This is a genomic window from Streptococcus raffinosi (assembly GCF_030284685.1).
Taxonomy (GTDB): Bacteria; Bacillota; Bacilli; order Lactobacillales; family Streptococcaceae; genus Streptococcus; species Streptococcus raffinosi.
Window position 1 is genome coordinate 1 of sequence record NZ_JASUZV010000007.1, and the last position, 57,671, is coordinate 57,671.

55 protein-coding genes (1 of these 55 running past the window's edge) are annotated in these 57,671 nt (G+C 40.3%); 16 read left to right on the forward strand and 39 right to left on the reverse strand.

What is annotated here, in order from left to right; genetic code table 11:
- Positions 1–328 precede the first annotated feature (328 nt).
- The 3 genes from hpf to QRD39_RS05625 form a co-directional block, all read right to left on the reverse strand.
- Positions 329–877: a ribosome hibernation-promoting factor, HPF/YfiA family gene (hpf, locus tag QRD39_RS05615; RefSeq protein WP_164376397.1), complete on the reverse strand. Its 549-nt coding sequence runs from the start codon at positions 875–877 to the stop codon at positions 329–331.
- 78 nt (positions 878–955) lie between these two features.
- A complete protein-coding gene (locus QRD39_RS05620; protein WP_307997197.1) occupies positions 956–1,618 on the reverse strand; it encodes a ComF family protein in 663 nt (220 codons plus the stop codon).
- A complete protein-coding gene (locus QRD39_RS05625; RefSeq protein ID WP_285955939.1) occupies positions 1,596–2,918 on the reverse strand; it encodes an ATP-dependent helicase ComFA in 1,323 nt (440 codons plus the stop codon). The genes QRD39_RS05620 and QRD39_RS05625 overlap by 23 nt, the downstream gene beginning before the upstream one ends.
- A 54-nt stretch (positions 2,919–2,972) precedes the next feature.
- On the opposite strand from QRD39_RS05625, the gene QRD39_RS05630 reads away from it, so the two are divergent.
- Both QRD39_RS05630 and cysK read left to right on the forward strand, forming a co-directional pair.
- On the forward strand, positions 2,973–3,599 hold the full coding sequence (locus QRD39_RS05630; protein ID WP_285955940.1) for a YigZ family protein: 627 nt from the start codon (positions 2,973–2,975) through the stop codon (positions 3,597–3,599).
- A 101-nt stretch (positions 3,600–3,700) separates the two neighbouring features.
- Positions 3,701–4,627 carry a cysteine synthase A gene (gene cysK / locus QRD39_RS05635; RefSeq protein WP_060933503.1) on the forward strand — a complete coding sequence of 309 codons (927 nt, stop codon included), beginning with the start codon at positions 3,701–3,703 and terminating at the stop codon, positions 4,625–4,627.
- Between the two features lie 162 nt (positions 4,628–4,789).
- Here cysK and QRD39_RS05640 read toward each other — a convergent pair whose 3' ends face one another.
- The 15 genes from QRD39_RS05640 to QRD39_RS05710 form a co-directional block, all read right to left on the reverse strand.
- Positions 4,790–5,449 (reverse strand): CBS and ACT domain-containing protein, encoded by a 660-nt coding sequence (locus tag QRD39_RS05640; RefSeq protein WP_021145074.1) that lies wholly within the window; start codon positions 5,447–5,449, stop codon positions 4,790–4,792.
- 133 nt (positions 5,450–5,582) lie between these two features.
- Complete coding sequence (locus tag QRD39_RS05645; protein WP_002889135.1) at positions 5,583–6,293, reverse strand: ABC transporter ATP-binding protein; 711 nt, start codon at positions 6,291–6,293, stop codon at positions 5,583–5,585.
- A complete protein-coding gene (locus QRD39_RS05650; RefSeq protein WP_002889136.1) occupies positions 6,293–7,057 on the reverse strand; it encodes an ABC transporter ATP-binding protein in 765 nt (254 codons plus the stop codon). The genes QRD39_RS05645 and QRD39_RS05650 overlap by 1 nt, the downstream gene beginning before the upstream one ends.
- Positions 7,058–7,059: 2 nt before the next feature.
- Entirely contained in the window at positions 7,060–8,010 is a 951-nt protein-coding gene (locus tag QRD39_RS05655) for a branched-chain amino acid ABC transporter permease (RefSeq protein ID WP_002889137.1), read from the reverse strand.
- A gap of 3 nt (positions 8,011–8,013) precedes the next feature.
- Positions 8,014–8,898 carry a branched-chain amino acid ABC transporter permease gene (locus QRD39_RS05660; RefSeq protein ID WP_002889139.1) on the reverse strand — a complete coding sequence of 295 codons (885 nt, stop codon included), beginning with the start codon at positions 8,896–8,898 and terminating at the stop codon, positions 8,014–8,016.
- A 43-nt stretch (positions 8,899–8,941) separates the two neighbouring features.
- Positions 8,942–10,117, reverse strand: a complete 1,176-nt coding sequence (locus tag QRD39_RS05665; protein ID WP_285955941.1) for an ABC transporter substrate-binding protein — start codon at positions 10,115–10,117, stop codon at positions 8,942–8,944.
- Positions 10,118–10,271: 154 nt separating this feature from the next.
- Complete coding sequence (locus tag QRD39_RS05670) at positions 10,272–10,553, reverse strand: DUF2129 domain-containing protein (RefSeq protein ID WP_008535941.1); 282 nt, start codon at positions 10,551–10,553, stop codon at positions 10,272–10,274.
- The gene (locus tag QRD39_RS05675; protein WP_285955942.1) at positions 10,546–10,995 is read right to left on the reverse strand and encodes a YlbF/YmcA family competence regulator; all 450 of its coding nucleotides are present in this window, start codon (positions 10,993–10,995) and stop codon (positions 10,546–10,548) included. Before QRD39_RS05675 ends, QRD39_RS05670 begins: the two co-directional genes overlap by 8 nt.
- 85 nt (positions 10,996–11,080) lie before the next feature.
- The gene (gene clpP, locus QRD39_RS05680; RefSeq protein ID WP_002889143.1) at positions 11,081–11,671 is read right to left on the reverse strand and encodes an ATP-dependent Clp protease proteolytic subunit ClpP; all 591 of its coding nucleotides are present in this window, start codon (positions 11,669–11,671) and stop codon (positions 11,081–11,083) included.
- Positions 11,672–11,867: 196 nt separating this feature from the next.
- The gene (upp, locus tag QRD39_RS05685; RefSeq protein WP_008535939.1) at positions 11,868–12,497 is read right to left on the reverse strand and encodes a uracil phosphoribosyltransferase; all 630 of its coding nucleotides are present in this window, start codon (positions 12,495–12,497) and stop codon (positions 11,868–11,870) included.
- A gap of 97 nt (positions 12,498–12,594) precedes the next feature.
- Entirely contained in the window at positions 12,595–15,474 is a 2,880-nt protein-coding gene (locus QRD39_RS05690; RefSeq protein ID WP_285955943.1) for a glycoside hydrolase family 68 protein, read from the reverse strand.
- 366 nt (positions 15,475–15,840) lie between these two features.
- A complete protein-coding gene (locus tag QRD39_RS05695) occupies positions 15,841–17,004 on the reverse strand; it encodes a MalY/PatB family protein (protein WP_285955944.1) in 1,164 nt (387 codons plus the stop codon).
- Between the two features lie 10 nt (positions 17,005–17,014).
- Entirely contained in the window at positions 17,015–18,109 is a 1,095-nt protein-coding gene (locus QRD39_RS05700) for a cystathionine gamma-synthase (RefSeq protein WP_285955945.1), read from the reverse strand.
- A 192-nt stretch (positions 18,110–18,301) separates the two neighbouring features.
- Positions 18,302–21,076: a cation-translocating P-type ATPase gene (locus tag QRD39_RS05705; RefSeq protein ID WP_285955946.1), complete on the reverse strand. Its 2,775-nt coding sequence runs from the start codon at positions 21,074–21,076 to the stop codon at positions 18,302–18,304.
- Between the two features lie 116 nt (positions 21,077–21,192).
- The gene (locus QRD39_RS05710) at positions 21,193–22,824 is read right to left on the reverse strand and encodes a putative polysaccharide biosynthesis protein (protein ID WP_285955947.1); all 1,632 of its coding nucleotides are present in this window, start codon (positions 22,822–22,824) and stop codon (positions 21,193–21,195) included.
- Between the two features lie 94 nt (positions 22,825–22,918).
- Between QRD39_RS05710 and QRD39_RS05715 the strand changes: the two genes are divergently transcribed.
- Positions 22,919–24,364: a UDP-N-acetylmuramoyl-L-alanyl-D-glutamate--L-lysine ligase gene (locus QRD39_RS05715; RefSeq protein WP_285955948.1), complete on the forward strand. Its 1,446-nt coding sequence runs from the start codon at positions 22,919–22,921 to the stop codon at positions 24,362–24,364.
- A 61-nt stretch (positions 24,365–24,425) separates the two neighbouring features.
- Here QRD39_RS05715 and QRD39_RS05720 read toward each other — a convergent pair whose 3' ends face one another.
- The 12 genes from QRD39_RS05720 to QRD39_RS05775 form a co-directional block, all read right to left on the reverse strand.
- Positions 24,426–25,658: a lipid II:glycine glycyltransferase FemX gene (locus QRD39_RS05720; protein ID WP_285955949.1), complete on the reverse strand. Its 1,233-nt coding sequence runs from the start codon at positions 25,656–25,658 to the stop codon at positions 24,426–24,428.
- Between the two features lie 290 nt (positions 25,659–25,948).
- Positions 25,949–26,512 (reverse strand): LOG family protein, encoded by a 564-nt coding sequence (locus QRD39_RS05725; protein WP_002889158.1) that lies wholly within the window; start codon positions 26,510–26,512, stop codon positions 25,949–25,951.
- Positions 26,513–26,576: 64 nt separating this feature from the next.
- Positions 26,577–26,930 carry a 30S ribosome-binding factor RbfA gene (gene rbfA, locus QRD39_RS05730; RefSeq protein WP_021145060.1) on the reverse strand — a complete coding sequence of 118 codons (354 nt, stop codon included), beginning with the start codon at positions 26,928–26,930 and terminating at the stop codon, positions 26,577–26,579.
- Positions 26,931–27,028: 98 nt separating this feature from the next.
- A complete protein-coding gene (gene infB, locus QRD39_RS05735; protein WP_285955950.1) occupies positions 27,029–29,866 on the reverse strand; it encodes a translation initiation factor IF-2 in 2,838 nt (945 codons plus the stop codon).
- Positions 29,867–29,884: 18 nt separating this feature from the next.
- Positions 29,885–30,187 (reverse strand): YlxQ-related RNA-binding protein, encoded by a 303-nt coding sequence (locus QRD39_RS05740; RefSeq protein WP_002889162.1) that lies wholly within the window; start codon positions 30,185–30,187, stop codon positions 29,885–29,887.
- Positions 30,180–30,476, reverse strand: coding sequence for an RNase P modulator RnpM (rnpM, locus tag QRD39_RS05745; RefSeq protein ID WP_008535929.1), 297 nt, complete (start codon positions 30,474–30,476; stop codon positions 30,180–30,182). Before rnpM ends, QRD39_RS05740 begins: the two co-directional genes overlap by 8 nt.
- Positions 30,477–30,496: 20 nt before the next feature.
- Positions 30,497–31,687, reverse strand: a complete 1,191-nt coding sequence (gene nusA, locus QRD39_RS05750; protein ID WP_002889164.1) for a transcription termination factor NusA — start codon at positions 31,685–31,687, stop codon at positions 30,497–30,499.
- 65 nt (positions 31,688–31,752) lie between these two features.
- Positions 31,753–32,226, reverse strand: a complete 474-nt coding sequence (gene rimP, locus QRD39_RS05755) for a ribosome maturation factor RimP (RefSeq protein ID WP_037613382.1) — start codon at positions 32,224–32,226, stop codon at positions 31,753–31,755.
- 150 nt (positions 32,227–32,376) lie between these two features.
- On the reverse strand, positions 32,377–33,630 hold the full coding sequence (gene lytR / locus QRD39_RS05760; RefSeq protein WP_285955951.1) for a glycopolymer--peptidoglycan transferase LytR: 1,254 nt from the start codon (positions 33,628–33,630) through the stop codon (positions 32,377–32,379).
- Positions 33,631–33,638: 8 nt separating this feature from the next.
- Entirely contained in the window at positions 33,639–34,160 is a 522-nt protein-coding gene (locus QRD39_RS05765) for a GNAT family N-acetyltransferase (protein WP_285955952.1), read from the reverse strand.
- The gene (tsaE, locus tag QRD39_RS05770; RefSeq protein WP_008535919.1) at positions 34,153–34,596 is read right to left on the reverse strand and encodes a tRNA (adenosine(37)-N6)-threonylcarbamoyltransferase complex ATPase subunit type 1 TsaE; all 444 of its coding nucleotides are present in this window, start codon (positions 34,594–34,596) and stop codon (positions 34,153–34,155) included. Before tsaE ends, QRD39_RS05765 begins: the two co-directional genes overlap by 8 nt.
- A gap of 281 nt (positions 34,597–34,877) precedes the next feature.
- A complete protein-coding gene (locus QRD39_RS05775; RefSeq protein WP_285955953.1) occupies positions 34,878–36,299 on the reverse strand; it encodes an NCS2 family permease in 1,422 nt (473 codons plus the stop codon).
- A 205-nt stretch (positions 36,300–36,504) separates the two neighbouring features.
- Between QRD39_RS05775 and QRD39_RS05780 the strand changes: the two genes are divergently transcribed.
- Complete coding sequence (locus QRD39_RS05780) at positions 36,505–37,317, forward strand: Cof-type HAD-IIB family hydrolase (RefSeq protein ID WP_285955954.1); 813 nt, start codon at positions 36,505–36,507, stop codon at positions 37,315–37,317.
- A 46-nt stretch (positions 37,318–37,363) separates the two neighbouring features.
- Here the strand turns inward: QRD39_RS05780 and QRD39_RS05785 are convergent, their stop codons facing one another.
- Complete coding sequence (locus QRD39_RS05785) at positions 37,364–38,095, reverse strand: cyclase family protein (protein WP_285955955.1); 732 nt, start codon at positions 38,093–38,095, stop codon at positions 37,364–37,366.
- Positions 38,096–38,473: 378 nt separating this feature from the next.
- Between QRD39_RS05785 and QRD39_RS05790 the strand changes: the two genes are divergently transcribed.
- The 9 genes from QRD39_RS05790 (at position 38,474) to serS (ending at position 46,639) form a co-directional block, all read left to right on the forward strand.
- Positions 38,474–39,481, forward strand: a complete 1,008-nt coding sequence (locus tag QRD39_RS05790; RefSeq protein ID WP_285955956.1) for a PTS sugar transporter subunit IIB — start codon at positions 38,474–38,476, stop codon at positions 39,479–39,481.
- 17 nt (positions 39,482–39,498) lie between these two features.
- The gene (locus QRD39_RS05795) at positions 39,499–40,299 is read left to right on the forward strand and encodes a PTS mannose/fructose/sorbose transporter subunit IIC (RefSeq protein ID WP_002889174.1); all 801 of its coding nucleotides are present in this window, start codon (positions 39,499–39,501) and stop codon (positions 40,297–40,299) included.
- Between the two features lie 15 nt (positions 40,300–40,314).
- Entirely contained in the window at positions 40,315–41,229 is a 915-nt protein-coding gene (locus QRD39_RS05800; protein ID WP_002889176.1) for a PTS system mannose/fructose/sorbose family transporter subunit IID, read from the forward strand.
- 12 nt (positions 41,230–41,241) lie between these two features.
- A complete protein-coding gene (locus QRD39_RS05805) occupies positions 41,242–41,628 on the forward strand; it encodes a DUF956 family protein (RefSeq protein WP_008535906.1) in 387 nt (128 codons plus the stop codon).
- A 264-nt stretch (positions 41,629–41,892) separates the two neighbouring features.
- Positions 41,893–42,885, forward strand: coding sequence for a PTS sugar transporter subunit IIB (locus QRD39_RS05810; RefSeq protein ID WP_002889177.1), 993 nt, complete (start codon positions 41,893–41,895; stop codon positions 42,883–42,885).
- 67 nt (positions 42,886–42,952) lie between these two features.
- Positions 42,953–43,771, forward strand: a complete 819-nt coding sequence (locus tag QRD39_RS05815) for a PTS mannose/fructose/sorbose transporter subunit IIC (RefSeq protein WP_002889178.1) — start codon at positions 42,953–42,955, stop codon at positions 43,769–43,771.
- Positions 43,772–43,785: 14 nt separating this feature from the next.
- A complete protein-coding gene (locus QRD39_RS05820) occupies positions 43,786–44,697 on the forward strand; it encodes a PTS system mannose/fructose/sorbose family transporter subunit IID (RefSeq protein WP_002889179.1) in 912 nt (303 codons plus the stop codon).
- An 81-nt stretch (positions 44,698–44,778) separates the two neighbouring features.
- Positions 44,779–45,153, forward strand: coding sequence for a DUF956 family protein (locus QRD39_RS05825; RefSeq protein WP_002889180.1), 375 nt, complete (start codon positions 44,779–44,781; stop codon positions 45,151–45,153).
- A 208-nt stretch (positions 45,154–45,361) separates the two neighbouring features.
- Entirely contained in the window at positions 45,362–46,639 is a 1,278-nt protein-coding gene (serS, locus tag QRD39_RS05830; protein WP_002889181.1) for a serine--tRNA ligase, read from the forward strand.
- 227 nt (positions 46,640–46,866) lie between these two features.
- Here serS and QRD39_RS05835 read toward each other — a convergent pair whose 3' ends face one another.
- From QRD39_RS05835 to QRD39_RS05870, 8 genes are all read right to left on the reverse strand, one after another.
- The gene (locus QRD39_RS05835; RefSeq protein ID WP_285955957.1) at positions 46,867–47,508 is read right to left on the reverse strand and encodes an HI_0552 family protein; all 642 of its coding nucleotides are present in this window, start codon (positions 47,506–47,508) and stop codon (positions 46,867–46,869) included.
- Positions 47,509–47,572: 64 nt separating this feature from the next.
- Positions 47,573–48,883 (reverse strand): ribosome biogenesis GTPase Der, encoded by a 1,311-nt coding sequence (gene der / locus QRD39_RS05840; protein ID WP_285955958.1) that lies wholly within the window; start codon positions 48,881–48,883, stop codon positions 47,573–47,575.
- Between the two features lie 106 nt (positions 48,884–48,989).
- The gene (gene dnaI / locus QRD39_RS05845) at positions 48,990–49,892 is read right to left on the reverse strand and encodes a primosomal protein DnaI (RefSeq protein ID WP_285955959.1); all 903 of its coding nucleotides are present in this window, start codon (positions 49,890–49,892) and stop codon (positions 48,990–48,992) included.
- Between the two features lie 3 nt (positions 49,893–49,895).
- A complete protein-coding gene (locus QRD39_RS05850) occupies positions 49,896–51,071 on the reverse strand; it encodes a replication initiation and membrane attachment family protein (protein ID WP_285955960.1) in 1,176 nt (391 codons plus the stop codon).
- Complete coding sequence (gene nrdR / locus QRD39_RS05855) at positions 51,068–51,547, reverse strand: transcriptional regulator NrdR (RefSeq protein ID WP_002889188.1); 480 nt, start codon at positions 51,545–51,547, stop codon at positions 51,068–51,070. Before nrdR ends, QRD39_RS05850 begins: the two co-directional genes overlap by 4 nt.
- Positions 51,548–51,668: 121 nt before the next feature.
- Positions 51,669–53,198: a HAMP domain-containing sensor histidine kinase gene (locus QRD39_RS05860; RefSeq protein ID WP_285955961.1), complete on the reverse strand. Its 1,530-nt coding sequence runs from the start codon at positions 53,196–53,198 to the stop codon at positions 51,669–51,671.
- Positions 53,195–53,884 (reverse strand): response regulator transcription factor, encoded by a 690-nt coding sequence (locus tag QRD39_RS05865; protein WP_002883757.1) that lies wholly within the window; start codon positions 53,882–53,884, stop codon positions 53,195–53,197. The genes QRD39_RS05860 and QRD39_RS05865 overlap by 4 nt, the downstream gene beginning before the upstream one ends.
- A gap of 155 nt (positions 53,885–54,039) precedes the next feature.
- A complete protein-coding gene (locus QRD39_RS05870; RefSeq protein WP_285955962.1) occupies positions 54,040–54,576 on the reverse strand; it encodes a DUF177 domain-containing protein in 537 nt (178 codons plus the stop codon).
- Positions 54,577–54,900: 324 nt separating this feature from the next.
- Between QRD39_RS05870 and rsmG the strand changes: the two genes are divergently transcribed.
- The 3 genes from rsmG to QRD39_RS05885 all read left to right on the forward strand — a co-directional run.
- A complete protein-coding gene (gene rsmG, locus QRD39_RS05875) occupies positions 54,901–55,614 on the forward strand; it encodes a 16S rRNA (guanine(527)-N(7))-methyltransferase RsmG (RefSeq protein ID WP_285955963.1) in 714 nt (237 codons plus the stop codon).
- A gap of 69 nt (positions 55,615–55,683) precedes the next feature.
- Positions 55,684–57,048: a TrkH family potassium uptake protein gene (locus QRD39_RS05880; protein ID WP_285955964.1), complete on the forward strand. Its 1,365-nt coding sequence runs from the start codon at positions 55,684–55,686 to the stop codon at positions 57,046–57,048.
- Positions 57,049–57,087: 39 nt separating this feature from the next.
- Positions 57,088–57,671: the 5' portion of a potassium channel family protein gene (locus QRD39_RS05885; RefSeq protein ID WP_002889193.1), read on the forward strand. Its footprint extends 88 nt past the window's final position; 584 of the gene's 672 nt are visible here — the first part of the coding sequence; its start codon is at positions 57,088–57,090; its stop codon lies beyond the right edge, outside the window.

Sequence of the window (57,671 nt, forward strand, 5' to 3'; positions counted from 1 at the left end):
TTTCTTGTAAATTGACAGGTTATAATTTCTTCTATCATAACCCTGCACTTGGTTTCTTATTCAGTTCTCAAAGGTCTTTGTCTCTCTTAAGACAACTCCTATATTCTAGCAAATCTAGAATATCTTGTCAACACTTTTTGAAAAGTTTTTTCCAAACTTCCTCGTGTCTCTGCTTCATCCTCCGATGTAGCCTATTCATATTATCATCTCTTGCTTACCTTGTCAATAACTTTTTTATTATATAAGTTAACTTATGTTTTACTTTTTCGATTAGTGATTTTTTGCCAAAATAAATAAGCAGGACATACATATATCCCGCCTAATTATTCTATTTAGCTTCGATCAAGCCGTAATTACCATCTTCACGTTTGTAAAGTACATTTGTTGTATGATCTTCGCTATCAGCATAGATAAAGAAGTCATGGCTTAACAATTCCATCTGAAGAATAGCTTCCTCAACATCCATTGGTTTCAACTCAATGTTTTTTGTTCTCACAACTTCAATAGATGGTGCTTCTTCAACTTCTTCCTTGTTAAAGTCAACTGAGAATACCTCACCTGTGGATACTTTTTCACGATGTTTACGTGCAATTTTTGTTTTGTTTTTACGGATTTGTCTTTCAATCTTATCAACTACCAAGTCAATTGAACCATACATATCCTGTGAAATATCTTCTGCACGTAAAATAACAGATCCTGTTGGTATGGTAACTTCCACTTTAGCAGTTTTTCCACGATAAATCTTAAGATTTACACGTGCATTCAATTCTTGGTCTTGGTTGAAATATTTTTCAATTTTGCTAAGTTTATTTTCAACATAGTCACGAAGAGCTTCCGTTACTTCGATGTTTTCACCACGGATACTATATTTAATCATAAAAGACCTCTTTCTCGCTTGTTAGCGTTTTCTTTATTTTTATTATATCCTTTTCATGAAAATTTGCAAGGATTTTTATTATCTGGCTAGGGAAAAGGTCACAATTTCCTCAACATGTGTTTTTTGCAATAATTGAACCATTTTATAAATCGTCGATCCTGTTGTATAGATATCATCTACTATAACAATTTTTCTTGATAACTCTACGTTTTGTTTTATAAAAAATGGGTTTTCTTGATTTAAACGTTCTTTCCTTGTTTTAGAAGATTGCTTTTCAATATCCTTTTTCCCAAAAATGTTTTGATAGGGGAGTCCCTCTAGCAATCCTTCAACCTGGTTGAAGCCCCTTTCGGCAAATCGTTCTTCCGAGATTGGCACTGGGACTAATGTGTATCCTTTCTTTAATAAGGGGTTCAGTGCATCCGCAATATCTTCTTGAAAAATTTTCCTTAGGTAATAGTCGCCCATAAATTTATAATGACTAAAGTACTCTTTCATAAACCCTTCATAGCGAAAGATTGCAATGTGATTTGGAGTGTAACCTTTTTTCTTCCAAATTTGACAATCAACACATCCATTTCCGTGCATTTCTTTATAACAATTTGGACACCTTACTTTTGAGAGTTTCTTAAAATGACTCTTACATTCTGTGCAGCAATATTCCTTACTTTCCGTAAACGTGAGCAAATAGCGTAATCTGGGAATCACTTCGATACTTTCATTGCACATTAAACATCTCATCATCAAATCCTCCTTTTCTATTCATTGCTTTTATTTCTTGTCGACATTGCAATATCGATTTAGATAGTCCTTCATGAAAGAAATAGAGTTTTCCTGTAGGTCTCTCGGGCGAACGCCCCACCCTACCACCAATCTGAATAAGACTCGAACTTGTAAATAAGTGGTGATTTGCCATGCACACAAAAACATCTACCTTAGGAAAGGTCACCCCACGCTCAAGAATAGTAGTCGTCACAAGAATAGTCAGATCTTGTTTCCTAAATTTCTTTACCATTTCTGAACGCTCTTCACTTTTTGAGGAAACAAATGCTATTTTTTCTTCTGGGAAATAGTTTTGAAGAATTTTGGTAAATCTCTCACCCATTGCTATATTGGGAAAAAAGATTAATAAAGGAAACTTTGATTTTCTTTGCTTCTTGAGTTGTCTAAGGAGGGGTCTTGGAAGTTTTTGTCTAGATAAAGATTGTTGTAATTTTCCTTGCCAAAAGAAATGAGGAATCACTAAAGGGTTACCATGAAAGCGTCTGGCAAGGTGGTGTTTTTCTAGTACACCGACTCGTACTTGCTCTTCCAGAGATACTGTAGAAGTTGCTGTTAGGTAAATAAGCTGTCCGTTTTTTTTCTTTGCCTGCTTAACAGCATGATTTAACATAGGATTTCCTACAAAGGGGAAGGCATCTACTTCGTCAACGATAATTAAGTCAAAACTCTGATAAAATTTTATCAATTGATGAGTGGTGGCTATGACAAGCGGACTCCCGTCGTATGGCTCGCTTTCAGCATGAAGTAAGGAAATACTACACGTAAAATCTCTTTGAAGACGTATATGCAATTCTCGGCAAACATCAACCCGAGGACTGGCAATAGCAACTCGGCCTTTAGTTTCAAGAACATAGGCAACGATTTTATAAATCATTTCCGTCTTACCAGCACCAGTTACAGCATGTACAAGACTGTTTTTCTGTTGTTGATAAGTTTTCAACAGTTTCTCTGAGACCTCAGCTTGATAAGAAGTTAATTTCCCCGACCACTTTAGAACAGGAAAGTTGATGTCAGCTTCTTTTGAAGCAAAGTAATAAAGTTGCTTCCCTTCTTGGTTTCTACCAAAGACTATACAAGCTCTGCAGTAATGTTTGCCATTTGGTAATTGCCATTCTTCCTCTATTGGACTAAAACATCTTTTGCACCTGAGTTGATTATCTATCTTTACCATGCTTTCTAATGTTAAAGCCTCAGAATAATAGTCTGTTGGCAATTGATCTTCTGTAAATAGTCGTCCATAATATTCTTTAGGTACCATACCTTTCTATTCGAAAATATGTTTGAATTCACGTTTTTATGATAAAATTTTTTTATGGATTACAAAACTATTGTCAACGATGGGATCGTTGAAGAAGAAATCAAAAAATCTCGTTTTATTTGTCACTTAAAACGCATTAGCAGTGAAGAAGAAGGAAGAGAATATATTGCTCAGATTAAAAAAGAGCATCACAAGGCCAATCACTCTTGCTCAGCAATGATTGTCGGAGAAGATGGGCAAATTAAGCGTTCTAGTGATGATGGTGAACCTTCTGGGACGGCTGGTGTTCCCATGCTTACTGTCCTAGAAAAACAAGGACTAACTAATGTCGTAGCAGTGGTAACCCGTTATTTTGGTGGAATCAAGCTTGGAGCTGGTGGCCTTATCCGTGCTTACTCTGGTAGCGTTGCTCATGCCATTGAAGAAATTGGTCGAGTTGAAGTCAAGGAATTAACTGGGCTAACCATAGAGTTAACCTACTCTCAATACCAAGTCTTCTCCAATTTTCTTGAAAAAGAAGGGCTCCAAGAATTTGATACAACTTTCTTATCTGATGTTTCTACAACTTTGTTTGTTGAAGAGTCTGAAATTGAAAGGCTTGGACAAGAGCTTACTAACTTCTATCAAGGAAAAGTAAGTTATCAAAAGTCTGGCAAAAAAATCGTTGAAATTTCCCTTTGATAGTTAAACGTTATCACAGTGATAAAGAAGATGTATTTTACAAGTTAGGCCTACCGTCGTATACTTAAAACCATCAACCAAAGATTAAGAGGATTTTAAATATGACAATTTACAACTCAATTACCGAACTTGTTGGAAAAACACCAGTTATTAAACTTAACTCTATTGTTCCAGAAGGTTCAGCAGATGTTTATGTTAAACTTGAAGCATTTAACCCTGGTTCTTCAGTTAAAGACCGTATTGCTCTTCGTATGATTGAAGATGCTGAAAAAGCCGGTACAATTAAACCTGGAGATACTATCGTTGAACCAACTTCAGGTAACACTGGTATTGGTCTAGCTTGGGTTGGCGCTGCCAAAGGCTACAAGATCGTTATCGTAATGCCTGACACAATGAGTGTTGAACGTCGTAAAATCATCCAAGCTTATGGTGCTGAACTTGTTTTGACACCTGGTAGCGAAGGAATGAAGGGTGCTATCGCTAAAGCTAAGGAAGTTGCGGCTGAACGCAATGGTTGGGTGCCACTTCAATTTGCTAACCCTTCAAATCCAGCTGTTCATGCTGATACAACTGGCCAAGAGATTCTTGAAGATTTTGGTGCAGATGGTTTGGATGCCTTTGTCGCAGGTATCGGTACTGGTGGTACTATTTCAGGTGTTTCTAAAACTCTGAAAGCTGCTAACCCAAATATCAAAGTTTATGGTATTGAAGCTGATGAATCTGCTGTATTGAATGGTGACAAACCAGGGCCACACAAAATTCAAGGTATTTCAACTGGATTTATTCCTGACACATTGGATACAAAATCATATGACAGTGTTGTGCGTATTCCTTCTGATGAAGCTATCGCAACATCACGTACATTGGGTAGCGAGGAAGGTTTCCTAGCTGGTATCTCATCAGGTGCTGCTATTGCTGCTGCTCTTAAAGTTGCCGCTGAACTCGGCGAAGGTAAAAAAGTATTGACACTATTGCCTGATAATGGTGAACGTTACCTTTCTACAACACTTTATGATTTCCAAGACTAACAAAAAAGAAGCTAGAACATTAAATGTTCAGCTTCTTTTTTTACTGTCAAAAACTTATAGCCGGCAACTAGTCGTTCAAATAGAAGAACCTGTTGCTAAGCTACTAACCTATGGGAGTGAGATTCAGAGATAAATTCGTTAAGCTCTGACTCCCTTTTCTTATTAGTCTAACTCTTTTGATTCTGTTTCAGCAATTTCGGTAACTGTAAACCCTGCTTCTACAAAAACTTTTTTAAGGTGTTCTGGTTCCACATCCCCTTCAACTTGAAGTTCAACACGAAGAACAGTATCATTTTTAGGTGCAACAATTGTACGTTCAATGTTGAGATTTTCACTAGAAATGAGGTTGGCAATTTTTTCCAGGACACGTGGCGTATCTAAGACTTCAAGCCCAATACGGATTCCGGCTTGACCATAGCCAGAGATTTCCAAAAAGGCACGAAAAACATCCTTGTCTGTAATAATTCCAGAAATTTGGTCATTGTCCACAACGGGAAGAACACCAACTTTATTTTGAAGCATGATATAGATAGCATCCTCAAGACTAGCATATTTGGAAACAGTAAGGACATTCTTGATCATAATGTCTCCTACCTTTGTCTTATTAAGAAGATAGTTCATCTCATAGATTGATAAGCTAGTTGCTTTAGATGGTGAGGCATCAGCCATTGTCCCTTCTGTGATAAGACCAACCAGCTTGTCGTTCTCAATTACTGGTAAGCGGCGCAAACCTTTTTCACGCATAATGTCTGCAGCTGCTGCAACAGTTGTTTGTGGTGAAACGTAGACCACACGCTTCGCCATAAAATCTTTTACTGCCATTTTCATTTTCCTCCGAATAATTTCTTACTTGTATTATACCACACTAATTGTAAACGATTGCACTATTTTACTGAAAAATTAGCAAATTACAATCACGATAAGACTATAGAAAAACGCCCTTGGGCGCTTTTTCTTATCCTCCAAGATAGGCTTTACGAACTTCGTCTGACGCAAGAAGCTCTTTACCAGTACCTGAAAGAACGACTTTACCAGTTTCAAGAACATAACCACGATCCGCAATTGACAAAGCCTTATTGGCATTTTGTTCAATCAAAAGAACGGTAGTCCCTTGTGCCTTGATATCTTCGATAATGTCGAAAATTTCTTGAATAAAGATTGGGGCAAGTCCCATTGAAGGTTCATCCAAAAGCAAGAGTTTTGGACGGCTCATAAGGGCACGGCCCATCGCAAGCATTTGTTGCTCACCACCAGAAAGTGTGGCTGCATCTTGATTTTTACGTTCTTCTAGACGTGGAAAACGTTGGAAGACTTTCTTCAAGAGAGCTGCATTTTCCTCTTTATTTGTATGAAGGAAGGCTCCCATTTCAAGATTTTCCAAGACAGTTAATCCTGGGAAAACATGGCGCCCTTCTGGAACCTGAGCCAATCCTTCTGCGACAATCTTACGAGCTGGTGTTTTGTGAATATCTTTTCCAAGGTACGAAATGGTTCCAGCAGTTGGACGAACAAGACCAGAAATGGTACGAAGAATAGATGTCTTACCGGCACCATTAGCACCGATAAGTGTTACAACTTCACCTTCATTAACCTCAAAGCTAACATTTTTAACAGCTTCAATTGATCCGTATTTAATTGAGAGATTTTCAACTTTTAACATAGCCATTATGCTTCACCTCCCAAGTAAGCTTCAATAACACGTTTGTTATTCTTAATTTCATCAGGTGTTCCTTCTGCAATCAAGCGTCCATATTCCAAAACATAGATACGCTCAGTAACATCCATGACCAGACTCATATCGTGCTCAATCAAGATAATTGTGATACCAAAGTCTTTTTGAATTTGACGAATATGAGCCGTCAACTCAGCTGTTTCTTGTGGGTTCATACCTGCAGCTGGTTCATCAAGGAAAAGAATTTTAGGTTCCGTTGCTAATGCACGTACAATTTCCAAGTGACGTTGTTGTCCATATGCCAGGTTTTTCGCAAGTGTTTCTGCTTCATCATCCAAATTGAAGATAGCCAATAATTTCATGGCTTTTTCTTTCAACTCTTCTTCACCTGAATAGTACTTAGGCAAACGCAAGAGTGATGCAAAGAAGTTTGAAGGTTGTTTATTTGACAAACCAACAAGAACATTTTCAAGTACAGTCATATCTTTGAAAAGGCGGATATTTTGGAAGGTACGTGACAAACCAAGAGAAGCAATCTTATAAGGTGCCTTACCATTTAGAACTGTACCATCGAGGGTAACGGTTCCTTCACTTGGTTCATAAACACCTGTCAACAAGTTGAACAAGGTTGTCTTACCAGCACCGTTTGGTCCGATAAGTCCGACCAATTCACCCTCGTTGAGTTCCATTGAAACATCACCAACGGCAGTCAGACCACCAAAATTTTTAGTCAATTTTTTAACTTCAAGAAGTGCCATTTTTATTTGCCCTCCTTAGATTTATTGAAGAATTTTGAGAGATAGAGTTCTTTCGTTCCAAGAAGTCCACTTGGGCGGAAAAGCATGACAAGAATCAAAGCCAATGCGTAAATAATCATACGGAGGTTTGAAACGTTTTGAAGGAACATATTGATAATACCAAGAACAATAGCGGCAATGACAGTACCTGTAATTGATCCGAGACCACCAAGGACGGCAATGATAAGGTAATCAATTGATTTCATAATGGTGAAATCTTTTGGCACGACAGTACCGATGTAGCTAACATAAAGTGAACCGGCAATCGCTGAAATCATGGCACCGATAACAAAGATAAGTACCTTCATTTTTGTGACGTTAACACCCATTGACTCTGCAGCAATTTCATCTTCACGAAGTGTAATAGCTTGACGACCAGTCGCTGAACGCAAGAAGTTTAGCACTAAAATTGTGATGATGACTACAAAGAAATAAATGACAGGCCAGCTTGTATAAGGAAGAATTCCTGTCAAACCAGCGGCACCATTGGTCAATTCACCACCATTAACAATAATAATACGGATAATTTCCGCCATACCAAGAGTGGCAATGGCAAGGTAATCCCCCTTCAAACGAAGAGTAGGTAGACCAAAGATAAGGGCAACGACAGCTGCAATGATAACACCAACAACCATAGAGAGGTAGAAACCATCATAAGTTGGCATCATGCCAGTAATAATAGCAGATGAGTAAGCACCAATTGCCATGAAACCGGCTTGTCCAAGTGTAAATTGTCCTGAGAAACCTAGGACCAAGTTAGTACCAAGTCCCATAAGAATTGAAATACCAATTCCCATTAAGATTTGGATGTAGTAAAGGTTCATGATACCTGAAAGTTCAAGGCCTTTCAAGATAAGGAAGAGCCCAATGATAAGACCAAACCAAATAAGGTTTACTTTTAGATTTTTCTTCATGTCTTACACCTTCTCTTTCACATTTTTACCGAGGATACCCGCTGGACGAACCAAGAGGATAACAATCAAGACACCATAAACAATGGCATCACGGTAACTTGACAAACCAATTGCAGTTGATAGAGTCTCCAAAATACCGATAACAAATCCACCAAGGGCTGCGCCTGGGATAATACCGATACCACCAAGAACAGCAGCAACAAAGGCTTTAATACCTGGTGTCATACCCATAAGAGGTTCAATTGAGTTGTAGTAAAGTCCAATAAGGACACCGGCAGCACCCGCAAGTGAAGAGCCAAGAGCAAATGTAAAGCTGATAGTATTGTTAACATTAATACCCATCAATTCAGCTGCATCGCTATCTACAGATACCGCACGCATGGCTTTACCCATTTTAGTTTTCTTAACAATCAATTGCAGAGCAACCATGAGAACAAGGGCAACCACCAAAATCAGCAATTGCACATTTGTCACAGAGATTGATCCAAGATGATAGGTATGCATTTTAATTGATTGTGGGAATGAACGTGTGTCTGCTCCGACGAAGTAAACCATGATGTATTCAAGGAAGAACGACACACCAATGGCCGTAATCAAGGCAGAAATACGTGTTGAATTACGGAGTGGGCGATAAGCCAAGAACTCGATAACAACCCCTAAAATGGCACATACAATCATGGAGAACACAAGGGCAATCCAGAAATTCATCTTCAAGCTGTTAATCGCATAGTAACCAACGAAGGCACCTATCATGTAGATGTCTCCATGGGCAAAGTTAATCAATTTGATAATCCCATAAACCATAGTATAACCAAGGGCAAGTAGGGCATAGATACTACCCAAGATGATACCATTGACTAGTTGTTGGGGAAGTTGTTCAAAAAACATATATAACCAAACTTTCTAGTTCATTTTCAGTAAAGATAAGAGCTTATTTTCCAATTTCAACGGCTTCTGCTGAAACTTCTTCACCATTATCTCTTTTAACCATAAGAGCTGCTTTAATCGGGTTATGCTCCTTGTCAATTGTCATTTTACCGGTAACCCCAACAAAGTTTTTCATTTTTGCAAGATTATTGGTAATATCAACTGATGTTTTCGCACCCTTAGAGGCTTCTGCAACCATATAAACAGAGTCGTAGGCTAACGCAGCAAACATATTTGGTTCAGTCTTGTAAGTTTTCTTATATGCTTCGATGAAGCCTGATGCTTTATCAGAAAGAGAAACTTTTGTTGAATATCCTGATACGTAGTAAACGTTTGAGGCATTCTTTTTACCTGCAAGCTCTGTAAATTTCGCATCACTAAATCCGTCAGGTCCAAGGATTGGTTTATCAATTCCAAGGTCACGTGCTTGTTTAGTGATAATACCAGTCTCAGTATAATAACCAGGCATTACAATAGCATCATAATCAAGATCTTTGAATTTAGTCAAAGCTGATTGATAGTCCTTATCCCCTGAAGCGAAAGTTGCTTCAGTAACGATTTGGCCTTTGTACTCACGCTTGAATTCATCCGCAATCCCCTTAGCGTAATCAGAAGCATTATCGTAGTATAGAACGACCTTCTTAGCATGCAAGTTATTAAAAGAATAGGCTGCCAAAACTTTACCTTGGTAACTATCTTTAAAGGTTGTACGGAAAACGAATTTCTTCGTTCCTTTAGCATCTACCGTAAGGTCATCCTGTGTACCAGATGGAGTCATCAAAGGAACCCCTGTTTTTTGAGATACAAGGCTGGCAGCAGCAACTGCACCAGATGTTGCTGGACCAACGATAGCATTTACATTATTCTGGATAGCCAAGTTAGTTGAAGATGTTGAAGCTTCAGCATTTTCAGATTTATTATCTTTAGTGACGAGTTCTAGCTTTTTACCATCAACACCGCCAGCTTTATTGATTTCTTCAACAGCCAACTTAATACCATTTTGCTCGGCTTTACCATAGGCCGCAACAGGACCTGTCAACTCCATGTTGACACCGATCTTAATCGTATCCCCAATCTTGGTACCAGTGGCTTTAGCAGTCACGTCGGGTGACTTACCACAAGCAACCAAGAAAATGGATGCAAAAAAGGCTAACACAATAAGTGTGATCTTTTTAGGCATAAGATTTCTCCTTAATATTTTCTTAAAAAAGTCCACCTTATAGCTTACAGAATTATCAGACAATTGTCAATAACCACACACTTATAATCTCTTTCTAGCAATCGTTTCCATTGCTTTAGGGATAGCTCTTACCAAGAGAAAAAAACTTTTCTCCTTAAAGAGAAAAGTTCTTAAATGGTTCAGGAACAGAGGTGTCATAGCGCTCCAGACTACCTACAAAGTCCATATCAATGTCTGAATAGTAAGAAGGAAGAACTTTTTTTACCGCCTTCATTCCTTCTAGTTCTGCCAATACATCCTCAACCTTATCCTCATCTACATAAAGGTGTACATAACGCATCTTATAAGAATGGTAGACAACATCCCCAAACTTGGCAATCTTACGTAAGTCTCTATTATAGTATAAATAGACAATAATGCCCTGACGTTTAATCATTACTCATTTTCTCCTTTATGTTAGTGGCACCTTTTTTATGATGGGGCTTGTGGGGGGCAAGAGGTAGCCCTGTATCAATGAAAATTTGGTCTGATACAGCTTGCGCAATGTCCTGACCAAGTGAGGCCATAATCGCCTGCAAATCAAGCTCAGCCTGTCGATAAGCTATAACTACTTCATTTAAATCAATTTGGCGCTTCATCCTCAGGACTTGTCGCTTTAAGTCACGAACGTCTGATCTATAGGCTTCATATTTTTTGGCTTCTTCATAGCTTTCCCTTAATTCCTGAAATTCCAGAAGTTGTTGCTGGAGTGTTCTATCTCCTTCGAATTTCTGACGTTTTAAGCGATAAACTTCTACCTCTGGCAATCCTAAAAAGTGCAAAACAAGACTATCTATGGCTTGATCAATAGCAAGCAGCTCCTCATTGATTATTAACATGTTTCTTATTATAACACAAAAAGTCAGATGAATCGGCCCTTATTAGACCGATTAACATCCGACTCTTATCTAAGATAAGCTAAGCTTATTTTAATTGGTTGTTAGCCATAATTTCGTCGATAAAACCATATTCGAGCGTTTCTTGAGCACTCATCCAATTATCACGTTCGGCATCAATATGAACCTTTTCAATGGATTGACCGGAATTATCAGCCAATATTTGCTCCAAGTTATTACGCGTCTTGAGCAAGTGTTCTGCTGCGATAGCCATATCTGTTTGTTGCGTACCGCCACCAGTACCACCCATTGGTTGGTGAATCATGTATTCTGCATTTGGCAACATAAAACGTTTCCCTTTAGTACCACTTGAAGCGATAATAGTACCCATTGATGCTGCCATCCCCATAACGATGGTTTGAACATCGGACTTGATAAAATTCATGGTGTCAACAATGGCAAGACCTGCTGAAACTGATCCACCAGGCGTATTAACATAAAGATAAATATCTTTCGTATTGTCTTGAGCATCCAAGAACAAGAGTTGGGCGATAATTGAGTTTGCCATATTATCTTCAACAGGACCTGTTAACATGATGATACGATCCTTGAGCAAACGTGAGTAAATGTCATAAGAACGCTCACCACGTGATGTTTGTTCAATAACTACAGGAATCATACGAATCCTCCTTTTAATAATGTCTTGATGTTATTATATGATTTTAGTCAAATTAGGTCAAATAAAAAACATTTTTATTGGCACTCTTTTTCATAGAGTGCTAATTCAAAAGAGATTTCCACTACTTCAAATTTTCTAAACGATTATTTTCTGCATAATATAAGCAAAACAAAAAGGGAAAACTCCCTTTTTGAACCTATTTGGTACCAAATAAACGATCGCCTGCATCTCCGAGGCCTGGAACAATATAGCCATGTTCATTAAGTTTCTCATCTAGTGATGCTGTGTAGATATCAATATCTGGATGAGCCTCTTGCAATTTTTTAACACCTTCTGGTGCTGCAACCAAACAAACAAACTTAATATTAGCAGCGCCACGCTTTTTAAGTGAATCTACCGCTAAGATAGCTGAACCACCAGTCGCAAGCATTGGATCAACTACAAAAATCTGACGTTGATCAATATCTTCTGGTAATTTAACGAGGTACTCAACCGGCTCCAGAGTTTCTTCATCACGGTACATACCAATATGACCAACTTTAGCAGCAGGCACAAGGCTTAGGAGACCATCTACCATACCGATACCTGCACGAAGGATTGGGACAATAGCCAATTTCTTACCAGATAGTTGTTTTTGGGTTGTTTTTGTGATTGGCGTTTGAATTTCAACTTCTTCAAGAGGAAGGTCACGTGATACTTCGTAACCCATAAGCATAGCGATTTCGTTAACTAACTCACGAAAATCCTTAGTAGAGGTATCCTCACGACGTAGGATTGAGAGTTTATGTTGAATCAATGGATGTGAAATAACTTGAAATTTACCCATAATAGTTTCTTCCTTTGCTATATATTCACTCCATTATATCAAAAACACAACAAAAACGCTTGCTTTACTAGCAAACGTTTTGAAAAGGGGTTAATGCTTATTTTTTAGGCAACTGAATTTTACCCGTAACCAATCCATAACCAAAAAGAGATAGACTCGCAATCGCTGCAAAGATCGTTGCTAAAATTGTCAGTATATTGGCATTTGGTCCTTCAGAGACACTCGGTGTCTTATGTGTAATGGCAAGTTTAGCAGCAACTTTAGTCTTATTATCTTTATCTGTATCTGTCTTTTCAGACTTAACGACTTCATCTGACTTAGTTGCTACCTCAACCTCACTTGATTCGTGGGACTTAGTTACTTTAGGAGACTCCGCTTCAGTACTAATCCCTTCTTTAGCAACAGTCGTTGGAACAGCTGGTTCACTTGATGAAATAGCTTCTGGTAATGGTGTCACAATATCTGTAGCTTGTGCGACGGTATGTCTGCTACTTATAGTATCCCCTGTTGAGGGTTTTTCCGGAACCTCTTCATAATCTTCTTCATAAAATTCCCCATCATTAGCAGAACGATCTGCAAAATATGGGAATGGTCTACGAATTGGAGAATCTGGATTCGTTGGACTTGTTGGCTTGTCTACATTATCAACTGACGATTGATTACCATCGGTCGGTTTAGTCTTATCATCAGCAGAATGGTTACCATCTGTTGGACTTATTGACCCTTCTGACTTGCCAGTATTATTACTTTCGCTATCTTTAACGGTAACAGTCAAGACATCATGAGCCTCAGAGACACCTGTTGAAACTGCAACTGCAGGGTAAGTATGGGGTTTAAGACCATAATTTGACACCACATGATAATCTACTTTAAAGTCTTCGTTCGGTAATTTAGCAGTGTTTTGATCACCCACGTGTACCAAACTTTCACTTGACTGGTCCCAAATCCAATCTCCTTGGTTAGTCATCTTAGGGAGAACTACTGTAGTATCATCTGCATTCATCTTGATGAGGAAGCTTGGGGCCCATGTTGATTTATTCTCAGCACCAGCAACACCACCACGATTAGTCATATAAGAAGTAACCAAAAGGGTATCCGGTGAGCCTTCAACAGGAACAGCATAATAAGAATAGGTGGACGTACGCCAGTCAGCTGGTACAGAAGCTGTCAAGACCACACCTGAACCATTAAGTGGACGGTATTTGCCTCGAAGGCTATCTGAAACGAAGCCTAACATAACAACGTCATCACCAACAGCTCCACGAACCGCTACAGTACCTTCAGCATCCGTAGATTTACTGATACGTGAGGCAGCGAAAAGGTAATATTTGTTACCCATCTTAACAACACTTGGACGCTCTACTTCATCAGTAACCATATGACTGGTAACAAGAGGAGTGTAGAGTTCGGCGACAGATGGATTTTTCTCATTATCATCGAGTTTTATGATGCCGATAGAACCGTTGGCCCATGATGCAAGGTCATAGAGGTGTTTATTATTGATGATATTAAGGAATGACTTAAGATTGAAGGCGTCATCTCCTCCATAGTTTGACCAGGTATAGACTTGTTTTTCGCCTTGGTAATTTTCATCACCCGTATTTGATTCGAAAATAAGGTAACGGCTTCCTTTGTCTTCAATGATATGTGGATCACGAAGACAATAGTTATCCGCACGGTCAGGAATACCGTCATGGTTGTGGTCGTCATTAAAAGTATCCATGAATTTTGGATAACTTTGGTAATGGTAATTGTCTCCATCAAAAAGAATATGATCATTTTCCACTGATTTGAGAACAACGTCATCATTTTCAACAGCCAAGTTAAGTGTTGCACTAGCCAATTGTTGCCAGTTCAACTTACCAGCACTGGTATCATTCATAGTATAGAAGAGCTGGATGCTACCATCAGAGTTAACAGTCGCTGAACCCGACCATTGTTGGTCATCCTCAAGAGCATGATAACCAAAGATTGGACCTGCATTTTTCCAATGAGTGAAATCATTATCTCCATATTTACTATATAGCAAATAGATATGATTCGAGTTTTTCTTTGGTGCACCAGCCATTGCAATGACCAATTGATAACCGTTCCAATTGCTTACAACTCCCGATTCAGCATCTTGGACTGGCCAAGAATCCCAAACATCGATTTCTTCTTTTTCCATGGTTTGGGCGTCGACAGTATTGAAGGCAGGCATATTGATAATTGTATCCGCCTTAAAGTAAGGAACTGCCAACTTGCTATCTTGCTTTAAGAAACTAGCAACGATATCTTTCAAGTTACGGTAAGTCAAGCTAGTGCCCGTACCCTTGATTGTTTTGTCGCTAAAATCAACTTTGTTGAGAGCTTTAAGTTCTTCTTCAGTTAAGGCAACAATTTGGTCTGAAGTCAAGGTATCTTCGACAATAGACTTGATACGACCGTTGAGTTTATGAAGATTTGCATTGGCAGCACTATTTTCAGAAAGTTTGAGTGCAAGTTCTGTGTGGGTAGCAGCTGATTCTGAGTTTGCTTTAGGTGTTGGCTCCTCTACTGAAGACTCTGAGGTAGAAACTGTAGCTTCTGTTGTAACAGGTGATGTTGTTGCCGGTGAAGATGATACTGCGGTGCTAGACGCCTTATCTTCAGTTATCGGTGAACTTGTCTTACTTGACTGTGACGTAGTCACTGTTGTTTCTACTTCTGAGTGTGTAGATGAAGAGTTGACCACTTCTGAAGTTGCTGTACTTGTTTCTGTTTCACTTGCTAATGCTATGAATACTGTGCTTTTTTCTGTTGTTGTCGTAGCTACAGATGATGCTGTTTCAGTAACTTGATCAGCCTTTACATGGCTTACTCCCAGAAATGCCAAAGTTCCAACAAGTGCTGATGTTGCCCCTACAGTTGCCACCTTACGAATACTGTAACGCATCTTCTTGCACTCGGATTGCTTTGGAGCTATTGCTTTCGAATGTGATTTAGCTGTATTGTCCATTTAAACTCTCCTCTTGGTCATCCATGCTCTCCATTCTATCATTTTTTAATTCAAATTCCAATCTTTTTTTAATAACACTATCGCATTTTTTGTAAAATGCTATCATGTATCAAAGTATTAACGCCTAAAACAAGCAATTCTATAAGCTTCTATAGTCGATGAGATTTAAAATAGCAAAATCTAATGTTATTTATATTTTTTCTAATCTTATTTACATATTGTTGCCTGGAAAAGAGAAAATTAAGAACATCACTGTCTTTAATGAGTTGGAACTTGCGTCACTCTTATATTTTTAGTTTCACAATAAAAATCTTACTCTATGTATAGACAAGAAAAAGTGATGCAGAAGCCTAGCATCACCTTCTCTTATTTGCCAAAGACAGAAACCAGACGTTTTACACCTTCAGCAACAACTGTTGTTGGGGTCGCGACGTTGAAACGGAAATGTTTTTCCCCTTCAGAACCAAAAGTAATTCCATCATTTAGGACCACCTTGGCTTCTTCTTTAAGTAAGCGTCCAAGTTCATTATGATCTTGTTCATAAGCTGAGAAATCAAGCCAAACTAGGTAAGTACCCTCAGGTTTCATCACTTTAATATTGGTCTTTTCACTAAGTTCTTTAGTCAAAAGATTAATATTTGTTTCAATAACAGTCTTCAATTCTTCTAACCAAGCTTGACCGTAGGTCAAGGCAGCCTGAGTCGTTATCAAACCAATGGTTGGAATTTCGTGTTGGTTATTAGCCAATTGTTTTTGTTTAAAAGCCTTACGCAAGTCTTCATTTTCAATAATAGTAAAACTATTTTTAGTCCCAGCAATATTAAAGGTTTTTGTCGCTGAACTAAGGACCAAAGTAAAATCCTTGTAAGCATCAGAAATAGTGTTCATAGAGACATGCTTATTCCCATACAAGGCCAAGTCTTGGTGGATTTCATCAGATACCAAGAGGACACCATGTTTCTGGCAGAGGTCTGCTACCTTGGCCAATTCTTCCTTAGTCCAGACACGACCACCTGGATTATGTGGGCTACAGAAAACATAAAGTTTAACCTCATTATCAACGATATCACGTTCCAATTGTTCAAAATCAATTTCGAAATGCCCATTAACCTTAACAAGACTATTCTCAATCAACTGACGATTATTCAAACGGACAGAACGAGCAAAAGGCGGATAAACTGGTGTGTTGATGAGAACAGCATCGCCTTCTTTCGTAAAGGCTTGAATAGCTGTTGAAATGGCTGGGACAACGCCTTCAATGAGCACAATACTCTCTTTATCAACGACGTAACCATGTTGATTTTTTTCCCAATTAATAATGGACTGATAAAGCTCATCACTTGGATAAGGATAACCAAAAATATGTGTCTCAGCATAGTTGATGACTGCATCCCTAATCTCAGGAACAGGTAGGAAGTCCATATCAGCAACCCAAAGCTCAAGGAGTTCTGGATTACTTTCGGCTTCGTGCCATTTCATAGTGTTTTGGTTTAAGCGATTTGGTTGTGTTGTAAAATCATAACATGTCATAGATAACTCCTTAAAGACTAAGGGCATTTTCCAAGTCAGTAATCAAATCATCAGCTGCTTCAATACCAATTGACAGACGAAGCAAGTCGTCTGTCAATCCATACGAAGCACGCACATCACTTGGAATATCTGCGTGAGTTTGTGTTGTTGGGTAAGTAATCAAACTTTCAACACCACCAAGACTCTCTGCAAATGTAAAGACCTTAAGAGCATTGATAATAGTTGGAATCTTATCTTTGTTAGCCACTTTGAAGGAAATCATCCCACCCTTACCTGGGTAGAGAACTTCTTTGACAGCAGATGATTTTTTCAAGAAAGCCACAACTGCTTGAGCATTAGCCGTCGAAGCCTCCATACGAAGTTTTAGGGTCTTAAGTCCACGCATGAGCATATAGCTATCAAATGGAGACAAATTTGGACCAGTAGTGTTGAGGTTGTAACTGAGCTTATCATAAAATTCCTGGTTGCTAGTAACAACAACACCTGCCAAGACATCATTATGACCAGAAAGATACTTAGTCGCCGAATGAACAACAATTTCAGCACCTAGTGGAATCGGGGTTTGGTAGATTGGACTATAGAAAGTATTATCAACAATAACCACCGCACCCTTTTCATGGGCAATCCGAGCTACTTTCTCAATATCAAACTCAATCATAAGTGGGTTTGTCGGTGTTTCAATATAGACAATATCAGTGTCTTCGTTGATAGCCGCAATCATTTCATCTTCTGTGTTAGTGTATTCAAAGAAGAAACGTCCTTCTTTTTCTTTGTCGTTGAACCAACGGAAAGAACCTCCGTAAAGGTCACGTGCAGCGACAACCTTGCTACCTACAGGGAAAATTTCAAAGGCTAAAACAATAGCACTCATTCCTGAACTTGTCGCAATAGCATAGTCTGCCTTTTCAATAGCAGCTAATGCTTTTTCCACCGTTGAACGGGTTGGATTCTTCGTTCGTGTATAGTCAAAACCAGTAGAATGTCCAAACTCTGGGTGTTGGTATGTTGTTGAAAAATGAATAGGGGAAGCCAAGGCTCCTGTTGCTTCATCCGAATTGATTCCAGCATGTGCCAGAATAGTTTCTAATTGATATTCTTGTGTCATAATTTGTCCTTTCTACTCGGTAAAGTGGATATACTCCATATCTATGTCCTCTATTTTATCACTATTTTCTGAAAAATAATGGGAAGTCCATCATACGGATTCTTGATAGTTAGTTATAGTTAATATCTATAACCTTTTGGGCATCCTCTATATCTATTAGTAATAACTTAAAAGTAAGCCGTCGGCTTACTTTTAATCAAACAGTCTGTGCCTTATTTCCTCTAGAGCCATAATGATAAATGGACAGAGGAGTAAATAAAGCCAGTCATCAAGACCAATCGGAGCTGTATTAAAAAGAGTGTGGAAAAGAGGCACATAAGACAGGAGAATAAAGAGAATGATTTCTAAGACAATCCCCAGACTAATAATTCTATTAGCAAATGGTTTGATTTGGAAAATAGATCCTCTACCCTTGCGACTATTCATAGCCATACCAATCTGTGTGAAGATGATGGCTCCCAAGGTCATGGTTGTTGCCTCTCGGTAAAGAGGTCCTGAACTAGTTAGATAATTCAGGTGCCCTTGATTAACCCAATAATTAAGGAAGAAGGCCCCCATAGCCAAGACAGACTCAATCATACCATACCAAGCAAAGGCTTTTAATAGTAATTGTCGATTCAGCAAACGATCTGATAGACGTCTTGGTGGTCTGTTCATAACGCCTTCTTCAGGTGGCTCAACCCCCAGTCCCAAAGCTGGCATCATATCCGTTCCAAGGTCAATAGCTAGGATTTGCATAACTGTTAAGGGAAGAGGAATACGCCCCAAGGAGAACAAGAAGAAAGCAGAGGGAATAGCTTCTGGAGTATTAGAATTAAAAATATAGGTCAAAAATTTTTGAATATTTCGGTAAACGGCACGTCCTTCTTCAACAGCATGGACAATAGAAGCAAAGTGGTCATCCGTTAAAATCATATCGGCAGATTCCTTGGCTACGTCAGTTCCCGATACCCCCATAGCTACACCGATGTCAGCCTTTTTAAGAGCAGGGGCATCATTAACACCATCACCAGTAACAGCAACAACCTCACCAAGTTCCTGAAGTGCATTGACTACACGATATTTTTGTTCAGGAGCTACACGAGCAAAAACAATCTCCCCTTTAAGAGCTTCTTTGAGATCTTGGTCGGTCATATCTGCCAGTTCAAGACCTGAAACAACACGGGCATTGTCACCTTTTACAATTCCAATTTTCTTGGCAATACTAAGAGCTGTCAACCCATAGTCACCTGTCACCATGATAATGCGAATACTGGCACGGTGACATTGCTCAATTGCTTCACGGACACCTTGACGTGGGGGATCACTCATGGCAACGAGTCCCACAAAGACCATATCTTCTTCGAGGGTCCGCATATCCCACTCGTCTTCTTTGATATGTTGGCTTTCCAAAGGACGATAAGCGACAGCTAAAACACGCAAGCCGTCACGAGCAAATTGATCGTTAGCAGCAAGAATAGCTTGACGTTCTGTAGTGGTCATAGATTTGATTGCTCCTTGACCATCATAATAGTCTGAGCAAAGTTCCATCACTTCTTTAGGCGCACCCTTAGTGATGGAAATATGGTGACTACCATCCAGACCTTTTTCGAGACTATGTACTGTTGTCATCCGTTTACGGTCAGAATCAAAGGGAATTTCTTTAATCCGAGGAGCCCAGATGTGGTTGTCATTTAAATCAAGGCCTGCTTTTTCTGCAAGAACATTAAGACAAGCTTCAGTCGGGTCTCCCAAGACCGTATAATTGGGATTGTCAGCACTTGGCGCAACCACTTGAGCATTACTAGCCAAATGAGAAAAGCGGACCAGACGATTCAGGAGGTCATTTTCTTTAAGAGAAACAGGGTGACCATCCTGCTCAATGTGTCCTTCTGGTGCGTAACCTAGTCCAGTCACCTCATAATTACCTGACAAGGTCCATAAATGATTAACTGTCATGGCATTTTGAGTCAGGGTCCCTGTTTTATCTGAGCAAATAACAGAGGTTGCTCCGAGTGTCTCAACAGAAGACAATTTTTTCACTAAAGCATGTTCTTTAGCCATGCGCTGTACAGCCATAGCTAGAGATAGAGTAACTGTAGGAAGTAGCCCCTCAGGGATAAAGGCAACAATCATACCCAAGGCAAAGATGAAGGCTTGAGACAAAGGTTGGTGAACAAATAGTGTTGCTGCAATCATAAAGAAGAGACCTACAGATACTGCGATGACCGAAATCTGTTTGGTCAAATGGTCTAGTTCCTTTTGCAGTGGACTTTTTTCCTGAGCTAGGTTTTGCGTCAAGTCTGCAATTTGTCCGAACTCAGTTTTCATACCGATGGCTGATACTATAAAATGTCCAGAACCAGAGGAAACTGTGGTACCTGCAAACACCATATTGTCATATTCCAAATCAGTCTTATCAGGAGCCAAATCTGCTTGGTCTGATTTATAAATGGGATTAGACTCACCAGTGAGGGCAGACTGATTTACTTGCAAGTCTGTCACAGCAATCAAACGTCCATCTGCAGAAATACGGTCACCTTCTTCAATGAAAACCAAATCACCTGGCACCAAGTTCTGTGCAAGGATTTTATCTTCCTTTCCATCACGAAGAACTCGGGTGTAGGATGGAAGAAGCTTATTCAGTGCTTCCGTGGCTTGACTTGCCCTATATTCTTGAATAAAGCTAAAAAGACCGTTAATGATATTGACCAACCAAATCGCAATCCCCAGCTCCAAGCTATGAGAAATCACAGCAATACAGCCACCGACCCACAATAAGAGGGCCATGAGACTGGTAAAATGCCTGAAAAAGGTCAACCAAATAGGTTCTTTCTTGCTTTCTTTCAACTGATTAGGACCATAAGTTGCTTGTCTCTTTTTTACTTCTTGTGTGCTTAACCCTTGAGGGCTTGTTCGCAACACCTGATAAACCTGATCAGGGGTACAGGTTCCTAATTTAGTATCTCTCTGTCTAGAACTACCCATAATCCTTTCCTCGATTCTAAATCATAAAAGCGATTTCATATTTACGCCCTCATTATACTCCTTTTTCAGAAAATGTTGAAAGAAAAAAACCAAGCTACAAGACTTGGTTTCAAATACTATTTAATATGTAATTTAGCTCGTAATCTAGCTGCTCGAGCACCAAGCAATTGGTCAGCCATACGCGTCACAAGAGCAAGCACACCATAAACCAGAATACCCAGGCCGCCTCCTAATACTAGATGAATGACACTTCCCATACGGCTTGTTGGAGATAGGATAAATTGGAACAACCAGTAGAAGACAGCAACTGGAATAGCCATGAGGACTGTAAGAATACAAATAAGTAGAGCTTTTCTAAAAACTGTCTTACGACTAAAATGCGTAACTGTGTGAAGGCGCTTATACATGAGAGCAATGGGAACACCTAAGCCGATAGCTGTTGAAATAACCGGGCCGAGAGCTCCTAGGAAAATAATCAATGGTAGCTGAAGAATTGCCTTAACCACGACCCCAATCGCAAAATAATTGATAGCTTTACGGGTCTCAAAGATGGCCTGAAGCATTGGTGCTAAAACACTATACAAGGCCAGGAAAATCACTTGAATCAAACTAGCAGCAAAAAGCAAATGAGCCTGACTGTCTGGTGCTCCATAAAAGACTGTGTAGAGTGGTTTGGCTAAAATCACTGAACCCGCAATAGCAGGTACAATAAAGAGCAAGAGTAACTGTAGATTATTAATAATGAGTTTGGCCACCCCTCGAAGGTCCTTTTTAACCATATTTTCCGTTAAGAGTGGAATCCCAACCCCAGCAATAGAAATAGCAACGGCAATCAAAATCATAGTAATCTTACTTGGGTTTGAAGACAAATAAGCATAGAGAACCTGAAGCTGACTGTTACTATAGCTTGTAAACTTCTCCATAGTACGGATGAAGGTCCATTGGTCAATCAACTGGAAAAGTTGAACCGCTGACCCAGTGATAATGAAGGGGATGGCTTCCTTAAATGTCTCAATAACAATTGCAGTTGGATTGATATCAGGATGAACGGCCTGCTTACCAAAAAGACTCTTGAGCTTACCTTCCTTCCAAAGGTAGAAGAAAAGCACCCCATAACTAGCCAACATACCGATGAAAGCGGCAAACGTCGATTGAACAACGGCAGTCACGTAGTCACCTGTCCCAATCCTCATAATGAAGAAAGTTGCCAACAGCATCCAAATGACACGAATAATCTGCTCCGCAATCTGACTCAAGGCGTATGGCTTCATGTTATTGAAGCCCTGGAAAAAGCCTCGTAAAACAGACATAGATGGAAAAATAACAACCGCCCAAGAAAGACTACGCATCACTCGAACCAAGTCTCCATCTCCCCCTGAAAGATAAGACATCCAAGGCGAAGCGAAGTACATGAAAACCCCAAAAATGACGCCCAGACCGACCATGTAATACAAGATACGCTTGAGTAGAAAGAAGCTCGTTTCCATTTTGCCGAGAGTATTGTATTTAGACACCTGCTTGGCAATGGCGACTGGAATCCCTGCTGTCGAAATCAAAAGGAAAAGGGCATAAATATTATACCCCTGACCAAAGAGGGCATTGGCTTGGTCTCCTTGTTTGCCCATCCAAGCATACCAAGGAATAATGTAGAGTGCCCCTAAGAGACGACTGATAATATTGGATGCTGTCATCCATGCCGTCCCTCTTAGCATCTGCTGCTGCTGTGTGTCAGTTTTAGTTTCAGTCATAACTTTCTTTCTAGAGAATAAAATATAATCTAGTTTATTATAAACTTTTGGCTGTGACTTGTAAAACAAGAACATTAAGGCTAAAATAGGAACTATGATTACTATTGAACAAGTTCTAGAGGTTCTTAAAAAGGACCGTAATTTTAGAGATATTATTGACCAAGGTCACTACTACTATTCATGGACTGGAGTGACTTTTGACCATCTTTCTTACGACAGTCGTGATGTCACACCATCTTCCCTCTTCTTTGCCAAGGGAGCTGGCTTCAAGCGCGAATTTTTAGAAAATGCTGTCAAAACAGGCTTAAGCTTCTACGTATCCGAAAAAGATTACCAAGTGGGAATCCCTGCCATTATTGTTTCAGATATCAAGCAAGCTATGAGCCTCGTTGCTCAGGCCTTCTACCAATACCCTCAAGACAAGCTGAAATTGCTGGCTTTTACTGGGACAAAAGGGAAAACAACGGCGGCCTACTTTGCCTATAACATTCTTAAGCAAAGTCATAAACCTGCTATGCTTTCAACCATGAACACGACACTAGACGGAAAAACCTTCTTCAAGTCTACCTTAACAACACCTGAGAGTTTGGATCTTTTCCGTATGATGTCCGAAGCTGTTGATAATGGCATGACCCATCTGATTATGGAAGTTTCAAGTCAGGCCTATCTAACCAAACGTGTCTATGGGTTAACCTTTGATGTAGGCGTCTTTCTTAACATCAGTCCAGACCACATCGGGCCTATTGAACACCCAACCTTTGAAGACTACTTCTACCACAAGCGTCTGCTCTTGGAAAATAGTCAAGCAGTCATCGTCAATAGTGGTATGGATCACTTCGATTTTGTTGCGGAGGAAGTCGCTGATAAAGACCACGACTTCTATGGTAAGGACTCTGAAAATTCCGTTCAACATAGCTCAGGATTTAGCTTTAAAGCAAAAGGTAAACTAGCTGGTGATTACGATATCCAACTCATCGGTGACTTTAATCAGGATAATGCTATGGCTGCTAGTTTAGCCTGCTTACGTCTTGGAGCCAGTCTTGAAGACATTAAAAAGGGGATCGCTCAAACCTCTGTTCCAGGTCGTATGGAAATTCTCACTCAGGCAAATGGTGCTAAGGTATTTGTCGACTATGCTCACAATGGTGACAGTCTAGACAAGCTCTTGCAAGTCGTAACTGACCACCGAAAAGGTAAGATTGCTTTGATACTAGGAGCTCCTGGAAATAAGGGGGAAAGCCGTCGTAAAGACTTTGGTCATGTCCTCAACACTTACCCCGAGGTAGATGTCATCTTGTCTGCTGATGACCCTAACAAGGAAGACCCCCTTACCATCTGCCAAGAGATTGCTAGTCATATCAATCGTGAGGTGCGTATCATTGTTGATCGTGAGGAGGCCATCAAAACTGCCATGTCTGAAACTACAGGCTCAAAAGATGCCCTTGTTATCGCAGGTAAGGGAGCTGATGCCTTTCAAATTGTAAATGGTAAACGCACTGATTATGCTGGTGATATTGAAGTCGCTAAGAAATACTTGTAAACAACAAAAAGTCAATTGAGGTATTACAATTAGCCTCAATTGACTTTTTTCTATATGGAAACTAGTCCTTACCTAGTGTCTTCTTAAAAATATCGTAGAAGGGATTGAGGGTCTTATCAAATGAGCCAACAAGCGTCTCTAATTGTCCGCCAAACTGACGCTTAAAGTTAAAGTTTCCTTTGCCAGAACTAGCTGCCTCAGTTTCAATAGTACCGTAAAAGTTAAAACGCTTTTTAGCCTTACTTTTAGCATATTTTATCATCTCCCAATGAAGCAAAACCGCCCCACCAAAATTAAGGTAGGCTTCATCATTACCTCCGTAAAAGCTGACAATTTCCGGACCATAATTCATGAAGAGATAAGCTGAAAGCGGTAATTTGTCAGTCTTGATTTGGTAAGACTTGAATTGCTCTAAGCGCTTGTAGTAGCTTCTCAGCTGATCCTCCGCATCTGCTATTTGACCCTTGGTACGTTTTTTCTGAGGACCTTCTTTTAAAGCCTGAATCTTGGCTTCAAAAGACTGAATATTCTCGTCAAGATAAGCTAGATAGGCTGGACAATCCAAATAAGCCAACATAAACTTTGCAGATTTGCCAAAACATTTTTTTAGATTTTGAAAATAAACCAGCGAATGAACAGAAAATCCCTTTCTCTCCGCCGTTCGACTTAAAATATCGTAGAACTGGTCAAGTTGATGCTCATCCAACTCTTCAATCTTGACATTCAGAGCAGTAAATTTTTTGAGGTCTCGCTTCAATGATGGAGAAAAGGCAGCAAGAATCTCATCAGAACTAGCAAAATTTTCAATTGGCTTGACAAACATCTGGTTAACTACTAAAGATTGCTCCGAATCCAAAGAGTGCTCAAAACCTAATGTTTCAAATACCTTTAGCACATCACTGGCCTTATCTACTTCGATATTTTCAAGCTTTTCATTTCTAATAAGATTTGTCAGATAAGGGTGTATGGAAAGTGTGGCAATATTTTTCTTTCTTAAATAGAGTATTAAAGCCTCAAGTAGCTCTGTCAAACTATCAAGAGAGTGGTAATTTAACAGGGGCCCATGTAACAAGAGGGCCTTTTTAAATATACGAAAGCTCTTCTTATAAACGACTATTGTTTGGCCTACCCTTAAGCCATCTCTTTCGAAAACCAGAGCTTCTTCTTTTTCTATATGGTCTTGACCCTCCTGAAGTTTGGACATCTCAGCAGACTGCAGAAAATTGGCACACTTTGCGGTTACCTGTGTGTTTTGATAATCCTCAAAACTAACACTTTTAACCCTAATAGACATTACTATCATCCCTTCCGTTTCATCCTATATCCCACATTTCCCTAAAATCATTAAATGCTTTTAATGATTGGCAAAGTTTTCCAAACCAAGAGGGGTATTTGGTGATTATGAATGTTACTCACAGATGATGAGGAAAATTAATTAAATTATTAAAATTACAAACATCATTATATACAAAATTATTGTCTTTGTTAAGCCTTTTGGGTGATTTTCTGAAACTTACACGAATGTTCATCTGATTATAAAAAGTCCTTCCACTTAAATGCAGAAGAACCTTTCTTCACCGATACTTACCTATAACGTCGCAATTGAGGCGGGGTATAAGACTGAACAAAGGCCTCAATTTCAGCAAAATCATCTGTAAAGAGGAATTTTGCAGCCGTTTCAGCCTCTAAAAAATCATGAGCAACCATGGTATCTAACATGGCCTTCATGGCATCATAATAGCCGTTTAGGTTAAAGAAAACACAGGGTTTGTCCAGCTTACCCACACGAGCAGCAGCAATGGCTTCTGAGATTTCTTCAAGTGTCCCGAGACCTCCTGGAAGGGCAATAAAGAGCTCACCCTGCTCTAACATAGCTGTCTTGCGCTCTGCCATCGTTTCTACTATCGTCATTGAGGTCAATCCCTCATAAGCAATTTCTCTATCCTTAAGAAATTGCGGCATAATCCCATGAACCTGTCCACCATTTTCCAAAACAGTATCACCAAGAACCCCCATAAGACCCATCTTACTACCACCATAGACTAGGGTATGTCCATTTTTAGCAATCCAGCGACCTAAGGCAATTGTTGCCTCCTTAAAGCTTGGACTATCTCCCATATTAGCACCCAAATAGACTGTAACTTTCATCGTAGTCCTCCTTTTTTTTCTATTATAAGGCAAAATTCCTGCCATAATTGACAGGAATGTTATCTTAATCTTTACGCTCCAAACTACGAAGCATTTCATCAATTTTATTACCGTATTCGATAGATTCATCCTTGATAAAGGTCAAATCTGGGATCTTATACATGGTCAAATTTTTACCAAGTTCACGTTTGATGGTACCAGTCGCCTTTTCAAGTCCCGTTTGGGCCTTTTGACTATCTGATGCCAAGTTTGAATGAATGGTATAAAATACCTTTGCAGCTGACAAATCGCCAAGCATTTGCACATCGGTAATGGTTACATCTTGAACACGTGGATCACGAACCTTCTTTTGAAGAATTTCGTTGACTTCACGTTTAATTTCCATCCCAACACGGTCTATACGAAATGAATTTCCCATAGTCTCATCCTTTCATTTTCTTATAATGGAACAAAAGCCAGGCCTGATGACCTAGCTTTGTTTCCTAAGTCAGCTCTTTCTGAGAAATCTGACAAAAATTAACGTTTGATTTCTTCCATGATGTAAGCTTCAATAACGTCGTCAACTTTAATATCGTTATAGTTTTCAATCATCAAACCACCCTCTTGAGCGTTTCCGACTTCTTTAACATCATCTTTAAAGTGTTTCAAACTTGCCAATTTACCATCGAAAATAACAACACCATCACGGATGACACGGGCACTTGATTCACGAGTAATTTTACCGCTAGTAACCATGAATCCACCGATTGTTCCGACTTTAGAAACTTTGAAGGTTTCACGAATGATTGCTTCACCAAGGATTTTTTCTTCAAATTCTGGATCAAGCATACCTTTCATAGCATCTTCGATTTCTTCAATAACCTTATAGATAATGCTATGAAGACGAATTTCAACTTCATCAGTTTCTGCTTGTTGGCGAGCTTGAGGGGTAGGGCGAACGTTAAATCCGATAACCACAGCGTCTGAAGCTTCCGCAAGTGTAATATCAGATTCATTGATAGCACCTACCGCTGAGTGAACAACGTTCACACGAACGCCTTCAACATCAATCTTAAGAAGTGATGCTGCCAAGGCTTCAACAGAACCTTGTACATCGGCCTTGATGATAACATTAACAGTCTTCATTTCACCAGCTTTAAGGGTATCAAAGAGGTTATCCAGACTAACACGGTGTGTTTGTTGACGTTGCTTCATAAGAGCACGTTTTGCACGTTCTTCACCAGCCGCACGGGCCGCTTTTTCATCTTCATATACGGCAAAATGGTCACCCGCCATAGGAGCTTCATTCAAACCAGTAATGGAAACTGGTGTTGATGGCGCTGCAGTCTTAATGCGACGACCAAGGTCATTAGTCATAGCACGGACACGTCCGAAGGTGTTACCAACAACGATTGGGTCTTGAACATGCAAGGTACCTTGTTGAACAAGGAGGGTAGCAACTGCACCTTTACCTTTATCCAAACGGGCTTCGATAACAGTACCGATAGCACGAACACTTGGATCCGCTTTAAGCTCTTCCACTTCAGCCACAAGAAGAACGGTTTCAAGCAATTCTTCAATGTTTTGGCCAAATTTAGCTGAGATTTCAACAAACTCGCTATCGCCACCCCAAGCAGTTGAGATAACGCCATGCTCTGCTAATTCACCGATAACACGTTCTGGGTTAGCACCTGGTTTATCAATCTTGTTAATCGCAACAATGATTGGAACACCAGCAGCCTTAGAGTGGTTGATAGCTTCAATCGTTTGTGGCATAACACCATCATCCGCTGCTACAATCAAGATAGTAATATCCGTAACAGAGGCACCACGAGCACGCATAGATGTAAAGGCCGCGTGTCCAGGAGTATCAAGGAAGGTAATTTTCTTACCACCCTCTTCAATTTGGTAGGCACCAATATGCTGTGTGATACCACCAGCTTCTCCAGTCGCAACACGTGAGTTACGAAGAGTATCAAGAAGGGTTGTTTTACCATGGTCAACGTGTCCCATGATAGTAACAACTGGTGCACGTTCTACCATAGCATCTTTGTTAAGGTAATCTTCATCAACAAAGAAACGTTCGATATCAGCATTGTCAACTTCTTCTTTCTTGGTTGCTTCAATGCCATAGTCAACCATCAACAACTCAATGGTATCTCCATCCAGAGATTGGTTTTGAGTTGCCATAACACCCATCATGAAGAGTTTTTTAACGATTTCAGCTGGCTCACGTTTAATACGTTTTGCGATTTCTGCAACCGTCATACCCTCAGTGTATTCGAATTCTTTTGGCAATTCATGGAATTTACGCTCGGTTACTGGTTTTGGAGCCGAATTACCACGGTTGTTTTTACCTTTTTTATTTTTGTTTTTGTTCCAGTTACTATTTCGTTGATTTCTCACTTGGTTTTGATTATTCCACTTATTATTTCTTGTTTGCTTAGGTCCATCTTCATTCTCGCGACGATTATCACGTGATTTATCAGGACGTGCCTTTTTACGACGTGTATCTTGTGCTTGTGCAGCTGGGGCTGGTTGAGCAGCCACCGGAGCTGGTTTGGGAGCTGGCTTAGCTTCAGCAACTGCTTTTTGAGCGGCTACTTCTGCCTGATGCTTCTCTTGTCTTGCCTTTTCCTGCTCTTTTGCACGGCGTTGTTCTGCAGCTTTTTCTTCACGGAAACGCGTTTCACTTTGACGTGAATACTCTGCATTTTGCTCTGCCTTCAAGGCTGCTGCACGCGCTTTAAAGTCAATACGTGGACCTGCCTGATTGTTGTGGGCAGCATCATTACGCTTATTTCGACCTTGATCATTGCGCTGTTTAGCTTGGAAATTACGGTCACGATTATTTTTGTTATCACGGTTTCCGTTATTACGGTTTCCTTGACCATTTCCATTTTGGGTACGACGGTCATTATTGTGACGTTTACCTTGATCGTTACCTTGTTTATTGCGATTACGGTTACGGTTGTCACGACCACCACCATTTTGGCGACGCTCTGCTTCTGCCTTAGCACGTGCTTCACGTTCTGCCTTAAAGTTACGACTTTGTGGCTTTTTCGGCGTCACAGGAGCTTCTTTAGCTTCAGCCTTTACGGTTTCCTTAGCAGGAGCCGGTTTGGACGTCGAAGCCTTTTCAGCTTTTGGCGTAACCTTCTCTTTCTTAGGAGCTGGTGCTACTTTTGGAGCAGGCTTACTTTCTACCTTAGCTGTGCCTCCTTTTAAACTTGAAGTGATACGATTAGCATCAGCTTCTTCAACTGATGAGGAGTGGCTTTTAACAGAAAGCCCTAGTTCTTGCGCCTTTGCGACAACAACCTTACTTTCTACACCAACCTCTTTTGCGATTTCATATAATCGTTTCTTTGACACGTGATGCCCTCCTATTCTTTAGTCCATAAGAGTCCTCATTTTCTTTGAAAATCCAGCATCAACCACAGCAACCGTTTTTCTCGGTTTACCAATAGCCATGCTTAATTCCAGTGCGTTAAACACTGTGGAGAATTCTATATTATAGTAGTTACATTTATCAGTCATCTTTTTAGTCACATTACTACCAGCGTCATTGGCAAGAAAGACTAATCTTGCCTTTCCTGATTGAACTGCCTTGATGACAAGTTCTTCGCCAGAAATAAGTTTTCCAGCCCTTTGCGCTAGTCCCAGTAAATTGGACAATTTTTCTGTGTTATTCAAGACCTAACTCTCTTCTTTTGACCTTGTGATCCACATAGGCGATAAGTTCATCGTAAAAACTTTCAGGAACTTCCATTGAAAAACTATGATTAAAAGCTCGTTTCTTTTTAGCTTGGAGAGCTTCCTCATTATCTAATTTAATATAAGCTCCTCGGCCATTTTTCTTTCCTGTTGGATCAATGAAAATCTCACCATCTTTAGTTTTCACAATACGGAGCAAATCACGTTTATCAATGATTTCTCCTGAGACAACTGATTTTCGTAAAGGTATTTTTCGTGTTTTAGCCATCAAACACCTCTAAATTCTTTTTATTCTGCTTCTGTTACTTCTTCTGTTGTGACTTCAACAGGTGTAGTTTCTTCTGCAACAACCTCGTCTACAACTTCTTCTGTAGCAGCCTCAGCTTTTTCAGCTTCAAGAGCTTCATATTCAGTAGCTGACTTGATATCAATACGATAGCCAGTCAAGTGAGCCGCTAAACGAACGTTTTGTCCACGACGACCAATCGCAAGTGACAATTTATTATCTGGAACAACAACTGTCGCACGCTTGCTATCATTTTCGTCAAAGAGGACATAATCCACTTCAGCAGGTGCAATAGCGTTGTAGATAAACTCAGCTGGATCTTCAACCCATTGAATAACATCGATATTTTCTTCAACAGGAACTTCAATACCTGTCTTAGCATCCAAACGTGTTGGATGGAAGCGGCTGACCACCTTTTTGATATTACTTCCACCACGTCCAACAATGGTACCAATGGCATCAACGTTAGGGTTATGGCTACGAACAGCAACCTTAGTACGATCACCAGCTTCACGAGACACACTCATAATTTCTACAGTTCCATCAAATACCTCAGGAATTTCTTGTTCCATGATACGTTTGATGAACTCAGGATGGCTACGGCTTACAAAGACGTTAACACCTTTTGGATTATTTTCCACTTTATAAACATAGACATCGATCACATCGTGAGACTTAAAGCTTTCGCCAGGAATTTGATCTTGACGTGACAATTGAGCCTCAAGAGTCCCGAGATTGACATAAATGAAACGTTGGTCAAAGCGTTCAACTGTTCCTTGCATGATTTCACCTTCATGTTGTTTGTAGTCATTATAGGTGATTTCACGCATTTGCTTACGCATTTTTTCCATGATGGTTTGCTTAGCAGATTGCGCTGCCACACGACCAAATTCATCCACTGACTCTTCGAAACGAATCTTATCACCGAGTTCGTAGGCAGAGCTAATAGCAAGCGCATCTTTAAGACTGATTTCCAAGCGGCTATCAAAGACTTCGTCTACAACTTCACGAACAGTATAAACTTGGAAATCACCTGTTTTTTCATTAAATTCAACAACAGCTGATTCTGATTGACCATAACGACGCTTGTAAGCTGATTTAAGCGATTCAACCACAGCTTCGATGATATCATCCTTGTTAATGTGTTTTTCTTCTTCCAAGACACGGAAGGCTTCTAGCATTTCTTTGCTCATATTCTTTGTCGTTTTAGCCCTTCAAAGGCAAAACTGGCATCCTTTCTTTATTTACACTAAGAGTTCTAGAGTTTGACTGCCAAACGAGCTTTAGCAACTGTTTGATAGGGAATCTCAACAGTTTTATGGCGAGTCTTATCAAGATAATCAATTGTTAGGGTTTCCCCATCAAAGGCCACCAAGTCACCTTGGAAAATCTTAATCTTATCAATAGCCTTGTAAAGACTAACATTGATATACTGACCAACAGCATTGGTCAAAGCTTCTTTGGTCTTCAAGGGACGCTCTAACCCTGGACTAGATACTTCCAGCATGTATTGGTCCGGAAAGGGATCAGGCTGAATAGTATCCAAGAGAGGACTGATAATTTCAGTCAGGTCTGCAGTATCTTCGACAGTAATACCACCTGGCTTATCAATCAAAACGGACAAGACATAGTCACTGCCAAGCTTTTCATACTCGATATCGACCAATTCGTAGGGCTCAGGAATAGCTGGTGCTACGACAGCCGTCACGAGATCAATAATTTTTTGTGACATTATGACCTCCTTACATACACAAGAGACGAAGTTTCTACTCCGCCTCTCTTTCATTATTTTACTATATTATAGCATAGCTCATAAACCATTGCAAGGAATAATCATATCACAATATAGACATAAGAAAAAGGATGGGAATTCCCAATCCTTCTATTGCGTCACCGGAGCAGAACTATAAGTAGTCACACCAGAACCACCATTATTGTAAGTGGCACTTGCCGTACCTTGATCCTGAACATAGCTACCTGTTGTACCACTATAATTACTGCTATAAGTGGTGTTCCCACCATAAGTATTTACTGAAGCACTACCCGCTCCCTCTATAGTGGCACCCTCATACACTCCAGAGGATTCATTAGAAGCTGCACTTGATTTCGAATTAACGAAACTATCAGAGCCATAACTTGATGCTCCTGAGCCAGAGAGAACCAAGGATGTCTTAAGATTAGACTCAGAAACCTTTTTCTTACCGACTTCTTTTCTAATGCGGTTCTGTACTTTCAAGATATCTTCAGTTGAAGCCATTTGGTAGCTTTCACCATTAATCATGGCATCCGAACCAGCCAACTGATAAGACTTAATATTTTTAAGGGCATCACTATAACCCATCAAACTACGGAGAGTATCTGTATCACCAAGCTCAATACTTGTTTGCACATTTGAGCTCACAGCTGATAAGATTTTTTTGTAGGAACCAATAGAGTCCATCTTCAAAATCTTGGCAACAACCTTCTGAATAACCTCACGTTGACGTTTTTGACGACCATAGTCACCATCAGGGTCATCATAACGCATACGCGAATAAACCAAGGCTTGTTCACCATTAATTTTGTGGGTTCCTGGCTCAACTTTTGCCTGAAATTCTGGTTCATTCTCTGCAATTGAAATTGGAAAATCGAAATGATTGGTTACTTCAATACCACCTACGGCATTAACCAGATCTATCATCCCTTGCATATTAATCAGTGCATAATAGTCAATATCAATGTCTAAAACCTTTTGAATCGTCGAGATAGCCAAGTCGGCGCCTCCCTCGGCATAGGCTGCATTCAGTTTGGCTTGTCCCGACCCCTCAATATCCGTCAACAAGTCACGTTCTAGACTGGTCATGGTTGTTCTCTTAGTCTCAGGATTCACCGTCACCAAAATCATGGTATCAGAGTTTCCTTCCCAGGTTTCCTTGCGTTCTTTAGACCCCGTATCAACCCCCATTAACAGGATAGTTATCGGTTTAGTCTGTTGAATCGCCTTGCTATTACCTGTGGTTGCCTTAGACATCCTAAATGTCTTTGACAATTCACCAGTCGCATAGTTGTAGGTTGTCGTTAGGTAAATACCCGCAGCTACTACAGTAGTGGCAAAAATCGCCAACAACATTAATAAAATTTTTCGTCCAAGTTTCATATTTTTTCCTAATCTATAAGTTTAGCCATAAGGTAAACGTCTAGAAATTCTCCATTTTTAGTTCTGGCACCACGTTTCTTAGTGCCTTCGATGTCAAATCCAAATTTACGATAGAGGTGAACTGCCCGTTCATTACGTGCTTGAACCGTCAACTCTAAACGACGAATAGCCGGTGTATGATTGGCCCAATCAATCATTAATTCCATAAGAGACTGACCAACGCCATGTCCCCAATAGAGCTTAGAGACCGCAATAAAGACATCACCGATATGACTGGTTTTAGTGTCTTGGTCAGCAGTAACATTGCAAACACCAATGACCTCATGGCCTAATTTCGCCACTAAACAAATTTCGTTAGTCACATTTTGGTGACTATCAATATAGGATGCTAGCTGTTCAGTACTCAGGACAGAACTCCTATCATCCTGGGCTAAAAAGTCTGACTCCAAGGCCACTGTCTCAAGCAATGAAGCCAACGAAGTTGCATCTTCTCTTTGGGCTTCTTCAATGACTAATTCTTGATCAGCCATTTAATATAGCCTCCTGAATTTCTTGGCTTCTCGGTCCAAAAGCTTCGAACGTCAACTGTCGTCCATCACCATGATGAGCTATCGAAATCAAGAGATAATCCCCTAAAAGATCCTCATCCAAGAGCTCACCCCACTCGATAATCGTCACACCGTCGCCATATAGAAAATCATCCAAGTCAATAGAGTCTGGATCATCGCCTATACGATATACATCTAAATGATATAGTGGCAAACGTCCTTCATACTCCCTAACGATAGTGTAGGTCGGACTTTTAATCATCTGTGAAATATTTAAACCTTTGGCAATCCCCTTCGTTAAAGTGGTTTTGCCCGCTCCCAGATCACCTGAGAGAACAATTATATCACCAGAATTGAGCAGGCTACCAATGTTTTGACCAATGCTTATCAATTCTTCTTCATTTCGACTGTAAATCATGTTTTCATTATATCAAAAAATAAAAATATGGACTAGAATTCGCTGTAAATTTCCAGTAAAATCATGCAAATAATGTCCCCTCTCAACCGCAAGTGCAGAGACGGCAAACTAATTAAAAACTTATCTTAGCTTTATTTAGTGCTCATAAAATTAAATCCCAAACATCTATTTGTCTTGATTTCAATTTCCTTTAAAAACAGCCTTAAAAATAGGAAAATCTTGCTTCACAAGAGAACTAAAAAAGCCCGACACAAGTGCCAGACTTTTGTATGATTCAAACTTTAGAGCACAGCCATACTGATAAAATTAAGGATAAACAGGATATCCAAAATCCACATAATGAGGTGAACATCCTTAGCTTGGCCTTTAACAATTTTCACCAAAGTATAAGTAAGGAAACCAGCTGCGATACCGTAAGTAATACTGTATGAGAATCCCATAAAGATTGACGTAAAGAAAGCTGGAACAGCTTCAGACAAATCTTCCCAATCAACACCCTTAAGGTTAGACAGCATCATGATACCTACAATGATAAGGATAGGTGCTGTCGCTGCACTAGGAACAATTGAAACAAGCGGACTAAAGAAGCTTGAAATGGCAAAGAGAACAGCAACCACAAGGGCTGTTAAACCAGTACGTCCACCAGCACCAATACCTGCTGCAGATTCAATATAGGTTGTAACGTTTGAAGTCCCTGCAACGGCACCGATACTTGTACCAACAAGGTCTGAATAAAGGGCACGGTCAAGAGCTTTTGATTCGTTGTTATCACCCGTTGAAGCAATGATACCTACTTTTTCACCAGTACCAATCAAAGTACCGATAGTATCGAAGATGTCAGTTAATGAAAAGGCAAGAATGGCCATAAAGACACCTGGCAAACGAGAGATATCTGAGAAAAGTGACCCCAAGCCCTTAGAGCCAAGCGCTGCACCAAAAACCTTACCAAGGTCTTTAAATGATGATGACAAGCTAGCTGCATGCCAGTCAATTGCGCCAAGATCAACAACACCTGCAAAAATAGCAATGACTGTTGTTGCGAGGATTGAAAGAAGAACACCCCCACGAATACCTTTAACAATAAAGATAATAGCAATCACAAGACCAATTAGACCTACAATAACCGTAGGATTATTGAAGGCTACCAAACCTGGTGTAGCTGATGACGAGGCTGTAATAGAAGCATTGGCCATATCAGCACCTTTACCAGCAACTGTATAAGTATGAGGGTTAATTGAGAATTTCAAGAAACCAGCATTCTTAATCCCTACATAGGCAAGGAAAATACCAATACCTGCTGAAATGGCAGACTTGAGAGCTGTTGGGATAGATGCAATGATCATCTTACGTACTCTAGTTACTGTGATAATCAAAGAAATAACACCACATAGGAAGACCATAGCCAAAGCCTCTTGCCAAGTGTAGCCTAGTGAGAAGACTACTGTATAGGTAAAGAAGGCGTTAAGTCCCATACCAGGTGCTTGAGCATAAGGTAGGTTAGCGTAGAAGGCCATCATCAATGTCCCTGCAACCGCACCAATGATTGTCGCCAAGAAGACACCTTGTGCAGGCATCCCTGTTTGCGCCAACATAGCAGGGTTAACAAAGAGGATGTAGGACATGGCAAAGAAAGTTGTCAATCCGGCAGTAACTTCTGTACGGACATCAGTACCATGTTCTTTCAATTTGAAAAACTTTTCCATGAAAGTTTAGACTCCTTAATAAAAATATTGTCAAAATCCGAATAATGTCGGAACATTCTCATAGAATGCAACGTTATTATTCTACCGAAAATCATTTGACGGTGCAAGGTTTATTTCCTAAGAGTTTTATTATGAAAAACCGAACATTCTTTTAGATACTTTTCTTAACTTCCAACAAAGCACAGATTTCTGCTATAATAAGGATATGACTAAGAAATTGATTGCATTAGACCTTGATGGGACGCTGTTGCGCCCTGACGGGACTATTTCAGAATTTACAAAAAAAACGATTAAAGATGTACAAGAAAAAGGACACCAAATCATCATTGCTACTGGTCGTCCTTATCGTATGGCCATTGACTACTACAAGGATTTGGGGTTGGAGACACCACTCATTACCTTTAATGGCTCCTTAACCAACCTTCCTGACAGAGAATGGAATTATGAACACTCTGTTAAATTAGATAAAAAATATCTGATTAGCCTTTTAAAACGCCAAGATGAGCTACAAATGGATTTTCTTGCGAGTGAATACCGTAGGCATTTCTATATCACCATGAAATATCCAGAACGTATTCAACCGGAACTCTTTGGTGTTGATAAAATCATTGAGTCCATGCGTTTAGAACCTCATAAAATCACGAGTAACCCTAATGCGCTCCTTATACAGACACGTCATGAAGACAAGTATCAACTGGCTGATGACATCAAAAAGGACTTTAACAGGGAAATTGAAGTTGATTCTTGGGGTGGGCCACATAACATTCTAGAGTTCTCACCTAAAGGCATTAACAAAGCCTATGCCCTAAACTATTTGATAGAAACCATGCGCAAATCGACAGATGATTTGATTGCCTTTGGTGATGAGCACAACGATACCGAAATGTTAGCTCTTGCCAAAACGGGTTATGCCATGAAAAACGCCAGCTCTATTCTTCTCCCCCACGCTAATGAACAAATTAAGTGGACTAATGAAGAAGACGGCGTTGCCCGCAAACTCCAGGAACTCTTCCTATAAATAACAAAGACACCGAAAATTTCTTCGGTGTCTTTTCTTCTGATGATTAAGGTAAAATAGCCACTGCACGCACTGGTGAACCAGTTGCCTTGTCCCAATGCGGAAAGGCAATCGAAATCAAGGCACCGACAGCTGGAACTTGATCCAATTGGTTCAAAATTTCTACTTGGTAGATGTTTTGTTCCAAGAGATAATATTCATTGACCAAGCCATGCTCTGCTGCTGGAATACCTGCATCGGTATCAAAGGTTTCATGACCCACAGCCTTAACATGGCGTTCATGAATCAAGAATTCTAGAGCTTCACGGCTCCACCCTGGACTTTGTTGAACCCCATTTTCATCCAGATTACGCATGGCATCTTGATCTGGCCAACGTTTTGACCAATCACTACGGAAGGCAACAAAAGCCCCCTCAGCAATTTGTCCATGTTCTGCTTCAAAGTCTAAGATATCTTGTTTGCTCAAGATAAAGTTTGGATTGGCTGTAACTTCTTTCGATTTGTCGATGACATAAAGTGGCAAGAGAAGGTCTTTAAGGGCAATCTCGTCCAACCAACGACCGCCTGCTACAAAGTGAATCGGTGCATCGATATGGGTTCCGTACTGCCCTACCACCGTGAATTTTTGAACATGAAAACCATCTTTCAATGTGAAGAGATCTTCTTGTTTCAAGGCTGGAAGAGCTGGAAAGTGTGGACTTTCCGCATTAATCTTGTGGGTCAAGTCTACCCACTTTTTAGCTTGCAACTCATTATAAATACTTAGTAAATCTGACATAAGGAGGTCCTCTTTTCTTATAGATTTAACATTAAATAGTTAATTGGAGCTATTATAGCAGTCACAAGCAGACGTTACAAGTGTTTGTTGTCATTTCACATAATCCCATTATCTCTATTTAGATATAGTTATTAACTATATGTGATTGTTTTCAGTCTGATTCAAACTATAATTTGCAATATTTTGACGTTTTTTTAAGTTTTTTGACACTTTTTGCACAGAAGTCATTGACATATAAATGAAAACGTTTTACAATTAATCTGTTCTAATTTCGAGGGTCTAAAAAATATTGTTGTCATTTTCATACTAAGGGATGATAATACCAATAATCATTTTTCTATTCCTAAGAAACATTATATTAAAGGAGGAAGAACACTAATGGGTATCGGTATTATTATTGCTAGCCATGGTAAATTCGCTGAAGGTATTCACCAATCAGGTTCTATGATTTTTGGTGAACAAGAGAAAGTTCAAGTGGTTACTTTCATGCCAAACGAAGGTCCTGACGACTTGTACGCTCACTTCAAAGATGCCATCGCTCAATTTGACGCTGACGACGAAATTCTAGTCCTTGCAGACCTTTGGTCTGGATCACCATTTAACCAAGCAAGCCGTATCAAGGAAGAAAATCCTGATCGCAAGATGGTTATCGTGACGGGACTCAACTTGCCAATGCTTATCCAAGCATATACAGAACGTATGGTAGCTGCTGATGCAGGGGTTGAAGAGGTTGTCGCAAACATTTATAAGGAAACTAAAGAAGGTGTTAAAGTCCTTCCAGAAGGCCTTATTTCTGAAGAAGACACTAAATCAGCCGACACTAAACCTTCAATTCCTAAGGGTAGCATTCCCGAAGGAACTGTTCTAGGTGATGGAAAAATCAAATACGTTTTGGCTCGTGTTGACACACGTCTCCTCCACGGTCAGGTCGCAACTGGTTGGACACACTCAACTCACCCAGACCGTATCATCGTAGTTTCTGATACAGTTTGTCATGATAAACTTCGTACAAACATGATTAAACAAGCTGCCCCATCTGGTGTTCAAGTTCACGTTATCCCAATTAAAAACATGGTCAAAGCAAACAACGACCCACGTTTTGGCGATACACGCGCTATGCTTCTCTTTGAATCTGTTGAAGATGCTCTTGCTGCTGTTAAAGCTGGTGTTGACGTTACAGAAATCAACCTTGGTTCTTCAGCTTATAAAGAAGGAAAAGTCAACGTTACTAAGGCTCTTTCATTTGACCAAACAGATGTGGATGCTATCAAAGAGTTGCAATCATTGGGTGTCAAATTTGATGTTCGTGGGGTGCCAAGTGATAGTCCAGCAAACGTTGATGCCTTGATTAAGTCAGCTGAAACTAAATTAGCAGAAAAGAAATAATTTTGGAGGATGCATAAATGAGTTTAGTACAAATTATTTTAGTCGTAATTGTTGCTTTCATCATTGGTTGTAGCTCAGTTAACGACCAAATCGAAACTTACCAACCAGTTGTGGCTTGTTCCCTTATTGGTTTGGTTACTGGCCACCTCGAACTCGGCGTTATGTTGGGTGGTAGCTTGCAGTTGATCACTATGGGATGGGCTAACGTTGGTGCTGCCATGGCACCAGACGCTTCACTTGCCGCAGTAGCTTCTACCATTATCCTTATCTTGGGTGGTCAAGGAGCTAAAGGGATTGGTCCTGCCATCGCCCTTGCAGTTCCATTGGCTGTTGCCGGTCTTGCCTTGACAATGTTTGTCCGTACTGCCACAGTCTTCATCGCTCACGCTATGGATAGTCGTGCTGAAGCAGCTGATATTGCTGGAATTGAAAGATGGCACTTTATTGGTATGGCCCTCCAAGGTCTCCGTGTTGCCATTCCAGCTCTTCTCTTGCTATTGATTCCTGCACACATCGTCCAAACTGGTCTTGAAGCTATGCCTGAATGGTTAACATCAGGTATGACAATCGGTGGTGGTATGGTTGTAGCCGTTGGTTATGCCATGGTTATCAACATGATGTCTAGTCGTGAAGTTTGGCCATTCTTCTTCCTTGGTTTTGCTTTGGCTGCCCTCAAAGAATTAACCTTGATTAGCTTGGGTGTTATCGGTCTCTGTCTTGCCGTTATGTACCTTGCGCTTGAAGCTAGTGGTTCAAATGGTTCTTCAAATGATGGAGGATCAGGTGATCCCCTCGGTGAAATTCTGGAAGACTTTTAATTAGGAGGAAAGAAAATGGCTGATTCAAAAATTAAATTAACAAAAGCTGATCGTTTTAAAGCTTTCTTGCGCTCATACTTTCTTTTAGCTTCATTCAACTATGAACGTATGCAAAATGGTGGTGTGGCTTACACTCTTATTCCTGCAATCAAAAAACTTTATCAATCAAAAGAAGAACGTGCAGCTGCCCTTAAACGTCACTTAGAATTCTTCAATACACAACCATTCATGGCTAACCCAATCTTTGGGGTTACACTTGCCTTGGAAGAAGAACGTGCCAACGGCGCTGACATTGACGACGCTGCTATCTCAGGGGTTAAGGTCGGTATGATGGGACCTCTTGCAGGTGCCGGTGACCCTCTCTTCTGGTTTACCCTTCGTCCAATCTTCCTCTCACTCGGAGCAGGCTTGGCTGTTTCAGGTAATATCATGGGCCCAATCGTTTTCTTCGTTCTTTGGAACGTTATGGTAGCTGCCGTTAAGTGGTATACTCAAGAATTCGGTTATCGTGCTGGTACTGCGATTACGGACGACTTGTCAGGTAACCTCCTTCAACAAGTCACTCGTGGAGCTTCAATGATGGGGATGTTCGTTATCGGTTCTCTTATCCAACGTTGGGTAAGCATCACCTTCACACCAGTTGTTTCTACTGTTAAACAACAAGATGAAGCATTCATTCATTGGGATAAACTACCAAAAGGGATTGCCGGTGTCAAAGAAGCCTTTCTTCAACAAGCTGCCGGTAAATCACTTGAAGCTAACAAGGTAACAACCTTGCAAGATAACTTAAACCAATTGATTCCTGGCTTGGCTGCCCTTGGTTTGACTTTCCTTTGTATGTATCTTCTTAAGAGAAAAGTTTCTCCAATCATCATCATCTTGGGTATCTTTGTCCTTGCTATCTTGCTCCACATCATTGGTCTACTTTAATCGGAGCAAATCATGGTTAAATCGCTCAATACGGAAATGGCTCACACAACTAAGGGAACTTGGTTCCGTGAAGGGCCAATTTACGGAAATATTATGGTCGGTGATAAGGCTTTCGAGTTTTACAATGATACGAAGTTGCAAGACTATGTTCAGATTCCTTGGGATGAAATTACTTATGTGATTGCTGACGTTTACTTTGGTGGTAAATTCATCCCACGCTTTGAAATCCGCACTAAGCAAAATGGACGTTTCCGTTTTGCCAGTCGAAAAAGCAGAACAACCTTAAAAGAAATTCAAAAAAGAATTCCACGTGAAAGCTTAAGAAAGGCTCCTAGCTTTCTAGCTGTTCTCAAACAAGGCTTTAAAAATCTCTTCCGACTCATTGTTAAGAAGAACTAGTCCTTAAATATGATAAAAAGATTATCCAGTCTAATCACTGGATAATCTTTTTTATCATTTCACGCTAATTTCTGATAGTGATTGGTCTGTTTTACATTTTTGTTTCACTAGCTATTGACATTTTAGTGGAAGCGTTTTAGAATATAATTGTTCTTGATTTCTTATGTTCAAAAAGATTGAGAGGCGCTTTTTTTGCCGTCTTAATGAAATCGGAGATAGTCTTTTTAAGCCTAGGAAAAAATATTTTAAAGGAGGAGAACACGAATGGGTATCGGTATTATTATCGCCAGCCATGGTAAGTTCGCTGAGGGAATCCACCAATCAGGATCTATGATTTTTGGAGACCAAGAGAAGGTTCAAGTCGTTACCTTTATGCCAAGTGAAGGTCCTGATGACCTTTACGGCCACTTCAACGATGCCATCGCACAATTCGATGCTGATGATGAAATTCTTGTTTTGGCTGACCTTTGGAGTGGATCACCATTTAACCAAGCCAGCCGTATTGCTGGGGAAAATCCAGATCGTAAGATTGCCATCATTACAGGTCTTAACTTGCCAATGCTTATCCAAGCATACACAGAACGTATGATAGATGCTAATGCTACTGCAGAGCAAGTTGCTGGTAATATCATCAAGGAAGCTAAGGGTGGTATTAAAGCACTTCCAGAGGAACTTAATCCTGTGGAAGAAACAACAGCTGCACCTCAAGAAGCTGCAGCACCTCAAGGAGCTATCCCAGAAGGGACAGTTATTGGAGATGGTAAGCTCAAGATTAACTTGGCACGTTTGGATACACGTCTTTTGCATGGTCAGGTTGCAACTAACTGGACCCCTGCATCTAAAGCAGACCGTATCATTGTAGCATCAGACGATGTTGCTAAAGACGAATTGCGTAAGGAATTGATTAAACAAGCAGCACCAAATGGCGTTAAAGCTAACGTGGTTCCAATTCAAAAATTGATTGATGCTTCTAAAGATCCTCGCTTTGGTAACACACACGCTCTTATCTTGTTCGAAACTGTTCAAGATGCCCTTCGTGCTGTCGAAGGTGGTGTGCCAATCAAAGAACTTAACATTGGTTCTATGGCTCACTCAACTGGTAAAACAATGGTTAACAACGTTTTGTCAATGGACAAAGACGATGTTGCATGTTTTGAAAAATTGCGTGACCTTGGCGTAGCATTTGACGTTCGTAAGGTTCCAAACGATTCTAAGAAAGACTTGTTTGACCTTATCAAAAAAGCAAACGTTCAATAATCTTCATTCGGATATATTAGTTGATTTGCTCAGCTAATCACAACTCAATAGAAAAGGAATTATAACCATGTCAGATATGTCAATTATTTCTGCTATTTTGGTCGTAGTTGTTGCCTTCCTTGCTGGTCTTGAAGGTATCCTTGACCAATTCCAATTCCACCAACCACTTGTTGCTTGTACTCTTATTGGTGCTGCTACAGGTAACCTCACTGCAGGTATCATGCTTGGTGGTTCCCTTCAAATGATTGCCCTTGCCTGGGCCAATATCGGTGCTGCCGTGGCTCCTGATGCTGCCCTTGCTTCTGTAGCTGCTGCCATTATCTTGGTTAAGGGTGGCAACTTCACTCAAGAAGGTATCGGGGTTGCGACTGCAACAGCTATCCCACTTGCAGTTGCCGGTCTCTTCTTAACTATGCTTGTTCGTACAGCTTCTGTTGCCCTTGTTCACACTGCTGATAAGGCTGCAGAAAATGGAAATATTGCAGGTGTTGAACGCGCTCACTACCTAGCTCTTGTTCTTCAAGGTTTGCGTATTGCTGTTCCTGCTGCACTTCTTCTTGCTATCCCAGCTCAATCTGTTCAACATGCCCTTGGCTTGATGCCTGACTGGCTCAACCATGGTATGGTTGTCGGTGGTGGAATGGTTGTAGCCGTTGGTTATGCCATGGTTATCAACATGATGGCAACTCGTGAAGTTTGGCCATTCTTCGCCATTGGTTTTGCGCTTGCAGCTATTAGTCAATTGACTCTTATTGCTCTTGGTGCAATCGGTGTCGCTATTGCCTTCGTTTACCTCAACCTTTCTAAACAAGGTGGCGGTAACGGTGGTGGTGGAACTGCTTCTGGTTCTGGCGACCCTATCGGCGATATTTTAGAAGACTACTAGGAAGGAGTGCTCTCATGGCTGAAAAAATTCAATTATCTAAATCAGATCGTCAAAAAGTTTGGTGGCGCTCACAATTCCTGCAAGGTTCATGGAACTACGAACGTATGCAAAACTTGGGTTGGGCTTACTCACTCATTCCTGCTATTAAAAAACTCTACTCAAAGAAAGAAGATCAAGCTGCTGCCTTAAAACGCCACTTGGAATTCTTTAATACTCACCCTTATGTTGCTGCTCCTATCATGGGTGTTACCCTAGCTCTTGAAGAAGAAAAAGCTAATGGTACTCCTATCGAAGATGCTGCTGTTCAAGGGGTTAAGATTGGTATGATGGGACCTCTTGCTGGTATCGGTGACCCAGTCTTCTGGTTCACAATCCGTCCTATCCTTGGGGCACTTGGTGCTTCTCTTGCTGCATCTGGTAACATTGCTGGTCCACTTATTTTCTTCATCGGTTGGAATATTATTCGTATGGCCTTCTTGTGGTATACTCAAGAACTTGGCTACAAAGCAGGTTCAGAAATCACTAAAGACATGTCTGGTGGTATCTTGAAAGATATTACTAAAGGGGCTTCAATTCTTGGTATGTTCATCCTTGCCGTCTTGGTTGAACGTTGGGTTTCAATCAACTTCATCGTAAATCTTCCTGGTAAGGTACTTTCTAAAGGTGCTTACATTGTATGGCCAAAAGGAAATGTTTCTGGTGACCAACTTAAAACTATCCTTGGTCAAGTCAACGATAAACTCAGCTTTGATAAGATTCAAGTCGATACCCTACAAAAACAATTGGATTCTTTGATTCCAGGTTTGATGGGACTTCTCCTTACGTTTGCATGTATGTGGTTGCTTAAGAAGAAAGTTTCACCAATCACAATCATTATCGGACTCTTTGTAGTTGGTATTATTGCAAGCTTCTTCAAAATTATGTAACAAAAAGAGTAAGAGTTTAGCCGAGCTAAACTCTTTTCTTATGCTATAATAAGGATACTACTATCAAAAAGCGAGAAAAATATGGCACAATCATTAAACAAAACAGTTGAATTGCATACAACAGGCGTCTCCTACATGGCCATCGGAGGTAAGGTGGGGAAGTTTCTAATTGGCGATGTGGCTATTGAATTCTATCCTGATATTAATGTTGAACAATATATTCAAATCCCTTGGACCAGCATCACTCAAATTGGTGCTAATGTGTCAGGAAAGAGAATCAGCCGTCATTTTGAAATCCTAACCGACAAGAGCAAATTTCTCTTTGCTTCAAAGGACTCTGGAAAGATTCTAAAGATTGCAAGGGAACATCTAGGAAATGACAAGGTCGTCAAATTACCAACCCTCCTACAGACTATTGGCGCTCGTTTCAAAGGTTTATTTGCCAAAAAATCATAATTTTTGTATAATGTTAGGGACGGATAAGTAATAGCTAGACCCTTCCAGAAAGCCTGCGGTTGCTGCGAGCAGGTAGGGTCAACCTACGAAATTCTACCGTTTCATTTAATTAAAGACATAAACAAGTGCACTCCTGTGAAGTTGGATGGAACCGTGGCTCATGTCACTCCAACAGTTTCACTGGGGTGTTTTATTTTTGGAGGAACCTATGTTAGATGTAAAACGTATTCGTAACGACTTCGATGCCCTTGCTGAAAAATTGGCTACACGTGGTGTCGCTGCTGAAACTTTAAATGAACTAAAAGAACTTGATGTCAAACGTCGTGAACTTCTTATCAAATCTGAAGAACTCAAAGCTCAACGTAACGTTGCCTCAGACGGTATTGCTCAAGCAAAACGTAATAAAGAAGACGCCTCAGAGCAAATTGCAGCCATGCAAAAAGTTTCTGCCGAAATCAAAGAAATTGATGCTGAACTTGCTGCTATTGATGAAAAACTTAACAGTATCGTTGTGACACTTCCAAACACACCACACGAGACTGTACCAGTTGGTGCTGACGAAGATGAAAATGTAGAAGTTCGCCGTTGGGGAACACCTCGTGACTTTGATTTTGAGATTAAACCTCACTGGGATCTTGGTGAAGACCTTGGTATTCTTGATTGGGAACGTGGTGCTAAGGTCACTGGCTCTCGCTTCCTCTTCTACAAAGGCTTGGGAGCAAAATTGGAACGTGCAATCTACAACTTCATGTTGGATGAACACGCTAAAGAAGGCTATACTGAAATGATTACACCTTACATGGTTAACCACGACTCAATGTTTGGTACTGGTCAATATCCAAAATTCAAAGAGGACACTTTCGAACTTGATGGTACTGACTACGTCCTTATCCCAACAGCCGAAGTTCCTTTGACCAACTACTACCGTGGTGAAATTCTTGACGGAAAAGAATTACCAATCTACTTCACAGCCATGAGCCCTTCATTCCGCTCAGAAGCTGGTTCAGCTGGTCGTGATACACGTGGATTAATCCGTCTTCACCAATTCCACAAGGTTGAAATGGTCAAATTCTCAAAACCAGAAAGCTCATATGATGAATTGGAAAAAATGGTAGTTAACGCTGAAAATATTCTTCAAAAACTTAATTTGCCATACCGTGTCATCACTTTGTGTACTGGCGATATGGGATTCTCAGCTGCCAAAACTTACGATTTGGAAGTTTGGATTCCAGCACAAAACACTTACCGCGAAATTTCTTCATGTTCAAACACAGAAGATTTCCAAGCCCGTCGTGCACAAATCCGCTATCGTGACGAAGCTGATGGTAAGGTGAAACTTCTTCACACTCTTAACGGTTCAGGACTTGCTGTTGGACGTACAGTAGCCGCTATCCTTGAAAACTACCAAAACGAAGATGGTTCAGTAACTATCCCTGAAGTTCTTCGTCCTTACATGGGTGGTGCTGAAGTTATTGCACCAAAATAAATAAATGAATAAACGAGGCTGGGACAATTGTTCCAACCTCGTTTTTATTTTACTTTAAAGCAATGATGCAGCTGTGAACTGAGCTTTTCGTCCACTTTCTAGCTCAGGAGAGACCAAGTTAACCTTGTGGGGCTAAGATTAAGAAAGCAATACCTTTGGGGGCTAATTTAAAATTCTCATTCAAAGCAGTAAGCCCTGTGTATGTATTCTCCTCGTTTACACTATTACTACAATAACTCATTTATGTCATGACAACTATCATAATAAGGCTTTAGCAGTTGAAAACCTTTCATTAGTTGATCTATCAAGTCATCCTCAGTCAAGCTACTCGTCACAGGTACATCATATTTAACCAACACCTTACGAACACGACCAGCTTTAACTGCTTCTTTAAGCATCTGACGGTTCGCTTCAGTTCCTTCCACACGATGGCTGACACCATCTTCCTGGGCAAAATAGTACAGAGAGGGGGCAATCGGTAAGTCTAGAACCTTATATTGCTTCGCTAGAGTGGTGTCTGATTTTTTCCGTTCGACAAAGCTAACTTCTACTGAAATCCCCCATTTTTCAGGCTGACCATAAAGGCGAATCGCCATGGCAACATCGTCTAAACTGTCCTCAGGAGCTCTGTAATAGCACCAAAAGTGTGGGCGACATATTTGTGCCTGATTGGCCCAATTACTGACACGATCCATCTTAAAGGGTGCCAAACGCTCCTCTAAAACTTTTGACAAAGTCTGCATTTCCTTACGAGCTGCTTGGCCAAGTGCCTTGAGCACTTCCATCTCTTCTTGATGCGGTCCCGCTTTTTCAGATTTGATATACTTAACCCCTTGTTTAGATAAATAAGCTTTAATATTTTCTAACATCATTTTCTCCTTACAATGACAAAAGACCAACCCATAACGATTCTATTCTGGTTGGTCTCTTTTTTTATTTACGTTTACGAGCAATCAAGTGGATTGGTGTTCCTTCAAAACCAAAGGCCTGACGAATTTGATTTTCCAAGAAACGCATATAAGAGAAGTGCATCAGTTCTTCTTCATTGACAAAGATAACAAATGTTGGTGGTTTAACCGAAACTTGTGTGCCGTAGAAAATCTTAAGGCGTTTTCCTTTGTCAGTTGGTGTTGGGTTGATGGCAATGGCATCCATGATAACATCATTCAAGACAGCCGATGAAATACGACGGTTTTGACTTTCACTGATGCGTTTAACCATCTCTGGTAACTTGTTAAGACGTTGTTTGGTCTCAGCCGATACAAAGATGATTGGCGCATAGCTCAAGAATTGGAACTGGTCACGGATATCTGCTTCCCAGTTAGCAACCGTATGATTATCTTTCTTAATCGTATCCCACTTGTTAACTACGATGATAATCCCTTTACCAGCTTCATGGGCGAAACCAGCAATACGCTTGTCATACTCACGGATACCTTCTTCTGCATTGATAACCATAAGAACAATATCAGAACGGTCAATGGCACGCATAGAACGCATGACAGAGTATTTCTCTGTATTTTCATAAACCTTACCAGATTTACGCATACCAGCGGTGTCAATCATGGTATACTCTTGACCTTCACTGTCCACAAAGTTTGTATCAATGGCATCGCGAGTCGTACCAGCAATTGGGCTGGCAATCACACGGTCCTCGCCCAAAATGGCGTTAATCAAACTTGATTTTCCGACATTTGGACGCCCAATCAAACTGAAACGAATGATGTCTGGATTTTCCTCTTCAACTTCTGTTGGGAGGTTTTCAACGATAGCATCGAGAACGTCCCCCGTACCAATACCGTGTACAGATGAAACTGGGTAGGGATCACCAAGTCCCAGAGAATAGAAATCATAAATGTCTGCACGCATCTCAGGGTTATCCACTTTATTGACAGCTAGAATAACTGGCTTATGAGTCTTATAGAGAATACGAGCAACGTATTCATCCGCATCTGTTACGCCTTCCTTGCCTGAAACAACAAAGACAATAACGTCTGCTTCAGTCATGGCAATGTCAGCTTGATGCTTGATTTGCTCCATGAATGGGGCATCAACATCATCAATACCACCCGTATCAATCAAGCTAAACTGACGGTTAAGCCATTCAGCAGAAGTATAAATACGGTCACGTGTTACCCCCTCGACGTCTTCGACGATAGAGATACGTTCACCCGCAATTCGGTTAAATAGGGTCGATTTCCCAACATTTGGGCGACCCACGATAGCAACTGTAGGTAATGTCATATGTTTAAGTCCCTAGTTAAAACAGGGATTCCTTTCTTCGTTTAGCAACCTTACCTTCCATAAGGAAGGCAAAATTGGTCATTCTTTGTCCTTTATTAGGATCAACCTAACGGCGATTAACACCTCTCAAGTGAACCTCTTTGGCTAGAAAACGGATTCGCTCCATGACTCGTTTAGCCTGCCACGTTTCGTCTCCCTGACGCCCATTCGATAGCTTAGCTTCTAAGTCAGCAAAGCTATAATTAGACGTGAAGAAGGTCGGTAGCTCCTCAATCATGCGATATTGGAGGATGACCTGCAAAACATCGTCTCTAATCCAAGAAGAGAATTGCTCTGCACCAATATCATCTAAAACTAGGACTTCTGCTTCTTTTACAGCATCAATTTGTTCCTTAACAGAACCATCTTTAATACCATTCTTAACATCAATGGTAAAGGATGGGTAGTGGATAATGGTCGTAGCAACCTTCTTGGTCTCTGAAAGTTCATGAGCCATGGCAGCCAACATAAAGGACTTTCCAACTCCCATGTCACCATAGAGGTAGAGACCCTTTTGATCTGGACTTGGATAATCAGCCACAAACTCTACAAGACTCTCATAGGTATCAACACGAGCCACATCGTCTAAAGCGATATCCGCAAAAGTAATCTTACGATAAGATTGGGGGAGACTTACCAAGTTAATCCGATTGGCAATAGCCTGTTGCTCCTGCAGCTCTTTGAGCTGACGTGTCTCCTTATAAGTCACATCAGCGTAGCCCTCATTCATGGTTAGAATTGGCTCATACCCCTTGGCAATGTAGGAGACATCACCTTCTTTGACCTTACGGCATTCCACCAAGAATTGATTAAACTTAGGGAGACTACGCTTGATTTCATCCTGACTTAAGCCATGCTCTTGAATAAAACGTGCCACTCTTGGATCTGCCAAGATTTGCTTGGTTAAATCTGTTGCATTAGCAGACCCGTAATGACCCGCTCGGTTGAGGGTTTGTCCAACTCTTTCCATGGGCTACTCCTTTCCTTTTTCTAGTTTAGCCAAAGCACGACGTCTAATTTCGTCCAATTTGGCTTGATCGGCCTGGCTGGTCTGATTGTCATAATTAGGATCACTCCAGCTCGGCACATTTGTTTTTTTCTTAGCATCAGCCTTAGTTTGCTTTGATTTCTTATCGTAACCACTACGCAAAGCTAAAAGCCCTTGTTCAGCACTGATAATCTTCTTAAAGGCAAAATCATTAGCAAGTTTAGAAATATACTCTCTATTCACATTGGTTGAATGTGTCCTACCCAAACTATAGGCAACCATGAGATTGATGACCTCATCCATAAAGCCTCTTTGTGCCAAGTCTGTGAGAATCTTCTTCTCAGAATTAGTCACAGCACCACCAGGACCCTTGGCACTTTGTAGATAATCTATAGGTTTTTCAGACCTGACCGCCTTAAGAATCTTTTCTTCAGTCTCCGTCAAAGCAGAGTCACCACCCAATTTTTGAGCTTGTGCCTGCTCTAATTGCACCTGCATCCGCTTGACAATAATCTGATGGTTCACAGCTGTTTTTTTAGCCAAGAGATAGGTATCATACCAATTCATATGATGAATTTCAGACAATTTATAGATTTCAGGCACATCTGTCTTTTCATCTGTAAAGACAAGACCATCGGCCTGCATCCGATTTCTGAAGCTAGTTAAATCAAATGAATTCTTAGGCTTGATGTCTGACACGGTCTTTTGAGCCAAACGCTCATCTGTAAAGACATCTGAAAAACGTTTGGATAAATCTTGCAAACCGTGTAGACTTGCCGGTTTTAAAGCATCTACTGATGGTTCGCTAATTTTCTGTTCCAAAAGCGAGCTGTAAACCGCATGCTTGAGGAATTGCTCAATGGATAAAGGAGACTTAAGCTCAACAACATAAATTCCTTGGGGTGATTGGTAGAAGGCTAAAAGATCCACCGCTGTCAGGACGGCCAGAGCCTCCTTGAGGGGCTGCATGCCAAAATTGAGGTGATTCAAAATAGCCGCAAACTTATGACGGTGATTTCCATTGTCATAGAAAGCCACAAAATACTGGTAAAGAGCGTAACCCTCACTCCCAATAATGGGGTAGTAGCAACGCATTAAACTTGCCTGATCGGGAACGATAACCTGATTGCCAACATAGACAAATTCTTCAATAGGTCTCATTTTTTAGACTCTTTTTTCGCACGTACTGTCTTGGTGATTTCTTGAAGTAACTCTTCAATTTCATCAACATCTTTGAAAGAACGGTAAACACTGGCAAAACGGACATAGGTAATCTCATCAAGATCAGCGAGTTCTTTCATGACTAAATTCCCAATAACCTCGCTATCAACCTCTCCATCATGGTTGCGGCGAATGTTTTGCTCAATCCGAGTTATAGCATTTTCAATATCCTCACTAGAAACTGGGCGTTTTTGTGCACTCATCAAGATACCATTGAAAATCTTATCACGAGAGAATTGTTCACGCGTACCGTCTTTTTTGACAACTAAAAGTGGAACTTCCTCCACACGCTCAAATGTTGTAAAACGAGTGTGACACGTATCACACTCCCGACGACGACGAATGGTATTTCCATCCTCTGCCTGACGGCTATCGATAACACTAGATTTATTATGTTGACATTTTGGACAACGCATGCATTTCACCACCAATCTTCGAAATTCGGTACTCTATTTTACCATAAAAGCACGTAAAAAGCACGCCCTAAGCTAGGACATGCTTATGAAGAGAGTCGCTATAGCACTCATTTTTTCTTACTTAAAGTTCAAGTTGTGGTGACGTAGTTTCTGCCCCTGCAAAAGGAATATAGAGGTCGAAACGTGTACCGACACCCAATTCAGAACTAACTTCAATACGGCATCGGTAAGCTTCCACAATTTGGTAAAGGATTGATAAACCAATACCCACACCAGATTGAGTTGTAGTACGATTACGTGCCTTGTCTGAACGGTAGAAGCGCTCAAAGATATGTTCTATGTCCTCTTTAGAAATTCCTTCACCATTATCTTGTACCTGTACCAGCATTTCATTTTCCAGAGCTTTAATTGTTACCTGGATTTCCTTGTCAACAGGTGAATACTTGACGGCATTATCAATCAAAATTGTGATAGCCTGTTCAAAGTGTTGGCTGTAAATCTGTGCTGGACGCTCAGAACTTTCAAAGTCATTGAGATAGAATTGGTAATCTTCATGCAAAACACGGAAGTTCCCAATAACCGTACGAATTGAAGAATTCAAATCACAAGTGTCATTTCTATGATTCTCAAAGGATCCCTTAACTCGGATAGAATCCAACATATCATTGATCATAATGGTCATACGGTTGGCCTCATGGCTTGCAGCCTCAAGACTTTCTTCCAAAATCTCAGGGTCATTTTTACCCCAACGTTGCAAGAGGTCCATATGTCCCTTGATAACGGCAATCGGAGTACGCAACTCGTGACTCACGTCACTCAAGAAGCGCATCTGCATCTGATTATTCTCTTGAATTTTATCCATCATACGGTTAAAGTTAACCGCCAAATCACCAATTTCATCATGACTTTCAATCTTAGAACGGAGCTCCAAATCGCTTGGTGAATCGGTGATAACCCCCATAGTCTCGTGCAACTGTCTCATCGGACGAAGAATAGATGTCAAGACAACGACAGTCGCTGCGATGACCAAGACCGTCATCCCTACTTCAAGGAAAATCAATAAGAAAATCAGACGCTCTTTGAGGGCATAATAGAATTCCAAATCATGGAAGATTTGGGCATAACCAACTATTGTCTTTTTATCCTTACCATAAATCGGAACCTCTAGCAAGAAGCCACGTTTTCCCTTATAAGACACTGACTTTAGTTTGTTAACCTCAGACATGCCTGGTGGAGAATCTGTATTCTCCTCAGAGGTAAAGATAAACGTTCCTTTTTTGTCATAAACAAAGACTGACTGATTTGAATAGAGTTTATTAGAAATCGCAACTTGACCATCCAGAGAATGCTTTTCAGAAAGCACGCCATTAATAATCGATGCATAGATATTTTTAGGCGAGTAAAGGGCAGCTAAGAGCGGTTCCGGACTTAATTCTTCATCAGAATCCCAGTCTTTTTCAATGTATGTAACAACCTTTGAGATGGTAGCATTTACATTTTGACGTTCACGTTGCAAAAGAAGCATATTAGCTGAAAAAACAACAACGAGTGTGAACATCGACAATACAAGAAAGAAGACCACAGCAGTTGTCATGGTCAACTTTTTTCTAATGGTTACTTTACCGAATAATTTATCTTGTAATTTACTCATTTTTCACGAATAACATAACCCATGCCTCGTACCGTTTGAATATATGATTCTTTGCCTGGAACATCAATTTTTCCACGCAAGTAACGAATATAAACGTCTACAACGTTTGTTTCGATAGCATCATCATATTTCCAAACTTGAAGTAAAAGTTCTTCACGGGTCATCACTTGGTTCATATTGCTCAAAAGTGTGTTCAACAAATCAAACTCACGTTTTGTCAATGGGATAGCTTCATCACCACGTACAACTGTACGGTTTTGAACATCTAATTTCAAGTCACGGTAAGTTGACGCTTTAGCTGGTGCATTCTTAGCAGCTTCAATATCTTGACGACGGAAGGTCGCACGAATACGTGCCAAAAGTTCTTCAATCGCAAATGGTTTTACAATATAGTCATCAGCACCACGATCCAATCCGGCAACGATGTCCATGATTGAGTCGCGAGCTGTCATCATCATAATATAAGTATCTTTTTCCTGTTGGAGACGACGAGTTACTTCAAAACCGTCCATCTCAGGTAACATAAGATCCAAGAGAATAAGATCGAAATCTTTCTCAAGTGCCATTTCTAGTCCTTCACGTCCGTTGTCTGCTGTCACAACGTCGTATCCTTCGTGTTGAAGTTCTAACGAGACAAAACGAGCAAGGTTTTTCTCATCTTCAACAATCAAAATGCGTTTGCTCATAATAAGTATTTACCACTTTCTTAAATTTTTTTGACTTCCATTTCCCTTTAAAAGTCTGTCGATTTATTTAGCAAATAAATCTGAAAATTAACTTCTAATGATATAATAATATACAGTTTTAAAATTGTCAAACATTTTTAGTTTGTTTTTTTGAATTAATTTTCATCAAATAGACAATTCAATTGGGCAAAAGGATTGCTTGCCTCTTTTTTCTCTTGTTGGAGGGCTACATAGTCCTCTTCCGACAGGACTTTCCAGTCATTTCCTGAAAGAGAAATTTGACCTTTCTCTTCTTCTGGTGTTAAGACTTTCATAGGAATATTAAGAAGAATATTGTCCAATATACTCTCATCTAGATTAATGGCATCACCATCCAAGATAAGAACCAAGTTTTCTTCGACTAATTCCTTCTGTAGAAGGGCATCTGCCTCTTGAATAAAGGTCTCCGAGACTGGATAGTTAAAACTAAGCGTTACAGGCTCAAGAGAACGGCTAGATGGTAATGTAATTTTATAAGCTAATTGATAATCCAAAAGGTACAATCCATTATCATAGACTACCTGTCCACTTGCTTGAATCTGTTCAAGATTTAAAACCTGATTATAGCGTTCTTTAATAGACTCCAAAAGTAAAGGTGCTTCGTTAAAAGCAAGCCCTTCTGGAGACTTTCTAACTTCTGAAAGATAAATCATTGTCAATCCTCAAACTAAATTTCCCCACGGGAAGTGATTTTTAATCCACAAGACCATAATCCCCCACAACCGCCTTTTATTAAAGCAACTATATTGTCACTTTCTTTTAAGCGAGTAATTATGATTTTAGACTTAATTAGTATTATATCAGATTTTTAAGAAAAAATAACACCTTAAATATTACATATTTCTTAAACTTAGAACTTCTTTAAAAGATAATGAAAAATACGTTCGCTCCTAATGTTCGCTCATTTTTGGTGTTAGATGAAAGGCCTTAATTATGGTAAAATAAGAGCATTGAAACTATTTAAAAGGAATATAAAAATGACACCTGAAGATTTTTACAAAGCTCTACAAGAAGAGGGATTCAATCTGAGTCAGCAGCAAAAAGACCAATTTCAACGCTATTTTGAGCTATTGGTAGAATGGAACGAAAAAATCAATCTTACGGCAATCACTGATAAAAACGATGTTTACCTTAAGCATTTCTATGATTCGTTGGCTCCCGTTCTGCAAGGACATATCAAAAATCAAGATATTCGACTCTTAGATATTGGGGCTGGAGCTGGTTTTCCAAGTCTCCCTATGAAGATTCTTTGTCCTAAGCTTGAAGTGACCATCATTGATTCTCTTAATAAACGCATCAATTTTCTCAATCTCTTGACAGATGAGCTGCAACTTAGCGGTGTTCACTTCTATCATGGACGTGCCGAGGATTTTGGTCAAGATAAGGCCTTCCGTGCTCAATTTGATGTGGTGACTGCCCGTGCTGTTGCACGTCTGCAGATTCTCTCAGAATTGACCATTCCTTTCTTGAAGGTTGGTGGACAACTCATTGCACTTAAGGCTGCAGCTGCCGATGAAGAATTGGCTGAAGCTAAGAATGCTTTGAACCTCCTTTTTGCCAAACCTATTCTCAACGATAACTACCATTTACCAAATGGTGATGGGCGTCATATTACCATTGTCGAGAAGAAAAAAGAAACTCCAAACAAGTACCCTCGTCGTGCTGGAATGCCTAATAAGAAGCCACTATAACGTTCATCCAAGGATGTTTTTGATTCCTTGGATTATTGTTTCCCCTTACGGTAAATTTGGAGGTTTTCATTGATTAATCGTTTTTCTGTCACTCAAAGACTTGTGCTTAGTTTTGTCTTTGTCATTCTGGTGGGAAGTATCTTACTTAGTCTTCCCATTAGTCACTATGCTAATAGTCCAGAAACAAACTATCTAGACCATCTTTTCAACACGGTATCAATGGTCTGTGTGACTGGACTTTCTGTGGTTCCTGTTAGTAAAGCTTACAATGGTTTTGGTCAAATTGTCTCCATGCTTCTCATGCAGACCGGGGGTCTTGGGCTAGTCTCTTTGATTGCTATCAGTACCTACAGCCTTAAAAATAAATTGGGCTTGAGCGATCAAGATCTCCTCCAATCTGCACTCAGCAGGGACAATCAAAAAGATTTAAAATCCTATCTTTTCAAGGTCTATAAAATAACTTTTTCCATTGAAGCTTTAGCGGCACTAGTGATTATGACTGATTTTATCCCTCGCTTTGGACTTGGTCACGGCATTTTTAACAGTCTATTTCTAGCAGTCTCAGCTTTTTGTAACGCTGGTTTTGATAACTTAGGAGCTAACAGTCTACAAGACTATGCGACCAATCCAACAATAAACCTTGCTGTCGCAGGTCTCATCATGTCTGGAAGTTTAGGTTTTGCAGTCTGGATTGATTTGATTCAGTTATTTAAGCGTTATATCAAGAATCGTCCTAGAAACTGGAAATTAGCTTGTAGACCCCTTAGTAATCAAAGCCGTCTTGTGCTTATTAGTACAGCTTGTATCCTCTTGGTGGGGACCTTGTTAGCTTGGCTACTGGAAATGGATAACTCTAAGACAATCGGCACTCTCAACGTTTGGCAGCAACTTATGGTCAGTTTCTTTCAAACTGTAACCATGCGTACTGCTGGCTTCGCAACGATTTCCTATACCAAGGCCGATTTCTCCACAAATCTTCTTTTTATGTTTCAGATGATTATCGGTGGTGGACCTGGAGGAACTGCGGGTGGTATCAAGGTGACAACTGCCTCCATCATGTTCCTACTTTTTAAGTCAGAGCTATCTGGTAACTCGAGCGTTGTGTTTCGAAATCGTATTATATCTAATAAGACTGTTTTGCAAGCATTCACAGTTATACTCTTTTTCCTAACAATGCTCTTTGTCGGCTATGTTATTCTACTTGAAACCAATCCAAATCTCTCACCACTGGCCTTGCTATTTGAGAGTGTGTCAGCTATTGCCACAGTCGGTGTGTCTATGGATTTGACTCCTAGTCTTAATACCATAGGGCGCTTCGTTATCATGGCTCTCATGTTCATTGGTCGTGTTGGTCCCATCACTGTTCTCTTGAGTTTGATGACCAAAAAAGAAAAACAGGTTTCCTACTCACCAACTGACATCTCTGTTGGCTAAAGCAACCAATTCATTAACAAAATTCTGAAAGGATTCTACATGAAAACACAAATTATTGGCGTCCTCGGTTTGGGGATTTTTGGACAAACCATCGCAACCGAACTTTCCACTTTTGGCCAAGATGTCATTGCCTTAGATAACAATCCTAAAACCATTGATTCTCTAGCAGATCAGGTGACTAAGGCTGCTGTGGGGGATATTACTGACATTGATTTTCTTCGCTCGACTGGTATTGAGAGCTGTGATACCGTTATTATTGCTACAGGGGAGCATCTGGAATCTTCAGCATTGGCTCTTTTGCACTGTAAGAAGCTAGGGATTAAACGTATCATTGCTAAAGCTAAAAGCATCAATTACGAAGAGGTTCTCTATGGTATGGGAGCCAACCTCGTCATTACACCCGAACGCAGTACGGCAAAAGAACTGGCTTCCAACATACTCCGCTATAACATTTCAAATGTCTTTCATCTAGAGGATGACGTGGCTTTAATCGAGCTTAGGATTCCTCATGAATGGGCAGGAAAATCTTTGCACACCTTGAATCTCCGAAAAACTTACAACGTCAATGTCATTGGTTTTAGAAACGATGAAAATGGAAAACTAAACACTCATTTTGACCCTAC

Coding starts and splice junctions, on each gene's coding strand:
- hpf (WP_164376397.1), bottom strand. CDS start 877: ATGATTAAATATAGTATCCGTGGTGAAAACATCGAAGTAACGGAAGCT.
- QRD39_RS05620 (WP_307997197.1), bottom strand. CDS start 1,618: ATGAGATGTTTAATGTGCAATGAAAGTATCGAAGTGATTCCCAGATTA.
- QRD39_RS05625 (WP_285955939.1), bottom strand. CDS start 2,918: ATGGTACCTAAAGAATATTATGGACGACTATTTACAGAAGATCAATTG.
- QRD39_RS05630 (WP_285955940.1), top strand. CDS start 2,973: ATGGATTACAAAACTATTGTCAACGATGGGATCGTTGAAGAAGAAATC.
- cysK (WP_060933503.1), top strand. CDS start 3,701: ATGACAATTTACAACTCAATTACCGAACTTGTTGGAAAAACACCAGTT.
- QRD39_RS05640 (WP_021145074.1), bottom strand. CDS start 5,449: ATGGCAGTAAAAGATTTTATGGCGAAGCGTGTGGTCTACGTTTCACCA.
- QRD39_RS05645 (WP_002889135.1), bottom strand. CDS start 6,293: ATGGCTATGTTAAAAGTTGAAAATCTCTCAATTAAATACGGATCAATT.
- QRD39_RS05650 (WP_002889136.1), bottom strand. CDS start 7,057: ATGGCACTTCTTGAAGTTAAAAAATTGACTAAAAATTTTGGTGGTCTG.
- QRD39_RS05655 (WP_002889137.1), bottom strand. CDS start 8,010: ATGAAGAAAAATCTAAAAGTAAACCTTATTTGGTTTGGTCTTATCATT.
- QRD39_RS05660 (WP_002889139.1), bottom strand. CDS start 8,898: ATGTTTTTTGAACAACTTCCCCAACAACTAGTCAATGGTATCATCTTG.
- QRD39_RS05665 (WP_285955941.1), bottom strand. CDS start 10,117: ATGCCTAAAAAGATCACACTTATTGTGTTAGCCTTTTTTGCATCCATT.
- QRD39_RS05670 (WP_008535941.1), bottom strand. CDS start 10,553: ATGATTAAACGTCAGGGCATTATTGTCTATTTATACTATAATAGAGAC.
- QRD39_RS05675 (WP_285955942.1), bottom strand. CDS start 10,995: ATGTTAATAATCAATGAGGAGCTGCTTGCTATTGATCAAGCCATAGAT.
- clpP (WP_002889143.1), bottom strand. CDS start 11,671: ATGATTCCTGTAGTTATTGAACAAACATCACGTGGTGAGCGTTCTTAT.
- upp (WP_008535939.1), bottom strand. CDS start 12,497: ATGGGTAAATTTCAAGTTATTTCACATCCATTGATTCAACATAAACTC.
- QRD39_RS05690 (WP_285955943.1), bottom strand. CDS start 15,474: ATGGACAATACAGCTAAATCACATTCGAAAGCAATAGCTCCAAAGCAA.
- QRD39_RS05695 (WP_285955944.1), bottom strand. CDS start 17,004: ATGACATGTTATGATTTTACAACACAACCAAATCGCTTAAACCAAAAC.
- QRD39_RS05700 (WP_285955945.1), bottom strand. CDS start 18,109: ATGACACAAGAATATCAATTAGAAACTATTCTGGCACATGCTGGAATC.
- QRD39_RS05705 (WP_285955946.1), bottom strand. CDS start 21,076: ATGGGTAGTTCTAGACAGAGAGATACTAAATTAGGAACCTGTACCCCT.
- QRD39_RS05710 (WP_285955947.1), bottom strand. CDS start 22,824: ATGACTGAAACTAAAACTGACACACAGCAGCAGCAGATGCTAAGAGGG.
- QRD39_RS05715 (WP_285955948.1), top strand. CDS start 22,919: ATGATTACTATTGAACAAGTTCTAGAGGTTCTTAAAAAGGACCGTAAT.
- QRD39_RS05720 (WP_285955949.1), bottom strand. CDS start 25,658: ATGTCTATTAGGGTTAAAAGTGTTAGTTTTGAGGATTATCAAAACACA.
- QRD39_RS05725 (WP_002889158.1), bottom strand. CDS start 26,512: ATGAAAGTTACAGTCTATTTGGGTGCTAATATGGGAGATAGTCCAAGC.
- rbfA (WP_021145060.1), bottom strand. CDS start 26,930: ATGGGAAATTCATTTCGTATAGACCGTGTTGGGATGGAAATTAAACGT.
- rnpM (WP_008535929.1), bottom strand. CDS start 30,476: ATGGCTAAAACACGAAAAATACCTTTACGAAAATCAGTTGTCTCAGGA.
- nusA (WP_002889164.1), bottom strand. CDS start 31,687: ATGAGCAAAGAAATGCTAGAAGCCTTCCGTGTCTTGGAAGAAGAAAAA.
- rimP (WP_037613382.1), bottom strand. CDS start 32,226: ATGTCACAAAAAATTATTGATCTCGTGACGGCTGTCGTAGCACCAGCT.
- lytR (WP_285955951.1), bottom strand. CDS start 33,630: ATGAAACTTGGACGAAAAATTTTATTAATGTTGTTGGCGATTTTTGCC.
- QRD39_RS05765 (WP_285955952.1), bottom strand. CDS start 34,160: ATGGCTGATCAAGAATTAGTCATTGAAGAAGCCCAAAGAGAAGATGCA.
- tsaE (WP_008535919.1), bottom strand. CDS start 34,596: ATGATTTACAGTCGAAATGAAGAAGAATTGATAAGCATTGGTCAAAAC.
- QRD39_RS05775 (WP_285955953.1), bottom strand. CDS start 36,299: ATGGAAAAGTTTTTCAAATTGAAAGAACATGGTACTGATGTCCGTACA.
- QRD39_RS05780 (WP_285955954.1), top strand. CDS start 36,505: ATGACTAAGAAATTGATTGCATTAGACCTTGATGGGACGCTGTTGCGC.
- QRD39_RS05785 (WP_285955955.1), bottom strand. CDS start 38,095: ATGTCAGATTTACTAAGTATTTATAATGAGTTGCAAGCTAAAAAGTGG.
- QRD39_RS05790 (WP_285955956.1), top strand. CDS start 38,474: ATGGGTATCGGTATTATTATTGCTAGCCATGGTAAATTCGCTGAAGGT.
- QRD39_RS05795 (WP_002889174.1), top strand. CDS start 39,499: ATGAGTTTAGTACAAATTATTTTAGTCGTAATTGTTGCTTTCATCATT.
- QRD39_RS05800 (WP_002889176.1), top strand. CDS start 40,315: ATGGCTGATTCAAAAATTAAATTAACAAAAGCTGATCGTTTTAAAGCT.
- QRD39_RS05805 (WP_008535906.1), top strand. CDS start 41,242: ATGGTTAAATCGCTCAATACGGAAATGGCTCACACAACTAAGGGAACT.
- QRD39_RS05810 (WP_002889177.1), top strand. CDS start 41,893: ATGGGTATCGGTATTATTATCGCCAGCCATGGTAAGTTCGCTGAGGGA.
- QRD39_RS05815 (WP_002889178.1), top strand. CDS start 42,953: ATGTCAGATATGTCAATTATTTCTGCTATTTTGGTCGTAGTTGTTGCC.
- QRD39_RS05820 (WP_002889179.1), top strand. CDS start 43,786: ATGGCTGAAAAAATTCAATTATCTAAATCAGATCGTCAAAAAGTTTGG.
- QRD39_RS05825 (WP_002889180.1), top strand. CDS start 44,779: ATGGCACAATCATTAAACAAAACAGTTGAATTGCATACAACAGGCGTC.
- serS (WP_002889181.1), top strand. CDS start 45,362: ATGTTAGATGTAAAACGTATTCGTAACGACTTCGATGCCCTTGCTGAA.
- QRD39_RS05835 (WP_285955957.1), bottom strand. CDS start 47,508: ATGTTAGAAAATATTAAAGCTTATTTATCTAAACAAGGGGTTAAGTAT.
- der (WP_285955958.1), bottom strand. CDS start 48,883: ATGACATTACCTACAGTTGCTATCGTGGGTCGCCCAAATGTTGGGAAA.
- dnaI (WP_285955959.1), bottom strand. CDS start 49,892: ATGGAAAGAGTTGGACAAACCCTCAACCGAGCGGGTCATTACGGGTCT.
- QRD39_RS05850 (WP_285955960.1), bottom strand. CDS start 51,071: ATGAGACCTATTGAAGAATTTGTCTATGTTGGCAATCAGGTTATCGTT.
- nrdR (WP_002889188.1), bottom strand. CDS start 51,547: ATGCGTTGTCCAAAATGTCAACATAATAAATCTAGTGTTATCGATAGC.
- QRD39_RS05860 (WP_285955961.1), bottom strand. CDS start 53,198: ATGAGTAAATTACAAGATAAATTATTCGGTAAAGTAACCATTAGAAAA.
- QRD39_RS05865 (WP_002883757.1), bottom strand. CDS start 53,884: ATGAGCAAACGCATTTTGATTGTTGAAGATGAGAAAAACCTTGCTCGT.
- QRD39_RS05870 (WP_285955962.1), bottom strand. CDS start 54,576: ATGATTTATCTTTCAGAAGTTAGAAAGTCTCCAGAAGGGCTTGCTTTT.
- rsmG (WP_285955963.1), top strand. CDS start 54,901: ATGACACCTGAAGATTTTTACAAAGCTCTACAAGAAGAGGGATTCAAT.